The following is a 56,175-nucleotide window of genomic DNA, read 5'->3' as shown; positions in this document are numbered from 1 at the left end:
TAATTGTTGTGACAGGTTGTTCATTCTATTAATGAGTATATTCGCAATATACAATGATAACGAAGGCAATAATGCCTGAATCGGTATCGTGACAATCAAAATTAATACATTGAATGGTGATGTTTTCCACAGATAGAGTATACTTTTAACATACAATGCAAGGTAAGTTTTATATTCGCTAACTTTAACCATTTGTCCCCCCTCACTAATAAAACCACAAGCTCAAAGAAAATAGAGCTTAAGTGAACTTTGACAAAAATAGGTCATTTTTTGAAGTTCTTTATTATGCTATATCTTACTAATGATGATCTTTTTCAGGATTGCTCATAATATGTGTAAATATTTCTTTATATTTATATTTCAGATATTTTTCGTGTAGAATGAACAAAGCTACGTAAACAATCATAAAAACAATAGATAAATACAGCATATCAAATGTACTATGTCCAAAATAAGTTGCGGATTCATAAGATCCAATAGCTCCTAAGATCAACCAAGGAATGTATTTGTAATGCTTCGTTACCATAACACGGATCTCCTTTAATTAAACTAATGAGAATATCTAAAACTAAAAGTCATACCTGTACGTGTAGGATTATAAGGATCTAAGGTCATCAAAGTGCTAAATTCTCAAACCAACTTCTACCGCCAATAAACGTGGAAGTTAATTTGTCAAAACAATGCTATTAAAAAATATAAGGGAAAACTTTTTTGTTAAATAAGGTTATCGTTACTATTAACCAAATATAGTTTTTAGCCAATCAACTATAAGTGGTCTAAGTAATGGGATTAAGAATAGACCTACAATGATACCTAAAATAAATATTAGAGACATTTTTTTGAAGCTTCTTTTGTTCATCTATGGACACATCCCTTCAATGAATGGAATCCCCACCATCGCCAAATATCTAACAAGTTGAAGAGTGGGAGTGATGCTATAAAGAATAAATAGTGATTTTTTTCACGTTTTTCACTTCATTCTTTAATATATATGATATACTAAACATATATCGAAATGTAAAAATGTCACATATATACACATAATTAGAGGTGGAACTGTTATGCGTTGGGATTACGGTACGATCTATAAAAAAATACGGAAATCAAAACATATTAGTCAAGAGGAAGTTTGCGCTGTAGTTTTACTAAATCTCAACGACTATAGATTAAAAATGTATACACTTCTATACAAATAGTAGAAAAGGACTCAGTCCTGTGCAATACAGAACTAAATCCTTTGGATAAATTATTAATCTAACTATTTGGGTGCACTTAACTTTCGGGATGTTTTGTCAGGAAATGAATATGTAACGTAATGAAAATCTGTGCTATTACCCTATTCTTCATTGACTAATTTTTAGGCTTACCACTTGATCAGCTTGTTTCCAAATGGTTGGATTATGTGTTGCAATAATGATCAGACGTTCCTTATTTTTTAATGTTAGGAGTAAGTCCATAATCTCCTGTGAGGTCTCAGGATCAAGAGCGGCAGTTAATTCATCTGCCAAAATTAGAGGAGGATCTTTTAAAATGATCTTTGCCAAGGCTACACGTTGTGCTTCTCCTCCAGAAAGCTCATATACTTTTTGATCTAGTTGAATATAAGATAGTCCTACTCTATCTAATACTTCTTCTTTAGTCTCTCTCTTTTTTTGTTTGTCTAATTTATGACCAATTAATCCCAAATCTAAATTTTCTGAAACAGTTTTATTATCGATTAGTCCAAAATTCTGGAAGAGATAACCTAGTTCATTTCTGAAATAGTTTGTTGGTTTAATCTTTCGTAAATCTTTTCCTTTATATTGAATACTTCCCTGATCATAAGGTTCTAGCTTGGCTAGCATATTTAGTAAGGTTGTTTTGCCACAACCGCTATTTCCGATAAGAGCATAGACTTTACCTGCATCAAAATTTAAGTTCAAATCACTAAATACCGTCCGGTCCCCAAAGGTTTTTGTTAGTTGATGGATTTTAATCATTTCTATGCTCCTTTCAATATAATACTAGCCATCCTATCTTCCTTACGAGAACGATGCATTAGTATTAAAATAGAATTCAAACCAAAGACGCAAGAGGTTAGAAAGACTACCCAAAGTTTATTTGTTAGCAAAAGACCAATAGCCCCTCCCAAAATGAAGATAACTATTTGCCAGATAAAAAATTTCTGGTGTAACTCAAAAAAATTTAATCCTGATATTTTCTTAATAAGAATAGTTTTACGAAATTCTTCAAAGTAGAGGATTGTCATTGTATTAAAGAGTAGAATTGAGGTAGCAATACCGAGAAAACCACCAGCAATGATTGTCAATATTTCAACTTGAATTTTGTGACTCATACCACGATAAACATAATAGGCAAGATCATACTGACTGATATATCTCTTTATTCCACCTTGTTCAACTAGTTTTTTAGTGGCATCCAAACCTTTAAAATACAGATAATCAGATGGATAAGTGAAGAAAGCATTTTGATTTTTTCCAAAAGAGCTTGGTTTAAGGACAATAAGTATAGGATCACTTAGAAATTGTTGATATGAAATTGGTGTAGAATTATATACGAAACGCTTCTTATTGTTTGAAATATAGAAAACACGAGCTTTCATAGCCTGTTGAATTTTATTTCCCTTATCGTTTCGAATCGCTAGGAAATCTTCATAAATTTGACGCAATTTATCTTCTTGATCTTTTAATTTTTCAGGCAATAGTAGTCCAAATTCTCCTTCTCCAAGGCTATTAATGCTCTTCTTATCTTCTTCATTTAATTCTACATTCTGAACATCTAGATAATTAGGAGTCACATATAAGCTATTAGCATACGGATTGTAGTCATTTATCGACATTTTTTCTCCCGTTAAGGGATGTGAAGACAGACCTTTTAGATCGAATGATGCAAATGGATGCTGAACAAGCATTCCTCCATTCTGAATGCCAGTTTCTATGAAGTTTTTCCATTGTTCTTCCAACATTTTTCTACTATCCTGATTTCTAGCCTCTGCCCCAAACTCCCTATTTGTTGAAAGCAATACCCAATCTTTTTGATTTGACCATGCTGTATCTCCAGACTGATGCAATTGCCAAATAGTTGAATAGATACTTGTTCTATGAATGGTAAGTACTATTAAAAGAAAAGCGACCAATTGCCCCAAGTAAAGAATACCCATAATCTGTTTCAAAGGTAACTTTCCTTTGAGCAAAGAAACCAAATGTACCGTTTTAATACTTAAAACATAAAGAAAGCTAAAGAGTATAGAAAGGAACAAAAGTAACAAATTATAAGTTATGTTAGCTGAAACAATAACTGGAACAGAAAATGGTGTGATATGGAATAGACTTACACCACAGATTACAAGAAAAACCCCTGTAATTATCCCTAAAAGTAAATCTCCACAATCACTAATCATTGAGTTTCCAAAAATCTGAGTTAGGTGCAATCCAGAAATATATCGAATCCCAACTGTTCGCATTTCCTTGGTTTTTTGAATAATCATTAAGGCTATAAAAGTTAGTAGAAAAATGACCAAAACGAGTAATTGAGTACCATTTCCCATATACGTAAATAAGCTAAGAAAAATATTTGGATATGAAACAAATGTTTGTGTGAAACCCAATGATTGAAGTTCATGATTTAATCTATCTAGAGTGAGATTTCCAGATAAAATATAATAATTGGACAATAAGCCACTATTGTAAAAATCTTCTTCACTAGCTTTAACAAGGCCATTTGGGATATGGCCAGATCCAAATATTGCATAGGAAAAATGAACCTTACCTTTATCGTCTATTGTTTCAATTTGTTCACCAATCACACTGTCTGTTTCATTTGCTAATTGATCTAAACTGTATTTTACCTGATCTTTTGATACCTCTTTGTTCTGGGAAAGAATACCAATAGCTGGAAAACTATTGTGAATAACCACATATGAGGTTGAAAAACAAATCCAAAGTAGAAAACTTGTTATAAAGATATTTGAAAGGATGACAAAGAAGCGCTTCATACTTTACTCACTTTCTAAAATTTTCATGAATAGTAATATAATCTTTTCTATGAGCTATGAATTTTTTTAAATCCGTAATTAAAATATACTGTTTCACCAAAATTTCTATTTATAAAAGCTCTTGAGGTCTGATGAGAAGGAGCGTAAGCATATGATGATTTACTATCTCTTGCACGAGTTACGCTTGACCAGTGATATTTGTAATCATGGTAATAATTTGAAAATGCACCCCAGTTATTTGGATTGTGAAAGCATTAATACAAAAAATAAATAGTGATTTTCTTTTGCATATCTGCACCTCCTTCTTCTATATATATGATATACTAAACACATAACGAAGTGTAAAAATGTAACATTTATACACATAATTAGAGGTGAAGTTGTTATGCGTTGGGATTACGGTACGATCTATAAAAAAATACGGAAATCAAAACATATTAGTCAAGAGGAAGTTTGCCAGGATTACACTTCAAGAGCGCACTTGTCGCGTATTGAATCGAACCAAGTAGTGCCTAGTTTTGAGTTGATGGAGCATCTTCTAAAGCAAGTTGGCCTAGATTTCGAAGAATTTCGATATATATGTCATTCTTACCACCATTCCGATAGAGAAGAAATTATCTTATTGGCAGAAGATAACAATGCCTACCAATCAAATGATAAATTATTGGAACTGAAGAATAAGAGTGTAGCTTATTTAAAAAAATATCCTAATGATATTCCTGTATCAAATATACTAAAGAGAGTAGAGGTCATTCTTTGTTTACGAGAATCTGGTCCAAATGAAAAGGTAAGAATAACGGCAACGGAAGCTTGGAACGAAATTAAAAATCAGGATGTCTGGTATCATAGTGACCTCAAATTAATTGTCGTTATTTTATTTACACTTCCACTAGAAACAGTGATTTCTATCTGTGATGAAGTGATAGATAGGCTCAATGATTACTCTGATTATACAGAGATTCTTCCCACCAAGTATAAATTACTCTCAAATTTAGCTAGTATTTTTCTGTGGAATGGTTTGATGGAGAAATGTACGAGTATCAGTTATCTATTGTTAGATACGGCAAAAAAAAGTAAGCGATATGATTTTCTAGGAAATGCTAAAGTGACACTTGGAATTTGTTTAAGTGATAAAAAGCTAGTTGATGAAGGCTTGCAGTTACTCGAATTAACTGATGAAATAACGTTGTTGGAAGCATGTAGGTCAGATGTGAAGCGCTATTTCAAAGACTAATATTCCTAACGAAATCAGTCATAAAACTTTTTAAAAATATGATCAACGTGTTATCGTAATCTTGCTTAATGTTAAAGAAAACTGATATAATAAAGTTTATAAAGATGCAGAACTTTTGAATAAGATTTTTGAAGAAGTTAAAACTTATTGGGAAAAATAGAAGGACGCTAGTCTTCAAAATTTCCTCCCAAAATTTGTCTAAAATATTGACAGAATTCCATATAAAGAGGTTTATGATTATTTTAATGCAGATTGATGGTTTATTTTTTAGATTTTAAATTTTAAATTCACCATAGGTGCTAGTACTATTTATCATAATGCTTGACATCGCTTTCAAGCGGGAGTACAATAATTATGAAGTTTGTTTATAGTTGAAAGGGGAAAATAGATGGCCTCTAAACTTGATACAGCTTGGGACTTGTTTCTGGAGGGAAAAACATCAGAAGCTAAAAAGTTGGTTGAACAAGATTTTTCCATTGATACCTGTACAGATTTTAGTCTTTTAAATCTGATGGGATATTTATTGTTAGCAGAAAAAGACTATGCCTCGTGTACCCATATCTTTGAGAAATACATTTTATTAGCTCAACAAAATGAAGATAAAGAACATGAACACATTGGCTTACATCAATTAGCGATGATCTACAGAGATCAGGGTGATTTTCATAAGGCTTTAAAGCTCATTGAAGATGAAGAGAAGATAATTGAAGAGCATTTTCCCAATGATAATCTAAAGAAAGCTATAAATAACTACGAACAAGGCTATGTGAGATTGAAATTAAACAATCTTGATGAAGCTCTTACATTCATGAATCTGTCACTGGAACAATCTTTAGAGACTGATGATGTGATTTCTCAGGCTTGTAGCTACAGAGGGTTAGGTGAGATCTATTTAGCCTTGGAAGATAAAGGATTAGCCAACACACATTTTAAACGAGCTATAGAACTTTTCGAAAGTGTTGGAGAGTTTGAAGGGGTAAAGGAAATTGAGGAATTGAACCCTTAAAAGTTTAAAAGAGATGAGTTCTGTTAATAAGCAGAGCTCTTTTTTTATTTAGAGTTAAGTTCTTTAAGTATTCATTGACCAGACTTATTTTTAGATGTATAATGAACACGTAAAATAAATCACAAAGAATAAAATACAATTATTACAACTTGTATTTCTCAATCATAAGGTGTCTTTTTTCTAGGAGAGATTTATGATTAATATCTTTAAATATCTTGATAAAAAAACAAAATACCTAACCATTATTGGGGCGCTGGCAAATGGGGGTCTCGCTTTGGGGCAACCCTTGGTTGTTGCCAAAGCATTATCGATAGATCAAAATAACCTTACCTATTCTTCTATTTGGAAATTTGCCCTCTTTGGTTTTTCTGTCTATTTCGCTTTGTATAGTCTAATGTTATTTTGTAATCATGCAAATAATGTCTTTCGACGTGAAATTCACATGAATATCCGAACGGCACTTTTTCAGAAGTTAATGGAAGACAGGGAATATAGTGAAGATGAAAAGATTACCATGCTGACACAGGATATGGAATTTTTAGGAGATAACTTTTTTGAACGCTATATGTCTATTTCATGTTGGGGATTTGGAGCGCTGATTACGGCGATCTATATCATTGCCCAAAATGTTTTATTGGGTTCTATCTTTGTTTTCTTCACGATCTTACGTCCCATTCCACAATTCTTAATGAATAATAAGCTAAAGAATTCAGGGGATGAAATGTCTCAGGGAAGAACAGCCGTTCATAACCAAATCTCTGATAGTATTCGAGGGGCTCAAACCTTGCGGATGAATCAAGCCTTGCCTGAAAATTCTCAGCGCGTCTGGAATATCAATCTTCGTTATCAACGAGCCATTCAAAAGTTTGCTTTTACCCATAATATTGTTTTCTTTTGTAATGGTTTCATGGTCTTTCTTAGCCAAGTACTCCCCTTGGTATTGGGGTTCTTCCTTGCCATGCATGGTCATCATGTTTCAGTGGCTAGCCTGGTTGCAATGTATATTGCCGCTGGTCAACTGGTAGGTCCTATACAAAATATCATGTATGATGTGGTTGAAGTACAAGGAGCCAAAACAACGGCAGAAAAGATTTTCGGAATTTTAAATCGAGCAGATGATAGTGAATCGGACAATCATTCGATCTCACAAGTAGAAGAACTAGAAATTTCTCATTTAAGTAAATCTTATAACGGTAGAGAGATTATACGCGATCTTAATCTAGCCATTCAACAAGGCAAAAAAGTCCTCATCAAAGGGCCAAGTGGCTGTGGGAAATCAACCCTCTTTCGAATGATCACAGGGGAAGAAAAGGCGGATGATGGGACGATTACTTGTCGGACAAGGGATGGAGCAAAAACAAGTTGTTTTATTCGTCAGGTAGGTATCATCAGTCAGCATCCTTTCCTCTTTAATGATACTGTTCGCTACAATCTTAGTTTGGGACAAGATTTTTCAGATCAAGAATTGGAGACTGTTTTGAGACAGGTCAAACTCGACCATGAACTAACTGATGGACTTGATTTTGTAATCACTAATAACGGAGAAAATATTTCAGGCGGACAACGAGTCCGGATTGAACTAGCCCGCTTCCTTCTTCGTAAAAAGGATATTTTATTAGCAGATGAGGTAACTGCAGCTCTTGACGTAGAAAATAGCCAGATGGTTCGAGACTTGATTTTCTCACTACCGATGATGGTGTTAGAAATCGCTCACCATATTGATTATGAAAGTCGATACGATCAAGTCATTGAACTAAGAAAAAATTGAATTATCTTCATGATAAGATAAAGTAGTGAGTACTCTCTCCAGTCGGAAACTTCCTCACTACTAATCTTAATATATTTGTTAACTGTAGTGGGGGACGAAAATTTTAACAACGAGGAAGGATATGTTTGTCCTTTCTTTTTTGATGTCGGGGACATGAAAGCGTGCTTCTTATGGTGTGAACTTTTTGGTGAAATCTAGCTCAATTCGTTTATTTTCAGGGTAAAATTCACACCATTCAATTGAAAGTTATTCAAATTAGATGAAATATTTCTTTCTTAAAAACATGTGGAAAGATTGATATTAAGCATATATTGAAATTCATTCAAATACGAGGTGTTCAAAACAGGTATTACAATTTATAAGCAAAAGAACAAATAACAAAAAGAGGAGCTTCACACTAAAGTTCCTCTTCTTTTAAATATCCGAATCATTATTTTTATTTCAAAAAGGTAGTGATTCGGTTGATTTATATTGCAATGTAGTGAAATTTAGAATTTCAAAAATCGCTTTAAATCAAGGTTTTTCACATCTATTGACGTGTAGTGAATCCCTATTTTACTTCTATAAATAACAAACAGGGCAGAGCATTGTATCATATAGAAATTTCAATGTTCTTAAGAGGTGGAACTAGTCAGTCCGCTAAGTATAATAAGAAAAGTAGAAAATCCTATAAGGATATTGACGATCTAGTAGATTTTGATAAACCTGTTCACATAGTTCCCCATATGTTCCGACATAGTTTTGTTTCAGTCATGGCTGATAAGATTGTAAGCCTAAACGTTATTAGAGAGTTTGTAGGACATTCAGAAGATAGTAGAGAGATAGAAAAATCTATCTTCATGTCATGCAAAAAAGAAAACATAAAATTGAACAAGCCATGATAGATTTAGCTAAAATCATAAAATGAGTAATAGTTGTGGTTATTGATTCAGTTTCATTAAAAAAATGATATGATAGTGATATAAAGTATCAATTAGGTGTAGGTATGATAAATAGACAAGCTAAGAAGTTTTTTGATTATTATTTAAAAATAGTTGCAACAGAAGAATATCAATCTTATTATCAAAGACATGAGCAGGAAGGATTAGAATTTCATAAAAAGTACATTGAAGAAAAACATCCCGAATGGAGGACACGGACAGACTATTTTGATGAATTCTCAATTGGCGAGTTTATTATTTTAGATACACTTTCAAATGAGGGTGTTAATAAATTAACGAAGCGTTTATATTCGTTGCCAAAGTCGAAATTTAAAGTGAAAAATTATTATAAAAAACCTACTATATTTAAAAAATACGACTATGTCCATTTAGAATATTTAAGGCATGGAGTCGGAATTTTTGCTGAAATTGAGATAATTGGAGATAATTTTTTCAGCAGTATTGAAATAAGTTGGGCGACGGTAAATAATTATTATGCTATTTTTCAATATAGATTTCATTTCAAACAAGTATTGACAGAGTCTAATCTTCAATTATTTATTTCTGATAATATCAAAAACTTGAGTAAAAAAGATTACATTAATTGGTATATTCTGGATGATGAGGACGATAAGCTTAATTATCTATCTATTGGTCAGATGACAAATGAACTTCCTTCTTTGATATGTCAACATTACATAACTACGTTTTTATATAGCGAAAATGGGAAAATGAACAAATTAATTAATCTAACAGTTGCTTTTCGAAAAGACAAAGTTGATATAGATAAAATATACTTCGGGGATATTAGTTATAGTCTATATAATAAAAAAGGCAATTACTATATTTCAAATAGTTTTAATGATAGTGATTATGTTCTATACTCAGGAAGTAATTTCATTCCTAGATTTAGTATTTTAGGGTCTATATCACAATATGGGAACGAGCTCTATTACTTATTATTTGGAGAGCGAGAGCTTCACATTTTTGAAAGAGATTTTTCGAAATATGTATCAGGAAGAAAGAACATAATGTTTAATAAGAATTTTTTAAACCTTTTGAAAAAGATACAAAGCCTATCGGAGTCAGAAAACAGAATAGATATTTCTAATTTTAAAAAAGACTTTGAAGATTCTTGGACTATATTTGTATCAAATGACGAAGTTCAGCTAGAAAATTTATTTCATAAAAATTTGTCATATTATCGAAATGTAATTAAAGAAAATTATTCCTATTTGAATATGCTTACTGAGATAAATTACACAAAGACAAATACCATAAGTTCTACCGTTGCTACGATAGTCTCCATCATTGCTACCATTATATCTGTTATTGCACTCCTAAAGTGATATAATCAGTTAAAATTCAGTTATTTTGCTAAAATTAAAAGAAAAAAGCCTTTGAAATGCTGATTTCATAGGCTTTTAATATATCTAATCACTTCACTTTTGTAATTATCAAGTATTACAATCTATATTTCTTTTAATATTTTACCAAATAATTCTTCTAGCTTCCCTAAGTCTCCATAGACAGTTCCGTCCATATAAAGGTTGTAAACTTCATCATCTTGTTCCACTCGTATTTGTGCAGAATATCCTTTTGATAGTGCTAAGGAACGAATAACTTCTCGTTGAGTTCGTCCATTTCCTTCTCGAAAGGGATGGAAATAATTAAGATTATCAAGAATTTTTGCTAAATGTTTAATGATTTCATCTTTTGAGTTGGCAGTTTGATGATAGGAATGAATGAGATGATTTATATAAGTTTCAGCAGCATTAAACGACTGTATCGACATAAAAGGATTACCACTTTTAGAGATATTCACCTTGCGATATTGTCCTGACCAGGCATAAACATCCTGAAACAAATAGTTATGAATGGCTAAAATATTACTCATGGAATAGACTTCAATGGCTTTCAAGCGCAAGTCTGCAAGTCTTTTAGTAACGAATAAGTGTTCATTTCGATAGGCTTCTTCAATATTTGTAACATTTTGTTTATTGATTAAGACTGCGGAATTTGGATAGGTATATTGGTGATTGGGGTCAATGTACTCATAGCCTTCGTATTGATTTTTAACCAATATTCAATTCCTTTCGTCTGTTGATAACATAAGTTTTTAAGTCAATCACATCTTGAACAGTAGGTTCATAATTTTCAATCATTGATGACCCAATAGCATACCAGACAGTATCAAAATCTGAAAAGTTATCAAAGGGAATCCCTAAAATTGTTAATTCTTCTTTATTTACATCAAGAGTCATGGCACACCTCCTTGTATAGAGTTATCCTTATTATACCATAAAATCGGTATTTTCACCTAAAGGATAGAGACCAAAAGATATATGTAAGCGTATAGATTAATACTTACAGAACTAAAAATATTCCCCTGTTTTTAGTCCAACTGAAACCCATACTTTCCAAACCAGGTCTTAAGAAAAAAGGTAGAGAAAAAGGTAGAGTTTGAATTGAAATATAGTGCAATATATCGCATTTAGCAAAAAGAAAAAACGCTTGAAATCAGCGTTTTTCTTATGTATTGATTCGTATTGAACCTCTACTTAACTTCAGTAAACACGACGTGTTTGCGAAGTTTTGGTGAGTATTTCTTCAATTGAAGACGGTCTGGAGTGTTACGTTTGTTTTTAGAAGTAAGGTACAAGCGTTCACCAGATTCTTTGTGTTCAAGTGTAATATTTACGCGCATGGTATCTCCCTTCTATTATTCAGCTGATGCAGCTTTAGCGATCTTACGTCCTTTGTAGTATCCTTTAAGTGATACACGGTGTGAACGTGAGTAATCTCCAGTTGCTTCGTCAAAGTTTACAGATGGAGCTGTTACTTTGTAGTGCGTACGACGTTTGTTTTTCTTCGCTTTTGATGTGCGACGTGCAGGTACTGCCATTTCGTTATTCTCCTTTTAAGATATAAATTCAATTAGGTTTGATTTTCATCAACTTTAACAGTATAACAAAACTTTTTTGTAAAGTAAAGTTACTTGACAAAAAATTGTTAAAAAAATCTCCCGCCCCATCAAATGGAACAGGAGTTCTCCTTAAAGGTCTATTTCAAATGGCTCATCAATCGTTTCCGAAACGTATTTGCCATCCTTTTTTCGTTGTTTGACACATTCTGTCAGCAGGTACTCGATCTGCCCATTGACCGATCGAAAGTCATCTTCTGCCCATGATGCGATAGCAGCATATAACTTGGCTGACAATCTAAGTGGAATCTGTTTTTTCTTTTGGTCAGCCATTCTTAATAGAGACTTCCCGTATTAACAATTGGTTGTGCATCATGATTGCCACAGAGAACGACGAGAAGGTTCGAAACCATGGCAGCCTTCCGTTCTTCGTCTAGCTCTACAATCTCTCCTTCGCTCAGGCGTTCAAGGGCCATTTCAACCATCCCAACTGCTCCGTCGACAATCATCTTCCGCGCATCGATAATGGCAGAAGCTTGTTGGCGTTGAAGCATGACAGCTGCGATTTCTGGAGCATAGGCCAAGTAGGTAATACGAGCTTCTAGAATTTCGAGTCCAGCATCTTTTACACGTGCTTGAATCTCTTCTCGAATACGACTGGCCACAATTTCACTGGAGCCTCTTAGGCTACCCTCATCTGCCTGGCCGTCTCCTGTCGTATCGACATTAGGAGCTACATCATAAGGATAGATGCGGACAATATTACGAAGAGCACTATCACACTGCAATGAGAGATATTCTTTGTAGTTATCCACATTGAAGACTGCTTTAGCCGTATCTACTACACGCCAAGTGACTGCAATACCGATTTCTACAGGATTTCCCAAACAGTCATTAATCTTCTGACGAGAGTTATTCAAGGTCATCACTTTTAAGGAAATATTCTTTTTACCTGTCTCGATAGAAATATTGTTACCTTCTGCTGTTTTTTTGACAGACATGGGTGACTTGGTGGTGACATCACCACTTTGGCCCAAGCGGGTGTTATTGGCAGGATTGACAGAGACACAGAAGGGATTGACAAAGTAAATACCCGCTTCTCGAATGGTTCCAATATAGTTCCCAAACAAGGTCAAAACCAAGGCCTCTTGCGGTTTAATAATTTTGATCCCCGCATAGCACACCAGACTAGCAATAAAGAGAAAAATACAGGTAATAACTGCAATCGCAAGTGGAAAACCTTCTGGTAGACTAGCAATCGCACTAATAAAGGCTAAAACTAAGACAAGATCCCCAACTAGCAAGCCTATAAGGGCGGCTAAGCCGTTTTTCTTTTGGGTTAAAATTTTTTCTTCCATGGGACGAACCCTTCTTTCTTTATGATATCTAAATGATATCACTTTGCTTACAAAAGTCAAGATATAACTGTAAATTATTTTAGCAAGAAAACGAGTAAGCTGAATTGTCTGAAAATTCAAGAATTTTCTTCTGTCGTTGGGCCGTAAATTGTGCTATAATAATAAAAAATACGATGAGAGGGAATCAGATGACAGAATTAGATACACGCCATCGCAGTAGTGTCTACGACAGCATGGTCAAGTCCCCTAACCGGGCCATGCTTCGGGCAACTGGGATGACAGATGAAAACTTTGAAAAACCAATCGTAGGGGTGATCTCTACTTGGGCTGAAAACACACCTTGTAACATGCACCTGCATGATTTTGGAAAATTGGCCAAAGAAGGTGTGAAAGATGCGGGAGCTTGGCCGGTTCAATTCGGAACCATTACGGTTGCCGATGGGATTGCTATGGGAACGCCTGGGATGCGCTTCTCCTTGACTTCTCGTGATATCATTGCAGACTCTATCGAAGCTGCTATGGGCGGTCACAACGTGGATGCCTTTGTAGCCATCGGGGGCTGTGATAAGAACATGCCTGGTTCGATGATCGCCATTGCCAATATGGATATCCCAGCGATCTTTGCCTATGGTGGTACCATTGCACCGGGTAATCTGAACGGCAAGGATATCGACTTGGTTTCTGTTTTCGAAGGGATCGGGAAATGGAACCATGGTGATATGACTGCTGAAGAAGTGAAGCAACTGGAATGTAATGCCTGTCCTGGCCCTGGTGGCTGTGGTGGTATGTATACGGCCAACACCATGGCGACAGCGATCGAGGTCCTTGGTATGAGCTTGCCAGGTTCCTCTTCTCACCCTGCTGAATCAGCTGATAAAAAAGCCGATATCGAAGAAGCAGGTCGTGCAGTTGTGAAAATGCTTGAAATGGGACTGAAGCCATCTGACATCTTGACCCGTGAAGCCTTTGAAGATGCCATTACAGTGACCATGGCGCTGGGTGGTTCCACCAATGCCACTCTGCACTTGCTTGCCATTGCTCATGCAGCCAATGTGGACTTGACCCTTGAAGATTTCAACGATTTCCAAGAACGTGTGCCTCACTTGGCAGACTTGAAACCTTCAGGTCAATACGTCTTCCAAGACCTTTACAATGTCGGTGGTGTGCCAGCCGTCATGAAATACCTTCTTAAGAATGGTTTCCTTCATGGGGATCGCATCACCTGTACTGGTAAAACAGTAGCTGAAAACTTAGAAGCCTTTGCTGATTTGACACCAGGTCAAAAAGTTATCATGCCACTTGAAAATCCAAAACGTGCGGATGGTCCATTAATCATCTTGAAAGGGAACTTGGCTCCAGAAGGGGCGGTTGCCAAAGTATCAGGTGTGAAAGTTCGTAACATCACGGGTCCTGCTAAGGTCTTTGACTCAGAAGAAGCTGCCATTGAAGCGGTTCTTTCGGATGAAATCGTGGATGGCGACGTTGTTGTTGTTCGTTTCGTAGGTCCTAAGGGTGGTCCTGGTATGCCGGAAATGCTGTCTCTGTCATCTATGATCGTTGGGAAAGGCCAAGGAGACAAGGTAGCCCTCTTGACAGACGGGCGCTTCTCAGGTGGGACTTATGGTCTCGTTGTTGGTCACATTGCGCCTGAAGCTCAGGTCGGTGGTCCGATTGCCTACCTCCACACAGGAGATCTGGTAACGGTTGATCAAGATACCAAAGAAATCACCATGCACGTCTCAGACGAAGAGTTGGCGAAACGGAAAGCTGAAACAACCTTGCCACCACTGTATAGCCGTGGGGTTCTGGGTAAATACGCCCACATCGTTTCTTCAGCATCACGTGGTGCTGTAACCGACTTCTGGAATATGGAACAGTCTGGTAAACAGTAATTACAAGGACGACTTTGTCCAAAGAGAGAGTGGGACAGAAATCGGTAATTCGTTAGAATTCGATTTCGTCGTCCCACCTCCGAACAGTTGAGTAGGGCTGTAAAAGCTGATGAAATCAGTGTAGTAGAGCCCACTCAACCACTGCGTCTTGCTCGACAATCAAAAAATAATTGAGAGGCTAGGACTTTTGTCCCAGCCTCTTTTTTGGCTCAAAGTAGCTATTTTCAACCCTATCGCTAAAACGTATGAATATTACTTTTTGGGGGATTTGAGTGTATTATCTGTCATTTTTCTTGTAAATCCGTCTATAATTTGCTATAATTGTGACTAATCGAATCAATCCTTTAATACTGTCCAGAGAGGCAGGCAAGGAGCTATGGAAATGAAAGGCCTGGGAAGACCAGCCTATATTTTGTGTATCTCCTTGTTGTGGGGGATTTTTTTGTATAGTTGAAAAGTGGTTTGATAAAAAAGAAATCGTCGATGATGGAGCATGAGCACTCCCTTATGATTCGGTCATCGAAGGTAGACGTTTTTGTTCAGCCATAGCTTGTCGCATCTTAATTTTAGGAGGTTTTTACGATCGTGAATGATGTTAAATATGATGTGAATGATATGCCAAAACCTGGTTTATTGATTGGTTTATCTTTCCAGCATTTGTTTGCCATGTTTGGGGCGACAGTGTTGGTGCCGATTTTGGTTGGGATTGATCCTGCCATTGCTTTGTTCTCATCTGGTTTGGGGACCTTGGCTCACTTGACAGTGACCAAGTATAAGATCCCTGCTTACATGGGGTCTAGTTTTGCTTATATTGCAGCGATGCAAATGCTGATGAAGTCAGATGGGATCGCGGCAGTTGCCCAGGGTGCTATGGCGGGTGGTTTGGTCTACTTGTTTGTAGCTCTGATTGTTAAGCATGCGGGTAAAGATTGGATTAATAAGGTCCTTCCACCAATCGTGGTTGGTCCCATTATCATGGTCATTGGTTTGAGTCTTGCGAAGAATGCCGTCACTGATGCGACAACCTTAAATAATAGCTACAGCGGCTATGCTCTATTGATTTCGATGGTGACCCTCTTTGCAGTTATCCTATTTAACATGTATGGCAAGAAGATTGTCGGTGTCGTCCCAATTTTACTTGGATTAATTGTGGGCTATATTTTCTCATTGGCTCTTGGTTTGCTGACAGGACATAGTTTTGTCAATTTCTCAGAGGTAAGTGCGGCACATTGGATTCAAGTTCCAAACTTTGACATTCCATTTGTGGATTATAGCTTTAAACTCTATCCAAGTGCGATTTTGACTATGGCTCCGATTGCCTTTGTGACCATGACGGAACATTTTGGCCACCTCATGGTTTTAAATAGTTTGACTGAGCGTGATTACTTCAAGGATCCAGGACTTGACCATACGCTTACTGGTGATGGCTTGGCACAGATTATTGCTGGATTCTTTGGAGCTCCTCCGGTAACTTCTTATGGGGAAAACATTGGGGTTATGGCCCTTAGTAAGGTCTACTCAGTTTACGTTATTTCAGGCGCAGCAGTGATTGCGGTTGTCATGAGCTTTATTGGGAAGCTATCAGCACTCTTGCACTCTATTCCAACTCCTGTATTGGGAGGTTTGTCTATTGCCCTCTTTGGGGTTATCGCTGCTAGCGGTTTGAAAATTTTAGTTGAACATAAGATTGATTTTGATAATAAAAAGAATCTCTTGATTGCAAGTGTGATCCTAGTATCAGGGATCGGTGGTTTGATGATTGACCTCGGTGGTCTTCAAATCACGGGTGTGGCAACGTCGACCATTCTAGGAATCGTGTTGTACCAAATCCTTCCTGAACCAAAAGCTGACCAGGCTTAGACCATTCTGGTAGTGAAAAAGTTTGAATGGATTCAAACATTATAAAAACGAGGAACAAACTCTGATAGCAGAGTTTGTTCCTCGTTTTTTTATGATGGATTGGATTTCCAAAGAGGCTTTCCTTCATTAGTTGACTGCGTTTCTTAAATGGTAATGATTGTTATCGTGGTGGAAGACCAAGGGCGATGCGCCCGTATCGGCTGATTCGAGTAATTTTCCAAGCGGGTGACCAAGTTACTTCAACCTTGACATCTTCGATCCCCTCGATTTCTTTTAGGCGAGCGACGATTTCGATCGGAAGGCTCTCAGCACAGCTACAAGCCGTATCGGTAAAGGTCATAACCACCTTGCAAGTGCCGGCTTCATCTAGATGGATCTCGTAGATCAGTCCCAGATTATAAACATCTAACTCAACATCGGTATCAAATACAAGCTCCAATTTTTCGATTAATGACTTCTCTAGTGCCAGGGCGCGGTCATTGATTTTGATATCCTCTCTCATCGCAAGATCCTTTCAGTGTAGTATGGCTTCCATTTTCTCATAATTCGGCTGATAAGGCAAGAAGAGAAAGAGGTTTTGAACGTGTCGAACGAAGGAAATTCGGTCCAGTCTCCATTTCTCTTCGAATTTGTGGTAAAATAGAGGCAAAAGTAAGACAAAGGATGAAGGCTATGAAATTACAAAAACCAAAAGGGACCCAGGATATCCTTCCTGGCGATTCAGCGAAATGGCAATATGTAGAAGGCTTTGCACGCAAGGTCTTTGCGCGATACAATTATGATGAAATCCGCACACCGATCTTCGAACATTATGAAGTCATCAGCCGTTCAGTAGGGGATACGACGGATATCGTTACCAAAGAAATGTATGACTTCTATGACAAGGGAGACCGTCATATCACGCTTCGTCCAGAAGGAACAGCTCCTGTTGTCCGCTCCTATGTTGAAAATAAACTCTTTGCGCCTGAGGTACAAAAACCAAGTAAGTTCTATTACATAGGCCCAATGTTCCGCTATGAGCGTCCTCAAGCAGGTCGTTTGCGTCAATTCCACCAAATTGGGGTAGAATGCTTTGGATCGAGCAATCCTGCAACGGATGTTGAAACCATTGCCATGGCAGCGCAATTCCTGAAAGAACTAGGAATTGACAATGTGACCTTGCACTTGAACACCTTGGGAAGCCCTGCTAGTCGTCAGGCTTATCGCCAAGCCTTGATTGATTATCTCTTGCCAATGAAGGATCAATTGTCTAAGGACAGCCAACGTCGCTTAGAAGAAAATCCGCTTCGTGTCTTGGATTCAAAAGAAAAAGAAGACAAGGCCGCGGTTGAACAGGCTCCTTCCATCCTAGACTATCTTGATGAAGAAAGCCAAGCGCATTTTGATGCGGTTCGTCGGATGTTAGAAGACTTGGGGGTAGCCTATGTCATTGATACCAATATGGTGCGTGGCTTGGATTACTACAACCACACGATTTTTGAGTTCATCACAGAAATTGAAGGCAATGAATTGACGGTCTGTGCAGGTGGTCGCTATGATGGTTTGGTGGAATACTTCGGCGGCCCTGCGACAGCTGGTTTTGGATTTGGTATCGGTGTGGAACGGATCCTTCTCGTTCTTGAAAAGAAAGGCATTGAATTGCCGATCGAAACAGGCCTAGATGCCTATATCGCTGTCCTAGGAGATGAAGTCAATGAAGCAGCGCTTAGCTTGGTTCAAGCCCTTCGAATCCAAGGTTTCAAGGCAGAACGTGATTACCTTGGACGCAAGCTCAAGGCACAATTTAAGTCAGCAGATGTCTTTGCGGCCAAAGCCTTGATTACCTTAGGAAGTAGTGAAGTTGAGAGTGGTCAAGTTACTGCGAAAAATAACCAAACTCGTCAAGAAGTAACGGTAGCTCTTGAAAAATTGAAGAAAGACTTCCCATCTGTTTTAGCAGAGTTGGGATTGGCTTGATCAAGTCTTGCAGACACCTGAAAAACAGATTCGCATGGGAGTAGGAGCAAAGTCGTTGCACCTGCTCTCTTTTATCTAGTTTCTGTTTGCCGACCTTTGCCAAGATTTGGCGAAAAGCTGTTAAATTTTCTGACATTTATGATATAATGAGAAGACTACTAGTAAAGGAATGAAACAGTCATGACATTAGTTTATCAATCAACACGAGATGAAAATAATACTGTAACAGCTAGTCAAGCCATCCTTCAAGGATTGGCGACAGATGGCGGTTTGTTTACTCCAGTCTCTTATCCTCAAGTAGAGCTGGATTTTGATACCCTCAAAGACGCTTCTTACCAAGAGGTGGCCAAGCTTGTTTTGTCAGTCTTTTTGGACGACTTTACAGCAGAAGAGTTGGACTACTGTATTTCTCATGCTTATGACAGCAAGTTTGATACCCCGGCTATTGCTCCGCTTGTCAAACTCGATGGTCAATACAACTTGGAACTTTTCCACGGTTCAACCATTGCCTTTAAAGACATGGCTTTGTCGATCTTGCCTTACTTCATGACGACAGCAGCTAAAAAGCACGGTTTGGAAAATAAAATTGTCATCTTGACGGCGACTTCTGGAGATACTGGAAAAGCTGCGATGGCAGGTTTTGCTGATGTTCCAGGAACAGAGATCATTGTCTTTTATCCAAAAGATGGTGTCAGCAAGGTGCAAGAATTGCAAATGACGACTCAAACGGGGGACAATACCCATGTCATCGCCATCGATGGAAACTTTGACGATGCCCAAACTAATGTCAAACACATGTTCAATGATGTGGCCCTTCGTGAAAAATTAGCAGCCAACAAGATGCAATTCTCATCAGCCAACTCTATGAACATTGGTCGTTTGGTGCCTCAGGTTGTCTATTACGTATACGCCTATGCGCAATTGGTGAAGACAGGCCAAATCACAGCGGGAGAAAAAGTCAACTTTACCGTCCCAACAGGAAACTTTGGAAATATCTTGGCAGCTTTCTATGCCAAACAAATCGGTCTTCCAGTTGGAAAATTGATCTGTGCGTCAAATGAAAACAATGTTTTGACAGACTTCTTCAAAACATATGTCTATGATAAGAAACGTGACTTCAAGGTGACCACCAGTCCATCGATGGATATCTTGGTCTCTTCAAACTTGGAACGCTTGATTTTCCACTTGGTAGGCAATGATGCCACAAAGACCAAAGAGTTGATGGAAAGCCTCGTTGCAACAGGTCAGTACCAATTGTCCAACTTTGATGCAGACATCTTAGATTTGTTTGCGGCTGCATATGCAGATGAAGCAGAAACCGCTGCAGAGATCAAGCGGGTCTATGAAGCGTCTGATTACATCGAAGACCCTCATACAGCCGTAGCATCAGCCGTTTATCAAAAATACCGGACCCAAACAGGGGATACTGCTAAAACAGTCATTGCCTCTACAGCAAGTCCTTATAAATTCCCAGTTGTGGCAGTAGAAGCGGTGACGGGCGAGACAGGTCTAGGAGATTTCGAAGCCTTGGCTAAATTGCATACACTCTCAGGTGTTCCTGTGCCACCGGCTGTAGACGGCCTTGAAACTGCACCGGTTCGCCATCGTACAAGCGTGGCAGCCAAAGAAATGCAAGCAGCCGTAGAAGACTACTTGGGACTTTAATTCTTCCTATTAGAAAGATCAAAAGAGCCGTTTGGCTCTTTTCTATACTCATGAATTCATACAAAAAAATCTTAAACATCGCCCTTCCTGCCATGGGTGAAAATTTCTTACAAATGCTGATGGGCATGGTGGACTCTTATCTAGTGGCTCACCTGGGTTTGATTGCCATTTCAGGTGTTTCCGTCGCAGGGAATATCATCACGATCTATCAAGCCATCTTTTTGGCACTGGGTGCGGCAGTTGCTAGCGTCATGTCCAAAAGCTTGGGCGAAAAAGATCAAGATAATATTGCCTACCATGCGACAGAGTCGCTGAAGGTGACCTTATTGTTGAGTGCTCTCTTAGGAGGGACTTCGCTGTTATTTGGACGCCAGATGATTTCGCTGTTGGGGACTGAAGCTGCAGTAGCTGAAAGTGGGGGGATTTACCTTTCCTTGGTCGGCGGGACCATTGTTCTCTTAGGATTGATGACGACCTTGGGCTCCTTGGTTCGGGTGGCCAACAATCCACGTCTTCCTATGTATGTGAGCCTGTTGACCAATCTATTAAACGCACTGTTCTCCTCTGTGGCCATTTTCCTTTTTGGCTGGGGCATTGTCGGAGCAGCTTTGGGGACTGTGCTAGCTCGTCTGGTTGGGGTTATCCTCTTGTGGCAAAAGGTCCAGTTACCCTTTGCTCCCCTTGGTTGGGGATTGGATCGTAAGCTCTTGAACTTAGCACTTCCAGCAGCCGGAGAGCGGCTGATGATGCGGGCTGGAGATGTGGTAATCATTGCGATCGTGGTTACTTTTGGGACCGAGGCAGTCGCAGGAAATGCTATCGGAGAGACCTTGACCCAGTTTAACTACATGCCTGTGTTTGGTGTGGCCACAGCGACGGTCATGCTCGTAGCACGGAGCCTGGGTGAAGGGGATCTTGAGCAGATTGCCCGCCTTCGAAAGCAGTCTTACTGGTTGTCCTTCGTGTTAATGTTACCCATTGCCTTGGGAATCTTTTTTGGGGGCACCCTTCTGACCCATCTCTACACACAAGATACAAAAGCAGTCGAAGCTAGCCTGTCGGTTGTCCTCTTTTCTTTGTTGGGAACGCCGTTTACAGCAGGAACGGTCATCTATACAGCTGTTTGGCAAGGCTTGGGAAATGGGAAACTTCCATTTTATGCAACGACCATTGGCATGTGGGTCATTCGAATTGGAGCCGGTTATCTGCTTGGAGTAACCCTTGGCTTTGGCCTTCCAGGGGTCTGGACGGGGACACTGCTCGACAATGGTTTCCGTTGGCTATTTTTGAGTCAGCTCTATAGACGAAAAGTAGGAGAGAAGAAAAAATGACAAAACGAGCCTTTATTTGGGATTTGGACGGAACTTTGCTGGATTCCTATGATGCTATTTTAGCAGGTCTTGAGGAGACCTATGCAACTTATCAGCTTCCCTTTGATCGAGCCGGCATTAAAGACTACATCTTGAAGCATTCGGTTCAAGATCTTTTAGTAGCTGTGGCGGAGGAGTATCATCTGGATGTGACCGACTTGAATCATCGCCGAGCAGAAAGTCTAGCGGAGAAAAATGCCCAGGTCCTTCTGATGGATGGGGCGCGTGATGTCCTATCCTGGGGACAAGAAGCTGGAATTGAGCAGTTTGTCTATACCCATAAGGGAGAGAATGCCTTTGTCATCCTACGGGATTTGGGTTTGGAATCTTTTTTTACAGAGATTTTGACCAGTCAAAGTGGTTTTGCCCGCAAGCCTGACCCAGAAGCTGCTAGGTATCTGATGGAGAAGTACGGGTTGGAACCAGAAAATACCTACTATATTGGGGATCGGAGCCTGGATATTGACTTTGCAAGAAATAGCCAGATTCATAGTATCAATTTCTTGACGTCTGACTATCAAGGCAACCATCAGATGAACACCTTACTAGATATCCCAGGTATTTTAAACGCTGAAAAGAATCTGTAAAGAATTTGTTTTCATTTTGAAATAAAGTCGTAAGCTTTCTTTAAGAAATGTCCGCTATAATAAAAGCATAAACAAAGACCTCCTAACTTTGTTTAGAAAAATCCTAAAACTTTTCTTTTTCATAATAATCTCCCTAAGAGTCGCCAAATCAGGCGGCTTTTTTTGTGTGAAAGAATAGTGCAAGTTCTTTTTCTTGCAAGAGGATATGAAATATTTTATAATTGATTAGTCAATTATTGATTTATCAAAAATGAATAGAGGAAGGGACATGGCAGAAATAAATGATTTGCTCTACCAACTACGTTTGGCAGATCAATCAACTACGCAACTTTTTGAAAAGCGCCTAGGGATTAGCTTAACACGTTATCAAATTTTGCAGGATTTATTAGAACAAGCACCTTGCAATCAGATCGCGGTTCAGGAGCGCTTGCGGATTGATCCAGCGGCTTTAACGCGGCATTTCAAAATATTAGAAAAGGAAGGATTTGTCCATCGGAGTCGAAATCCAAAGAATCAGCGGGAAATCTTAATTCATTTGACGGATATGGCCTATAATCGTTTGGTCAAACATCCCCCTCGCCATCATGTGGCGGTGAAAGAACAGATGAGTCGGATTTTGACTGCTCAAGAACAAGAGCAATTTTCTTACCTGCTGGACAAATTAGTATCTGGCATTGAACAAATAACAGTTGAATAAAAAGGAGAATCTACGATGTCATTACTGACGATTATTTTAGCAAGTCTTGTTGCACTGGAGCATTTATATATTTTTTATTTGGAGAGCATCAAAACCACATCTGATACCACAAGTCGGGTTTTCAACATGGATAAAGAAGAACTCGCTCGCCCATCTGTGACCTCTTTATTTAAGAATCAAGGGATATACAATGCCTTGATTGGGGTGTTCCTCTTGTATGGATTGTTTGTCTCTAAAAATAGTGAAGTTGTTACGATTTTTGTACTCTTTATTATTGAAGCTGCAGCCTACGGTGCGATGACAGCCAATAAAAAGATTATCTTGACCCAAGGTGGCCCTGCAATTTTGGCTTTGTTGAGTAACCTATTTTTGGGATAAAAAGGACGGGCTGCTAGGGCTCTTTGAGCTGATTTTATTAAATTAGTGTAGAGAAAAGTATAAAAAAAGACTAAAATTTTTATTGACTTTCTAAGAAAAAGGGTTATAATGGTAGCAACAGAAAAGTAATGAGTCAGCTATTTTCAGGGAGCTTGTGGGAATTGTGAACAAGCAATAGCGACTGATGAAAATTGGACTGTTATGATCAATGAATTCTAACCCATGTGAATTCGGTTGGCACCCCTTACCGTGCAACTCCTTGATAGAGGAGATAGAGATGTAGGGAAAGACCAGCTATTTTTCCCTATAAAAGAGGTGGCACCGCGGACACTACGCCCTCACACAGTTTTTGTGTGAGGGCTTTTCTATGTGCCTTAGCGAGCGAAGCGAGCTTAGGCACATTGATCCCAAAGCGAGAATTGGGCGATGGGATACCCTTGATCGCCTTAGCAAGCCAAGGTGCGGTTGAATTCATTAGAATAAAAGAGTTCTAAAAGAGAGGTTTCTGATATGAAAAAAGTTTTATCTGCTGATGTGTTGAGTCCAATTTTGGCTTATATGCGTTTGGATGCGCCCCATAAAATGATCTTAGAGTCAATTCCTCGTGAAAAAGAGAATGCGCGTTTTTCAATTGTAGCCTATCGGCCAGTCAGTGAAGTCAAGTTTGAACATGGCGTCCTCTATTACAATGATCAAATTGTTGAAGAGGATCCTTTAGACTTTTTGAACCGCATCACGGTCAAAACGAAAACTTCTGAAGAGCTTCCTTTTAACGGTGGGGCGATTGGATTTGTCGGCTATGACTTGATTGGCCTCTATGAGAACATTGGTTCCATTCCTGAAGATACGATTGGCACACCAGATCTTCACTTTTTCTTATATGAGAGCTATGTGATTTTTGATCACAAAAAGGAAAAGGTCTATGTGGTGGAAGAGAACCTCTATAGTGGACGGAGTGAAGCAGAGCAAACATCGAGCTTGGAGCAAGTATTAGCACAATTGGCAAGACCCGCAAAAGAAGAGTTTCAGGACAAGGACCTGCATGCGCTTCATTTCCACAATCATTTGGAGCAAAAAGAGTTTGAGGAAATGGTGGCCCTAGCGCGGGACTATATTCAAAAAGGAGATATGTTCCAATGCGTGCTCAGTCAACGTTTTTCAGCTGATTTTTCAGGAAAACCGCTAGATTATTACCGCAATTTGCGCGTGACCAACCCTTCGAATTATCTCTACTTTTATGATTTGGGGGAGTACCAAATTATCGGTGCCAGTCCAGAAAGTCTAGTGTCGGTCAAGGATCGAGTGGTGACAACCAATCCCATTGCTGGCACGCGTCCAAGAGGGCTCGATGAAGAGGCTGATCGGCAATTGGCAGCTGAGTTGACAGGGGATCCAAAAGAAGTCGCAGAACACCGGATGTTGGTGGATCTAGGGCGAAACGATATTGGTCGTATCGCTCAAAATGGGTCGGTTGAAGTGACCAAATATATGGAAGTGGAATTCTTCCGTTATGTCATGCACCTGACGAGTGTGGTCAAGGGGCAATTGCTTCCTGGACTAGCCTCCATTGAGGCTCTGAAGGCAACTCTTCCAGCTGGGACCGTTTCGGGTGCTCCCAAGATTCGAGCCATGAAGCGAATCTATGAAGCAGAAAAAGAAAAACGAGGCGTCTATGCGGGGGCTATTGGCTATCTCTCTGTGACGGGGGATCTCGATTTTGCTATTGCGATTCGAACCATGATCCTCAAAAATAAGAAGGCTTATGTGCAGGCTGGAGCAGGAATTGTTTATGATTCGATCGCTGAAAATGAATACCAAGAAACCGTCAATAAGGCAAAATCGATGACAAGGATTGGAGAAGAAGGATGATTTTATTAGTAGATAATTACGATTCATTTACCTACAATTTGGCGCAGTATATCGGAAAATTTGATGAGGTCCAGGTGCTTCGAAATGATGATCCGGATTTGTACCAAGTTGCCCAAGAAGCAGATGCTTTGGTCTTTTCTCCAGGTCCAGGTTGGCCAAAGGATGCGGGCAAGATGGAGGAGATGATCCGAGATTTCGCGGGGGTCAAACCAATCTTGGGGATTTGCTTGGGGCATCAAGCGATTGCAGAAGTTTTTGGAGGGCGCTTGGGATTGGCCCCACAGGTCATGCATGGCAAACAAAGCCAGATCCAGCTAGAAGCTCCCTCTCCGCTGTACGCGGGTGTCGCAAAAGAAGTCCCAGTCATGCGCTACCATTCGCTGACGATTAAAGCCATGCCAGAGGATTTTGTCATTACCTCTCGGACGACAGATGATCAAGCGATTATGGGAATTCAACACCGCAGCTTACCGATTTATGGTTTTCAATACCATCCAGAAAGTATCGGGACGCCAGATGGGCTCAAGACCATCGAAAATTTTGTCAAACTAGTCAAGGAGCGGAAGATGAAACAAGTGCTTGCAAAAGTAGCGGAAGGAATGGATCTAACCAGTGCAGAGTTAGAAGCTGCTATGGAGGAAGTCGTTGCTGGTCGTGCTTCAGAAGCACAGGTGACGGCCCTTCTTCTAGGTCTCAAAATGAAGGGAGAAACGGTTGAAGAGCGGACGGCTATTGCAAAAGTGATGCAGGCCTATGCAGTTGCCATTCCTACAGAAGTTCAAGGAGCAATGGACAATTGTGGAACTGGGGGTGATCGTTCGTATAGTTTCAATATTTCAACAACAGCTGCCTTCGTCCTTGCTGGTGGTGGCATCAAGATGGCGAAACACGGCAATCGCTCGATCTCTTCTAAATCTGGTTCTGCGGATGTGCTAGAAGCGCTAGGGATTAACCTTGATTTGGGTCCAGAAGACTTGGGACGAGTGTTTGAAAAGGTGGGGATTGTCTTCCTATTTGCCAAAAATTTGCACCCTGGCATGCGCTATATTATGCCCGCTCGCTTGGCGCTAGGGGTTCCAACGGTGATGAACTTAACCGGTCCTCTTATCAATCCGATTCCTCTAGAAACCCAGCTATTGGGAACCAGTCGTCCAGATATGCTGGAAAGTACGGCGGAGATTCTAAAGAATTTGGGTCGGAAACGCGCAGTGGTGGTGAGTGGTCCACAAGGTTTAGACGAGGCAGGTCTTGATGGGGAAACTCAGCTCGCTATTTTGGAAAATGGACAGGTGACCTTATCTAGCTTTCAACCAGAAGATATAGGAATGGAGCGCATCGAAATTGATCAAGTACGAGGTGGAGACGCCAAACGCAATGCAGAAATTTTGCTCAGTGTCTTGAAGAATGAAGCGAGTCCCTTCTTAGAGGTGACTGTCTTGAATGCTGGCCTTGGTTTTTATGCCAACGGCAAGGTAGATTCTATCAAGGAGGGAATTGCCTTGGCACGTGAAGTGATTGCCAGTGGGGCTGCCCTTGAGAAATTGAGATTATTACAGGAGTATCAAAAATGAGTCAAGAATTCTTACCAAAGATTCTAAAGGAAAAGGCGCGTGAAGTGGCTGCGATGAAAGAAGAGGAACTCCAACCTTTGCGCGAGACTTACCGCCTGTATGATTACCTAAAGAGTCATCCAGAAAAGCTTCAGGTCATTGCGGAAGTGAAAAAGGCTAGCCCGAGTCTGGGAGATATTCATGTCGATGTGGATATCGTCGCGCAGGCTAAGACTTACGAAGAAAATGGGGCCGTGATGATTTCTGTCTTGACTGATGAAGTGTTTTTCAAGGGCAGTATCGAGTATCTCCGGGAAATATCTAGTCAGGTTCGCATTCCCACCCTCAATAAAGATTTTATTGTGGATGAAAAGCAAATAATTCGGGCGCGAAACGCAGGGGCAACCGTGATCTTGTTGATAGTTGCAGCCTTATCAGAGGTTCGTCTGAAAGAGCTCTATGAGTTTGCGACCCATCTGGGCCTGGAGGTCTTGGTGGAGACCCATAATCTGACAGAACTAGAGGTGGCTCACCGGATTGGGGCTCAGATCATCGGGGTCAATAACCGCAACTTGGTGACCTTTGAGACTGATCTTCATACTAGCCTGGAATTGGCGACCAATTTTGAACAAGAACCGGTTTACATCTCGGAGTCTGCTATTTTCGCAGCAGCAGATGCGCGCATGCTGGCTCCTTATTTTAATGGCATTCTCGTTGGGACAGCTCTCATGAAAGCAGACAATGTGGCTGAAAAAGTAAAGGAGTTGCAGATTGACAAAGGTTAAAATTTGCGGATTGTCCACTCCAGAAGCCGTGAAGACGGCTGTTGAAGCTGGTGCAGATTATATTGGTTTTGTTTTTGCATCAAGCAAACGGCAAGTCACGCTGGAGCAAGCTCGGCAGTTGGCTACAGGGATTCCAAAGGGGGTTCAAAAAGTCGGTGTTTTTGTATCACCACAAAGAGAAGAAGTGGAGCAAGCTTGCCAAGTTGTGGGCTTGGACCTGATACAAGTGCATGGACCGATAGATGATACCATCTTGCAAGACCTTCCCCAACAAACGATTCGCGCTGTTCAAGTGGGAAAAGACGCAGCTCTTCCTGAGACCAGTGCCGATTATCTGCTCTTTGATGCTCCTGTAGCAGGAAGTGGAGAGACTTTTAACTGGCAAGAACTCGAAACCCAAAACTTCACAAAGCCTTTCTTTATTGCAGGAGGCTTGACGGAAGACAATGTAGCAGATGCCATTCGCTTCTTTTATCCTTATGCGGTGGATGTATCCAGTGGAGTCGAGACAAATGGAAAAAAAGACCAAGAAAAGATAAAACGATTTATAGAAAGGGTCAAGCATGGCATATAAACAACCAGATAAAAATGGATTTTACGGGCGGTTCGGGGGACGATTTGTCCCTGAAACCTTGATGACAGCAGTTTTAGAATTAGAAGAAGCCTACAGAGAAAGTCAAGCAGATCCTTCTTTTCAAACAGAATTGGATCAGCTTCTGAAACAATATGTCGGTCGGGAAACACCGCTCTATTACGCTAAGAATCTAACCAAGTATGTCGGTGGAGCCAAGATCTTTCTTAAAAGAGAAGACCTCAACCACACAGGGGCTCATAAAATTAATAATGCCCTAGGACAGGTTTTATTGGCACACCGGATGGGCAAAAAGAAGATCATCGCAGAAACAGGGGCTGGACAGCACGGTGTTGCAACGGCAACGGCTGCAGCTTTATTTGATATGGAATGTACCATCTACATGGGAGAAGAAGATGTCAAACGCCAAGCCCTCAATGTCTTTCGGATGGAATTGTTGGGCGCTAAGGTTCAATCAGTAACAGATGGGTCACGTGTTCTCAAGGATGCGGTCAATGCTGCCCTCAGAGCCTGGGTAGCAAATGTGGAGGATACCCACTATATCATGGGTTCTGCTCTAGGACCTCACCCATTCCCAGAAATTGTCCGTGATTTTCAAAGTGTCATCGGTAGGGAAGCCAAACGCCAATTTGCAGAGCAAAATGATGGTGCGCTACCAGATGCAGTCTTAGCCTGTGTAGGAGGTGGATCGAACGCCATTGGGCTCTTCTATCCTTTTGTTGAGGATACCTCTGTTGCCATGTATGGGGCAGAAGCTGCTGGCCTTGGGGTAGATACAGACCAGCATGCAGCAACCTTGACCAAGGGGCGTCCGGGAGTCCTTCACGGCGCCTTGATGGATGTTTTACAGGATGCCCATGGACAGATTTTAGAAGCTTTCTCGATTTCAGCAGGTCTCGATTACCCAGGGATTGGGCCAGAGCATTCTTATTTCCATGAAATCAAGCGGGCGACCTATGTGCCTGTGACAGACCAAGAAGCACTAGAAGCTTTTCAATTGCTTTCAAAAGTAGAAGGAATCATTCCAGCTCTGGAATCGAGCCATGCTATCGCCTATGCGGTGAAATTGGCCAAGGAGATGGGGCCTGAAAAATCCATGATTGTTTGCTTATCAGGTCGTGGGGATAAAGATGTGGTACAAGTCAAAGACCGCCTAGAACAAGAGAGAGGAGAGTAAGATGGGAAAGACCTTAACAGAGCATTTACAAAAGCTGAAAGACCAGCAGCAAGGGATCTTTGTTCCTTATATCATGGCAGGAGATCATGAAAAAGGCCTGGCAGGTTTGCAGGAAACCATCCAATTTTTGGAGGAGCTTGGTGTCTCAGCTATTGAAGTAGGCATTCCTTTTTCAGATCCGGTGGCAGATGGCCCTGTGATTGAAGAGGCAGGATTACGCAGTTTAGCCCATGGGACAACGACAGAGGGTCTGGTGCAAACGATCCAGCACTTGGAGACAAGTGTTCCTTTGGTCATCATGACCTATTTCAACCCCTTGTTCCAATATGGGCTCGAAAACTTTTTTAGAGATGTAGAAGGAACAGCAGTCAAAGGAGTGATTATTCCGGACCTCCCCCATGAGCATGCGAATTTGGTAGAGCCTCTATTAGTGGATAAAGACATCGCTTTGGTGCCGCTAGTGAGCCTAACCACAGGAATCGAGCGCCAGAAGAAATTGATCCATGATGCAGAAGGATTTATCTATGCCGTTGCTGTCAATGGGGTGACGGGGAAAGCTGGTAGCTATCGAGATGATTTGGATCACCACTTGGCCCAATTACACGAAATAGCGTCCATTCCTGTTTTAACAGGTTTTGGAGTTTCCAGCATGGAGGACGTTCACCGTTTCAACAAGGTCTCAGATGGGGTTATTGTGGGGTCCAAAATTGTTAAAGCTCTCCACCAAGGGGAGACAGACGCCATCGCTCGTTTTATTTCTCAAGCAGTGAAGGGCTAGAAGCTTCATTTCATTCATCATCAGCTTGATTCTCCTAGATCAAGCTCTTTGTCTACTAATTTAAACATTCCCCTCGTTTGTCTTTACAAACGAGGCTTTCTCGTTACAATAGAGGTAGTAACAAGAAAAGAGGAGAAGAGAATGATAAGCCTTGAAGAGATTGATCAAGTTGTCCAGTCAGGTCCTTTTGAACCAACCTGGGACTCTCTTAGCCATCAAGTCTGTCCAGATTGGTATCGAGATGCCAAATTTGGAATATTTATCCACTGGGGGGTCTACAGTGTACCTGCCTTTGGTTCGGAATGGTATTCGCGAAATATGTATATCCAAGGGAATCCTTGCTATGACTATCATCGAGAGCATTTTGGAGACCAGGCTAGCTTTGGTTACAAGGATCTCATTCCTCTATTTACAGCCGATCGTTTTGATCCGGCATCTTGGCTAGATCTCTTTCAAAAAGCGGGAGCCCAGTATCTTTTCCCAGTTGCGGAGCACCACGATGGCTTTCAGATGTATGCCTCTACTCTCTCGTCTTATAATAGCTTAGAAATGGGGCCGAGACGAGATGTCTTAGGGGAGTTGAGGGAGGAAACAGAAAAACGTGGCCTGCACTTCTGTACGTCCTCTCACCGGGCAGAACATCAGTTTTTCTTTTCACATGGCAAGGAATTCACTAGTGACATTCCGCAAGAAGTCCCAAGAGACAGCCTTTATTGGCCAGCCAAGCCAGAGCCCAAGGATCATTTTGATCTGACTTCCAAGCCTTATCCAAGTAAAGAATTCTTGGAAGATTGGCTGTTGCGAACCTGTGAACTGGTGCGGGACTACCAGCCAGAGCTCCTTTATTTTGACTGGTGGATCCAGCATGAGAGTTTCCGTCCCTACTTGATGCGCTTTTTGGCTTATTATTACAATCTAGCAGCACAAGAGGATCGCAAGGTGGCTGTTTGTTACAAACAGGATGCCCTCCCTTTCGGTTCAGGAATCGTCGAGATGGAGCGGGGAGGATACGGAGAGACGCAAGCCTTTCCGTGGCAAATGGATACCGCGATCGCCCGTAATTCTTGGTGCTATACCCAGGATCTAGCCTACAAGACCAGTAAGGAATTGCTACAAAATTTAGTCGATGTTGTGGCCAAAAATGGCAATCTTCTGCTCAATATTGGGCCCAAGGCAGATGGCACGATCCCTGAGCAAGACCAAGACATCCTCACAGAGATCGGGGACTGGCTGGCGGTAAATGGAGAAGCCATTTATCAGAGTCGGCCTTGGCGGGTGTCATCGGACGGACCGACCGAGGCCCAGGAAGGTTCCTTCTCAGACGGGCAAGCGCCACTCTATACCAGCCAAGATTTCCGCTATACCATGCGTGAAGGCCTGCTTTATGCTATCCAGCTGGAACCAAGTGGAAGGACAGAAGAGCTGACCTTGCCGTCTCTCGCCTATGATCTCAAGCAACCGAGAATTCTTCATGCGCGCATTCAAAAGGTAGAGCTCCTTGGAGAAAGTCAGCTTCTTTCTTGGAGCCAAGATGAGACAGGGCTCCATCTTCAGTTACCAGCTTGCAGCAAAAAACAACCGCGTGTTTTGCGCCTCAGCTTTTAGTTTTCTTGAAGCTTTCTATAAGGAATCGTTTAGGTTTCTCTTGTATACTGTACTCATCCAATAAGAAATGAGGTACAGAAAATGAAAATCTCAGTTAATTATCCAAAACACTTTAAGAAATTGCCACAACAAGGTTCTTGTTACGGCGAATAAACACTTCTCTTCATTTTTCATAAGAAACTCCTAAAGAAGGCTCTACCCGAAAGGGTAGAGTTTTTATGTACCAGAGACCTTATGATTCGTGGTATAATAGGCCTATGGAAAAAAAGAATAAATTACTACTCATCGACGGGTCTTCCGTCGCTTTTCGTGCCTTTTTCGCACTCTATCATCAAATTGATCGCTTCAAAAATGCCAATGGTTTGCATACCAATGCGGTCTATGGTTTTAACCTCATGTTGAGTCATCTCTTGGAGCGCATCCAACCGACCCATGTCCTCGTTGCTTTTGATGCAGGAAAGACGACTTTTCGGACGGAGATGTATGCCGACTACAAAGGGGGCCGTGCAAAAACTCCAGATGAGTTCCGTGAGCAGTTTCCTTTCATTCGTGAACAACTGGATCATTTGGGGATCCGCCATTATGAGCTAGCTCAGTATGAAGCGGATGATATTATTGGAACGCTGGATAAGATGGCAGAAACTACCTCGGTGCCATTTGAAGTGACCATTGTCTCTGGGGACAAGGATTTGATCCAGCTGACGGATGACAATACGGTGGTTGAAATCTCCAAAAAAGGGGTAGCGGAGTTTGAGGAATTCACTCCAGCCTATCTCAAAGAAAAGATGGGGCTGACACCCGAGCAATTTATCGACCTCAAGGCCTTGATGGGAGATAAATCGGATAATATCCCAGGTGTTACTAAGATCGGAGAAAAGACCGGGATCAAACTACTCCTAGAGTACGGTTCTCTCGATGGCATTTACGAGCATATCGACGAGATGAAGGCTTCTAAGATGAAGGAAAACCTCGTCAACGACAAGGAGCAGGCCTATCTGTCTAAGACTCTCGCAACCATCGATACTAATGCGCCCATTGAAATTGGCCTGGACGATATCACCTATACAGGCCCTCATCTAGAAAATCTCGCCAAGTTTTATGAGGAGATGGGCTTTAAGCAACTCCGTCAGGCCTTGGATCTCAGTGGAGAAGAAGCAGCTCCTGTAGCTATTGACTATACAGAAGTCGAGCAAGTCACTTCAGATATGCTCACGGAAGATAGTTTCTTCCATTTTGAGATTTTTGGGGACAATTACCATACAGAACCCATTATCGGTTTCGCATGGGGGACCAAAGGTCAGCTCTACGCGAGTACAGATACTGGTCTTTTACAAACACCGATTTTCAAAGAATTTCTCGAAAAAACGCCCCTCAAGGTCTATGACTTCAAACGGGCCAAGGTCTTGCTCAGCCACTTGGGCATTACCCTTCAAAATCCCGCGTTTGATAGTCGATTGGCCAAGTATCTCTTGTCGACCGTAGAGGACAATGAGATTTCAACCATTGCGAGTCTCTATAGTCAGATTGCGCTGCCGCTGGACGAAGTCGTTTATGGCAAGGGAGCAAAAAAAGCTATCCCAGAAAAGGCAGTCCTATTAGAGCATTTGGCACGGAAAGTTGCTGTTCTACTGGATACCGAAGAGCCTATGATGGAGCAGTTGCAAGCCCATGACCAGCTAGATTTGCTCTATGATATGGAGCAACCACTAGCAGCTGTTTTGGCCAAGATGGAAATCGCGGGGATCAAGGTAGAGCGCCAGACCCTAGAAGACATGCAGGTGGAAAACGAAGTGGTCTTGGAGCGCTTGACCCAAGAAATCTACGAGCTTGCAGGCGAAGAGTTCAACATCAATTCTCCAAAACAATTGGGCATCATCCTCTTTGAAAAATTGGAACTCCCTCTTGAATATACTAAGAAGACCAAAACCGGCTATTCAACAGCCGTTGATGTCTTGGAACGCTTGGCTCCAATTGCACCGATTGTGTCTAAGATTCTTGAATACCGCCAAATTGCTAAGATCCAGTCGACCTATGTGGTGGGCTTGCAAGAGGCTATCCTAGAGGATGGGAAAATCCATACCCGCTATGTACAGGATTTGACGCAGACAGGCCGCTTGTCCAGCGTGGATCCCAACCTGCAAAACATTCCTGTCCGTTTGGAACAAGGCCGTCTCATCCGTAAGGCCTTTGTCCCAGAAGAGGACAACAGTCTCTTGTTGAGTTCGGACTATTCACAGATCGAATTGCGCGTCTTGGCCCATATTTCGGGAGATGAGCATTTGATTGATGCCTTTAAACATGGGGCAGATATCCATACATCGACCGCTATGCGCGTCTTCAACATTGAAAAACCAGAAGATGTGACGCCGAATGACCGGCGGAATGCAAAAGCGGTAAACTTTGGTGTGGTTTATGGAATTTCCGACTTTGGACTGTCTAATAACCTGGGGATCAGTCGAAAAGAAGCCAAGGCCTACATTGAGACCTATTTCGAACGCTACCCTGGCATCAAGGACTATATGGAGAGAGTGGTACGGGAAGCGCGTGACAAAGGCTATGTGCAGACTCTCTTCAAGCGCCGTCGGGAGATTCCAGATATCAATTCTCGCAACTTCAATGTTCGAGGCTTTGCGGAGCGGACAGCTATCAACTCACCGATCCAAGGATCGGCAGCAGACATCTTGAAAATTGCTATGATTCACTTGGACCAAGCGCTAGAAAGAGGAGCATACAAGACCAAGATGCTTCTTCAGGTGCACGATGAAATCGTTCTGCAAGTACCAAGTGATGAACTGGCAGCGATTAAAGAACTCGTCAAAGAGACTATGGAATCCGCTATCGAACTTGCAGTTCCACTAGAAGCTGATGAGAATGAAGGCAAAACATGGTATGAAGCCAAATAAAATTGAGTTTGTTCAAAACAGAAAGCGGTAGGAGACTTTTCAGTTTCCTACCGCTTTTAACGACAAACACTTGCAATGCCTTCCGTATTGTTATACTATTTAAAGAAAGGAAACGCATACAAAAGGAGATTCTTATGGCTTATTCATTTCGCAATCCTAGTGATGGCATTATCAAACATTACCTAGAAACCAGCAAGATCATCGCTGTGGTTGGATTATCTGACCGTGAAGAGACGACCAGTCATCGTGTCAGTAAAGAGATGCAAGAGCGGGGCTATCGGATTATTCCTGTCAACCCCCGTGCAGCTGGTGGCCAGATCCTTGGGGAGACGGTGTACGCTAGCTTGCAGGAGATCCCTTTCCCAGTAGATATCGTCGATGTATATCGTCGCAGTGAGTTTTTACCAGATGTGGCACGTGATTTTATTGAGACGGATGCGAAAATTTTCTGGGCACAATTGGAGTTGGAAAATCAAGAAGCAGAAGAAATTCTTCGTGGAGCTGGACGAGAAGATATCGTCATGAACCGCTGTATCAAACGGGAACACACCCGACTGATCTTAGGTGATTCCCTATGCGGATTATAAATGATAAACAATTGACATAGAAGAAAACCCCAGCTTGCTGGGGTTTTCTTCTTACTCTTGTTCAGTTTCATGGTTTGGATGGCCTGTAAAATGGCGCGGCCCTTGTTTAATCTGCTTGATTTGATCATAAAAGGCAATTTGGCAGTTGATAAAGTAAGGCATGGTATAAAAGCCGATGACATCGCGCGTGAAGTAATTCAAGAAGTACCAACCAATCAAGGTTAGATCGAGCACCAAGCGATTGCTGCGGAACCCTTTCATGGTTCCACGACTTTGGCGAAGGACTCCAAAGGCTCCTTTGTAGTCGCCGTCTCGTAATTGCTCATAGAGGATCAATTCGACCAAGCTGAGACTGTAGTATTGTGGCAGATAAAAGAGGAGGCCAATCAGGCCAAGTACAACACCAGCAGTCATCAGGGGCATTTGTTGCATGAGAGATTGGAATTCAGGACTGGAAGCACTCAAAGTGCTAGGGTTACTCACCTTATCGTAGATCGCCAAAAATCGAATGCTAGCGTAGGTGCTGATGAGACTCCCCACATAGAGGATGAGTCCCCATAAAAAGAGGACGACTTGCTTTAAGATCAAGGTGGCAAATACAGAGGTAAAGCGATCTTGTTTAAAGATATCTAAGACGCGTGTTCGGTGTTCGATCTTGGGATTAATCGTATCTAAATAGCTAAAAGTCGCACCAACCACTAAAATGGAGATGACAAAGGAGACGACAGAAGGAAAGAGCTGCCGCTGGATCATGTAGATACTTGCTTGCAGCAAGGTCATATCCGGTAGTAGATCGATCAGATCTTGCCCACTTAAGAGAAAGTTAGTAAGAATGGTCAATAGGACCGGCAAGGCAAAAAGGATAGCTAAGCCCGGTTGCTGGACTTGCATGGTACGTGCCCGGAGGCGAATCAGTTTAAGGTTCATAGATGACACTCTCTTCATAGTAGTACTTTTTATTATAACATAAGTCCGTGACAGAGCCGGTAAAATTTGGTACAATCGTACAGGTGCTCACAGGAAAACTGTGACAGGAATAAGAAGGCTGGGACTGTTTTTCCCAGTACGGAGGTAACCATGACAGATTCACCGATTCAATATCGATTAATCAAAAAAGAAAAGCATACAGGTGCTCGTCTGGGAGAAATTATCACCCCTCACGGGACCTTCCCGACCCCAATGTTTATGCCTGTAGGGACTCAGGCAACCGTTAAGACTCAATCGCCAGAAGAACTCAAGGAAATGGGCTCCGGAATTATCTTGGCCAACACCTACCATCTCTGGCTTCGTCCCGGGGATGATCTAGTTGCAAAAGCAGGTGGACTGCACCAGTTCATGAACTGGGACCAGCCCATTTTGACAGATAGTGGAGGTTTCCAGGTCTATTCATTGGCGGATACCCGCAATATCACTGAAGAAGGGGTAACCTTTAAAAACCACCTCAACGGCTCGAAGATGTTCCTCTCTCCAGAAAAGGCCATCTCCATCCAAAACAATCTAGGAAGTGACATCATGATGTCCTTTGATGAATGTCCTCAGTTCTATCAGCCCTATGATTATGTGAAGAAATCAATCGAACGGACCAGTCGTTGGGCAGAACGTGGCCTGAAGGCTCACCATCGCCCTCATGATCAAGGTCTTTTCGGGATTGTCCAAGGGGCTGGATTTGAAGATTTGCGCCGTCAGTCCGCCCAAGATCTGGTCAGTATGGACTTCCCAGGCTATTCTATCGGTGGCTTAGCTGTTGGAGAAAGCCATGAAGAGATGAATGCGGTTCTGGATTTCACAACTCCGCTATTACCAGAGAACAAGCCACGCTATCTCATGGGAGTAGGAGCTCCAGACAGTCTGATCGATGGCGTTATTCGTGGAGTGGACATGTTTGACTGTGTCTTGCCGACGCGGATTGCGCGAAATGGTACCTGTATGACTAGTCAAGGACGCCTGGTAGTGAAAAATGCGCAATTTGCAGAAGACTTTACACCGCTGGATCCCGAATGTGATTGCTACACTTGTAAGAATTACACCCGGGCTTATCTTCGCCACCTCCTCAAGGCAGATGAGACCTTCGGCATTCGCTTGACCAGCTACCACAACCTATACTTCTTGATCAACCTCATGAAACAGGTCCGTCAAGCCATCATGGATGACAATCTCTTAGAATTCCGTGAGCATTTCGTCGAAAAATATGGCTATAACAAATCAGGACGGAATTTCTAGAAATAGATAATAGGAAGAAAAAAGACTACAGCCATCTGAGAATAATAGGAATAACTGCTAGACGCAGTGGTTGATTGGTATCTTTGTTCGCTTGTTAAGCTCTAAAGATAACCTAATCAACTGTGCGGGGGCGAGACGACGAACAAATTGGATATAAATTTGTTCTGTCTCGCTCCCTTTTTCCTATATAATAGCAACTTTTTTAGTACTCAATTTCTTTCGAAAACACTTTCATCAAAAAAACGAAAAAAATCTTCTCAAATCCCTTGCATTGGGCCTCTGTTTGTGTTAAACTACTATGGTGCTGTGAAAAACAGCTATTAGCTTTGATGCAAGAGGTTGCGACACGCTCGGTTGCATTGCCACGCAACGCGCGTCGGTTTTCTTGTGGAGCTAGCCTATTATCTTAAATAGACGAAAAGGAGAAAAAGATGGCAAACAAAAAAATCCGCATCCGTTTGAAAGCGTACGAACACCGTACACTCGACACAGCGGCTGCAAAAATCGTAGAATCAGCTACTCGTACAGGTGCACAAGTTGCGGGTCCAATCCCACTTCCAACTGAGCGTAGCCTCTACACAATCATTCGTGCGACTCACAAATACAAAGATTCTCGCGAACAATTCGAAATGCGTACACACAAACGTTTGATCGACATCATCAACCCAACTCAAAAAACAGTTGACGCTTTGATGAAATTGGATCTTCCAAGTGGTGTAAACGTAGAAATCAAACTTTAATCTAAAGCTTGATCCAGAGCATAAAAAACGCTCGTTAAAAACTTTTTGAATAAAAAACTATAGAAAAGGAACTATTTTCTCATGACAAAAGGAATCTTAGGGAAAAAAGTGGGAATGACTCAAATCTTCACTGAAGCTGGCGAATTGATCCCTGTAACAGTTATCGAAGCAACTCCAAACGTTGTTCTTCAAGTTAAAACTGTTGAAACAGATGGTTACAACGCTATCCAAGTTGGTTTCGATGACAAACGCGAAGTATTGAGCAACAAACCTGCTAAAGGACATGTAGCAAAAGCTAACACGGCTCCTAAGCGCTTCATTCGTGAATTCAAAAACGTTGAAGGCTTGGAAGTTGGTGCTGAAATCACAGTTGACACTTTCGAAGCTGGAGACATTGTTGATGTAACTGGTACTTCTAAAGGTAAAGGTTTCCAAGGTGTTATCAAACGCCACGGACAATCACGTGGACCAATGGCTCACGGTTCTCGTTACCACCGTCGTCCAGGTTCTATGGGACCTGTTGCACCTAACCGCGTATTCAAAGGTAAAAACCTTGCAGGACGCATGGGTGGCGATCGTGTAACAATTCAAAACCTTGAAGTTGTACAAGTTGTTCCAGAAAAGAACGTTATCCTTATCAAAGGTAACGTACCAGGTGCTAAGAAATCTCTTATCACTATCAAGTCAGCAGTTAAGGCTGGTAAATAATAAGGAAAGGGGAATACAGTCAAAATGGCAAATGTAACATTATTCGACCAAACTGGTAAACAAGCGGGCGAAGTTGTTCTTAACGATGCGATCTTTGGTATCGAACCAAACCAAGCAGTTGTATTTGATGTGATCATCAGCCAACGTGCTAGCCTTCGTCAAGGAACTCACGCAGTTAAAAACCGTTCAGCCGTTTCAGGTGGCGGACGCAAACCATGGCGTCAAAAAGGAACTGGACGTGCGCGTCAAGGTTCTATCCGCTCTCCACAATGGCGTGGTGGTGGAATCGTCTTCGGACCAACTCCACGTAACTATGCGTACAAACTTCCTCAAAAAGTTCGTCGCCTTGCACTTAAATCTGTTTACTCAGAAAAAGTTGCTGAAAACAAATTTGTAGCCGTTGATTCTCTTGAATTTACAGCTCCAAAAACTGCTGAATTTGCAAAAGTTCTTGCAGCTTTGAGCATCGATTCTAAAGTCCTTGTTATTCTTGAAGAAGGAAATGAATTCGCAGCTCTTTCAGCTCGTAACCTTCCAAACGTGAAAGTTGCGACTGCTACAACTGCAAGTGTTCTTGACATCGCAAATAGTGACAAACTTCTTGTTACTCAAGCAGCTATCTCTAAAATCGAGGAGGTTCTTGCATAATGAATTTGTATGATGTTATCAAAAAACCTGTTATCACTGAAAAGTCAATGGCTCAACTTGAAGCAGGCAAATATGTATTCGAAGTTGACACTCGCGCTCACAAACTTTTGATCAAACAAGCTGTTGAAGCTGCGTTTGAAGGTGTAAAAGTTGCGAATGTGAACACTGTAAATGTAAAACCTAAAGCAAAACGCGTTGGACGTTACACTGGTTTTACTTCAAAAACTAAAAAAGCTATCATCACGCTTGCAGCTGATTCTAAAGCAATCGAGTTGTTTGCTACTGAAGCTGAATAATCTAAGGAGGAAATATCGTGGGAATTCGTGTTTATAAACCAACAACAAACGGTCGCCGTAATATGACTTCTTTGGATTTCGCTGAAATCACAACAAACACACCTGAGAAAACTTTGCTTGTTTCTCTTAAAAACAAAGCAGGTCGTAACAACAACGGTCGTATCACTGTTCGTCACCAAGGTGGTGGACACAAACGTCATTACCGTTTGATCGATTTCAAACGTAATAAAGATGGAGTTGAAGCAGTCGTTAAAACGATCGAATACGATCCAAACCGCTCAGCTAACATCGCGCTTGTACACTACACTGACGGTGTGAAAGCTTACATCATCGCCCCTAAAGGTCTTGAAGTAGGTCAACGCATCGTATCAGGACCAGAAGCAGATATCAAAGTCGGAAATGCTCTTCCACTTGCTAACATCCCAGTTGGTACTTTGATCCACAACATCGAATTGAAACCTGGTAAAGGTGGAGAATTGGTACGTGCTGCTGGAGCTTCTGCTCAAGTATTGGGTTCTGAAGGTAAATATGTACTTGTTCGTCTTCAATCAGGCGAAGTTCGTATGATTCTTGGAACTTGCCGTGCTACAGTTGGTGTTGTCGGAAACGAACAACATGGACTTGTAAACCTTGGTAAAGCGGGACGTAACCGCTGGAAAGGTGTTCGCCCTACAGTTCGTGGTTCTGTAATGAACCCGAATGATCACCCACACGGTGGTGGTGAAGGTAAAGCACCAGTTGGACGTAAAGCGCCATCTACTCCTTGGGGTAAACCTGCGCTTGGTCTTAAAACTCGTAACAAGAAAGCGAAATCAGACAAACTTATCGTTCGTCGTCGCAACCAAAAATAATCATAAGCAACTAGCTTACACTTTCCGCCAGCTCGGTAGCGCTGCCTAGCAGCGCAAGCCGCTGTGGTACTAAATTTTAAAGGAGAAAATTACAAAATGGGACGTAGTCTTAAAAAAGGACCTTTCGTCGATGAGCATTTGATGAAAAAAGTTGAAGCTCAAGCAAACGACGAAAAGAAAAAAGTAATTAAAACTTGGTCACGTCGTTCAACGATCTTCCCAAGTTTCATCGGATACACTATCGCAGTTTATGATGGACGTAAACATGTACCTGTTTACATCCAAGAAGACATGGTAGGTCACAAGCTTGGTGAATTTGCACCAACTCGTACTTACAAAGGTCACGCGGCAGACGACAAGAAGACACGTAGAAAATAAGGAGAACATAAATGGCAGAAATTACTTCAGCTAAAGCAATGGCTCGTACAGTGCGTGTTTCACCTCGTAAATCACGTCTTGTTCTTGACAACATCCGTGGTAAAAGCGTAGCCGATGCCATCGCTATTTTGACATTCACACCAAACAAAGCTGCAGGGATCATCCTTAAAGTGTTGAACTCAGCAGTAGCAAACGCTGAAAACAACTTTGGTTTGGAAAAAGCTAACTTGGTAGTATCTGAAGCATTCGCAAACGAAGGACCAACAATGAAACGTTTCCGTCCACGTGCGAAAGGTTCAGCTTCACCAATCAACAAACGTACAGCTCACATCACAGTAGCTGTTGCAGAAAAATAAGGAGGTAAACTCGTGGGTCAAAAAGTACATCCAATTGGTATGCGTGTTGGTATCATCCGTGATTGGGATGCCAAATGGTATGCTGAAAAAGAATACGCGGATTACCTTCATGAAGATCTTGCAATCCGTAAATTCATTCAAAAAGAATTGGCTGACGCAGCCGTTTCAACTATTGAAATCGAACGCGCAGTAAACAAAGTTAACGTTTCTCTTCACACTGCTAAACCAGGTATGGTTATCGGTAAAGGTGGAGCAAACGTTGATGCACTTCGTGCAGCTCTTAACAAATTGACTGGTAAACAAGTACACATCAACATCATTGAGATCAAACGTCCTGACTTGGATGCTCACCTTGTTGGTGAAGGAATCGCTCGTCAATTGGAACAACGTGTTGCTTTCCGTCGTGCACAAAAACAAGCGATCCAACGTGCTATGCGTGCTGGAGCTAAAGGAATCAAAACTCAAGTATCAGGTCGTTTGAACGGTGCAGATATTGCCCGTGCAGAAGGATACTCTGAAGGAACTGTTCCACTTCACACACTTCGCGCTGATATCGATTACGCTTGGGAAGAAGCAGACACTACTTACGGTAAACTTGGTGTTAAAGTATGGATCTACCGTGGTGAAGTTCTTCCAGCTCGTAAAGACGCTAAAGGAGGTAAATAACCAATGTTAGTACCTAAACGTGTAAAACACCGTCGCGAATTCCGTGGTAAAATGCGCGGTGAAGCAAAAGGTGGAAAAGAAGTAGCATTCGGTGAATACGGTCTTCAAGCTACAACTAGCCACTGGATCACAAACCGTCAAATCGAAGCTGCTCGTATCGCCATGACTCGTTACATGAAACGTGGTGGTAAAGTTTGGATTAAGATTTTCCCACACAAATCATACACCGCTAAAGCTATCGGGGTACGTATGGGATCTGGTAAAGGGGCTCCTGAAGGTTGGGTAGCACCAGTTAAACGTGGTAAAGTAATGTTCGAAATCGCTGGTGTATCTGAAGAGATCGCACGCGAAGCACTTCGTCTTGCTAGCCACAAATTGCCAGTTAAAACTAAATTTGTGAAACGTGAAGCAGAATAAGGAGAGGTCATGAAACTTACAGAAGTAAAAGAATTTGTTAAAGAACTTCGTGGTCTTTCTCAAGAAGAACTCGCGAAGCGTGAAAATGAATTGAAAAAAGAATTGTTTGAACTTCGTTTCCAAGCAGCTGCTGGTCAGTTGGAACAAACTGGACGTTTGAAAGAAGTGAAAAAACAAATCGCTCGTATCAAAACTGTTCAATCAGAAGCTAAATAATAGACTAGGGAAGGAGAATTTCAATGGAACGCAATAATCGTAAAGTTCTTGTTGGACGCGTTGTGTCTGACAAAATGGACAAAACAATCACAGTTGTAGTTGAAACTAAACGTAACCACCCAGTCTATGGTAAACGTATCAACTATTCTAAAAAATACAAAGCTCATGATGAAAACAATGTTGCTAAAGAAGGCGATATCGTTCGTATCATGGAAACTCGTCCGCTTTCAGCTACAAAACGCTTCCGTCTGGTAGAAGTCGTTGAAGAAGCGGTCATCATCTAATCATACCTGAAAGGAGAAAACGTAAATGATTCAAACAGAAACTCGTTTGAAAGTCGCTGACAACAGTGGCGCACGCGAAATCTTGACAATCAAAGTTCTTGGTGGTTCAAAACGTAAATTCGCGAGCATCGGTGATGTAATCGTTGCATCTGTAAAACAAGCTACTCCTGGTGGTGCGGTTAAGAAAGGTGACGTTGTAAAAGCTGTTATCGTTCGTACTAAATCAGGTGCTCGTCGTAAAGATGGTTCATACATCAAGTTCGACGAAAATGCAGCAGTGATCATCCGTGACGACAAAACTCCTCGCGGTACTCGTATCTTTGGCCCAGTTGCACGTGAATTGCGTGACGGTGGTTTCATGAAGATCGTATCACTTGCTCCAGAAGTACTTTAATCAATCGAAAACAAACACAGTCCCCTGGCTCAGCCAGGGTGCCCATCGGGCGTAAGAATAAAAGGAGAATAAAATGTTTGTAAAAAAAGGCGACAAAGTTCGCGTTATCGCTGGTAAAGACAAAGGCGTAGAAGCTGTTGTTCTTACTGCTCTTCCAAAAGTAAATAAAGTTGTTGTAGAAGGTGTAAACATCATCAAGAAACACCAACGTCCAAATAACGAAAACCCTCAAGGTGCAATCGTTGAAAAAGAAGCTCCAATCCATGCTTCTAACGTTCAAGTTTTGGACAAAAACGGTGTTGCTGGACGTGTTGGCTACAAATTTGTAGACGGCAAAAAAGTTCGCTACAACAAAAAATCAGGCGAAGTGCTTGACTAATCACGAAGGAAAGGAGAAGTATAATGGCTAATCGTTTAAAAGAAAAATACCTTAATGAAGTAGTACCATCATTGACTGAACAGTTCAACTATTCATCAGTTATGGCTGTGCCAAAAGTTGATAAAATCGTTTTGAACATGGGTGTTGGTGATGCAGTATCAAATGCTAAAAACCTTGAAAAAGCTGCTGAAGAGCTTGCTTTGATCTCAGGTCAAAAACCATTGATCACTAAGGCTAAAAAATCAATCGCCGGCTTCCGTCTTCGTGAAGGTGTTGCGATCGGTGCAAAAGTTACCCTTCGTGGTGAACGTATGTACGAATTCTTGGATAAATTGGTAACAGTTTCACTTCCACGTGTACGTGACTTCCATGGTGTTCCAACAAAATCATTTGATGGACGCGGAAACTACACACTTGGTGTGAAAGAACAATTGATCTTCCCAGAAATCAACTTTGATGATGTTGATAAAACTCGTGGTTTGGATATCGTAATCGTAACTACAGCGAACACAGACGAAGAATCACGTGCATTGCTTACTGGCCTCGGTATGCCGTTTGCAAAATAATATAGGAGGTAAAACTAATGGCTAAAAAATCTATGATTGCTAAGAACAAACGCCCAGCGAAGTTCTCTACTCAAGCATACACTCGCTGTGAACGTTGTGGACGTCCACACTCAGTTTACCGCAAGTTTAAACTTTGCCGTGTTTGCTTCCGTGAATTGGCATACAAAGGTCAAATCCCAGGTGTCACAAAAGCATCTTGGTAATAGCATGATACAAAGAGCGTAACAACCCCAGCAAAAATAGGAGATTTGGTGCAGGAGCTCTGCTCCAAGACAAATCTATCTTTTTTGCCCAGGTTGTAGCTCGTGTTCAAATGAGAAATGCTCATTTGTATGTATCAAAACTTTCTGAGCCTAGCTCAATCATTAACTAGCAAGTGCGACTTGCAAACTACTAGTAAGAGGAGAAATTATAATGGTTATGACTGACCCAATCGCAGACTTCCTTACACGTATTCGTAACGCTAACCAAGCAAAACACGAAGTACTTGAAGTACCTGCATCAAACATCAAAAAAGGGATTGCTGAAATCCTTAAACGCGAAGGTTTTGTAAAAAACGTTGAATTCATCGAAGATGACAAACAAGGCATCATCCGTGTATTCTTGAAATACGGACAAAACGGTGAAAAAGTTATCACAAACTTGAAACGTGTATCAAAACCAGGTTTGCGTGTTTACAAAAAACGTGAAGATCTTCCAAAAGTTCTTAACGGACTTGGAATTGCTATCCTTTCAACTTCTGAAGGTTTGCTTACTGATAAAGAAGCTCGCCAAAAGAACGTTGGTGGAGAAGTTATCGCTTACGTTTGGTAATATTTAGCTCCCAATTTCGTTGTGACTCTTCGTTATTGTCTCTTGCCTAACCCAAAGTTATGTCTGCGAGACAATGCCTCGATTCACTTAGAAATTGAGACCTAAACATTAACTTTTAAATCAAAAAGATTTAAACCCCGTGAAAACTGGCCTGCAAAGGTCTGACAATTTAACAGGAGAATAAAAAACATGTCACGTATTGGTAATAAAGTTATCGTGTTGCCTGCTGGTGTTGAAATCACTAACAATGACAACGTTGTAACTGTAAAAGGACCTAAAGGAGAACTTACTCGTGAGTTCTCAAAAGATATTGAAATCCGTGTGGAAGGTACTGAAGTAACACTTCACCGTCCAAACGACTCAAAAGAAATGAAAACAATCCACGGAACAACTCGTGCCCTTTTGAACAACATGGTTACTGGTGTATCAGAAGGATTCAAGAAAGAACTTGAAATGCGCGGGGTTGGATACCGTGCACAACTTCAAGGATCAAAACTTGTTTTGGCTGTTGGTAAATCACACCCAGACGAAGTTGAAGCTCCAGAAGGAATTACTTTTGAACTTCCAAACCCAACAACAATCGTTGTTAGCGGAATTTCAAAAGAAGTAGTTGGTCAAACAGCTGCTTATGTACGTAGCCTTCGTTCACCTGAACCATACAAAGGTAAAGGGATCCGTTATGTTGGTGAATACGTTCGCCGCAAAGAAGGTAAAACAGGTAAATAATGTAGTTTGGTTGTTTTTCAACCAACCTTCATCTTACCAACTCAGTGCTTAGCACATGATTTTAAAATTAAGAGGTGAAAATTGTGATTTCGAAACCAGATAAAAACAAAATCCGTCAAAAACGCCACCGTCGCGTTCGCGGAAAACTCTCTGGAACTGCTGATCGCCCACGTTTGAACGTATTCCGTTCTAATACAGGCATCTACGCTCAAGTAATTGATGACGTAGCGGGTGTAACGCTCGCAAGCGCTTCAACTCTTGACAAAGAAGTTTCAAAAGGAACTAAAACTGAACAAGCCGTTGTTGTCGGCAAACTCGTTGCTGAACGTGCAGTTGCTAAAGGTATTTCTGAAGTGGTGTTCGACCGCGGTGGATATCTATATCACGGACGTGTTAAAGCTTTGGCTGATGCAGCTCGTGAAAACGGATTGAAATTCTAATAGGAGGACACTAGAAAATGGCATTTAAAGATAATGCAGTTGAACTTGAAGAACGCGTAGTTGCCATCAACCGTGTAACAAAAGTTGTTAAAGGTGGACGTCGTCTTCGTTTTGCAGCTCTTGTAGTTGTTGGTGACCGTAATGGCCGTGTTGGATTTGGTACTGGTAAAGCTCAAGAAGTTCCAGAAGCAATCCGTAAGGCTGTTGAAGATGCTAAGAAAAACTTGATCGAAGTTCCTATGGTTGGAACAACAATTCCACATGAAGTAACATCAGTATTTGGTGGAGCTCGTGTATTGTTGAAACCAGCTATCGAAGGGGCTGGGGTTGCTGCAGGTGGAGCAGTTCGTGCCGTTGTCGAATTGGCAGGTATTGCAGATGTTACATCTAAATCACTTGGATCAAACACTCCAATCAACATCGTTCGTGCAACTGTTAACGGTTTGGCACAATTGAAACGCGCTGATGAAGTTGCTGCCCTTCGTGGTATTTCAGTTTCTGACTTGGCTTAAGAAAGGAGATTCAAATGGCTCAAATTAAAATTACTTTGACTAAGTCTCCAATCGGACGCATCCCGTCACAACGTAAAACTGTTGTAGCACTTGGACTTGGCAAATTGAACAGCTCTGTTATTAAAGAAGATAACCCAGCGGTACGTGGTATGATCACTGCTGTATCTCACTTGGTAACAGTTGAAGAAGTAAAATAATCTATTTAAATATTTAAAATAGAAACAAAGTTTTCAGGGGTATGAGAGGTTCTCATCCCCTAAAACTAAATATAAGTATAGGCGAGTTTGTAGTTAGGACACCTTTTCCTGATTACATGCGTTAGCAATTTACAAAAGAGGAGAAAATAAATAATGAAACTTCATGAATTACAACCTGCTACAGGTTCACGTAAAGTCCGCAACCGTGTTGGTCGTGGTACTTCATCTGGTAATGGTAAAACTTCTGGCCGTGGTCAAAAAGGTCAAAAAGCTCGTAGCGGTGGCGGTGTACGTCTTGGTTTTGAAGGTGGACAAACTCCATTGTTCCGTCGTCTTCCAAAACGTGGATTTACAAACATCAACGCTAAAGAATATGCTATTGTGAACCTTGATCAATTGAACGCCTTTGAAGATGGTGCTGAAGTAACTCCAGTAGTACTTGTTGAATCAGGAATTGTAAAAGCTGAAAAATCAGGTATCAAAATTCTTGGTAACGGAGAATTGACTAAGAAGTTGACTGTTAAAGCAGCTAAATTCTCTAAATCAGCTGAAGAAGCTATCACTGCTAAGGGTGGTTCAGTTGAAGTCATCTAAGTGAGGTGACCTATGTTTTTTAAATTATTAAAAGATGCTTTTAAGGTAAAACAGGTACGATCAAAGATTTTGTTTACAATCTTTATCATTCTTGTTTTCCGCATTGGAACTACGATTACAGTGCCTGGCGTAAATGCGAAAATTCTGAACAACCTTCAAGATGTGTCCTTCTTGAACATGCTCAGTTTGGTTTCTGGGAATGCCATGAGGAACTTCTCAGTTTTCGCATTAGGAGTTAGCCCATACATCACAGCTTCGATCGTCGTGCAACTTTTGCAAATGGATCTGTTACCTAAGTTTGTTGAATGGGGCAAACAAGGGGAAGTTGGTCGAAGAAAGCTCAACCAAGCAACACGCTATATTTCTTTGGTTCTAGCCTTTGTTCAATCCATCGGGATTACAGCCACCTTCCACACCTTGTCTCAGGCGAAATTAGTCGCAACTCCAAATACTAAGACTTATCTATTAATCGGTGCGATTCTGACGACCGGTTCCATGATTGTGACTTGGCTTGGAGAACAAATCACAGATAAAGGATACGGAAATGGTGTTTCAATGATTATCTTTGCGGGGATTGTGTCATCAATTCCTGAGATGATTAAAGAAATCTATGAAAATGCATTTGTGAACGTTCGTTCTGGTCAAATGACCAATTCCCTCATTTTTGTCGGGGTATTAATCCTTGCGGTCTTGGTTATTGTTTACTTTACAACCTTTGTAGAGCAAGCACAATACAAGATTCCAATCCAATATACAAAGATTGCACAAGGAGCTCCATCAAGTTCTTACCTTCCTTTGAAAGTAAACCCAGCAGGAGTTATTCCTGTCATCTTCGCTAGTTCGATTACAGCAGCGCCTGCTGCAATTTTCCAAGTGATTAGCGCTATGGGTTACAATGCAGGATGGGTGAGAACAGCTCAAGCCATGTTGGCTACAAACACACCAACTGGTGTTGCAATGTATGCCTTATTGATCATTCTCTTCACCTTCTTCTACACGTTTGTTCAGATCAATCCTGAAAAAACGGCAGAAAACCTTCAAAAGAGTGGTGCCTATATCCCAGGCGTTCGTCCTGGTAAGGGGACAGAAGAGTTTATGTCTCGTTTGCTACGTCGTTTAGCAAGTGTCGGATCAGTATTCCTTGGCTTTATTACCATCATTCCAATACTAGCTCGAGATTTATTTGGTTTGACAGATGCAGTTGCTCTTGGAGGAACTAGTTTGTTAATCATTATTTCAACAGGTATTGAGGGAATGAAACAATTAGAAGGCTACTTATTAAAACGTAAGTATGTCGGATTTATGGACACAACAACAGAATAGAATAAGGTTGACTTTGTCAGCCTTCTATTTTGTTTTCAAATGGAAATAGGAATTCGCTCCTGCTTCCATTTAAAAACAAAATAAGGAGTATTCATCATGAATCTTTTAATTATGGGGTTGCCTGGAGCAGGTAAAGGAACTCAAGCAGCTAAAATCGTTGAAGAGTTTCACGTAGCGCACATCTCAACTGGAGATATGTTCCGCGCAGCGATGGCTAACCAAACTGAAATGGGTGTGCTTGCAAAATCATACATTGACAAGGGTGAATTGGTCCCAGATGAGGTAACCAATGGAATCGTAAAAGAACGCCTTGCTCAAGATGATATTAAAGAAACAGGTTTCCTTTTGGATGGTTATCCACGGACAATTGAACAAGCTCATGCCTTGGATCAAACTTTGTCAGATCTTGGTATCACGTTAGAAGGTGTCATCAACATTGAAGTGAACCCAGAAAGCTTATTAGAACGTTTGAGTGGTCGATTCATCTGCCGTACTTGTGGTGCAACTTACCACAAAGTATTTAATCCTACAAAAGTTGAAGGAACTTGTGATAACTGTCAAGGTCATGATTTCTACCAACGTGAAGATGACAAACCAGAAACGGTTAAACGTCGTTTGGACGTCAATATTGCACAAGGAGAACCAATCATTGCATTTTATCGTTCAAAAGGACTCGTACATGACATCCAAGGGAACCAAGATATCAATGATGTATTTTCAGACATTGAAAAAGTCTTGTCAAATTTGAAATAAAAGCGTTTTTCATGCTTGCAATATTGGACAACTAGTGTTACAATTAGTTAGTCTGACTTATAATTGTTACCTCTGTGCTCAGAGGAATGAATCGAAATTTATGGAGGTACTTTTGCGTGGCAAAAGACGATGTGATTGAAGTAGAAGGCAAAGTAGTCGATACGATGCCGAATGCTATGTTTACGGTTGAACTTGAAAATGGACATCAGATTTTAGCAACAGTTTCTGGTAAAATTCGTAAAAACTATATTCGTATTTTAGCGGGAGATCGTGTTACAGTGGAGATGAGTCCGTATGATTTGACACGTGGACGTATCACATACCGCTTTAAATAGTCGAAAAACTTGGAGGGATAAAAATGAAAGTAAGACCATCGGTCAAACCAATTTGCGAATACTGTAAAGTAATTCGTCGTAATGGTCGTGTTATGGTAATTTGCCCAGCAAATCCAAAACACAAACAACGTCAAGGATAAAATAGAAAGGAGAAAACATGGCTCGTATTGCTGGAGTTGACATTCCAAATGACAAACGTGTAGTAATTTCATTGACTTATGTGTACGGTATCGGACTTCCAACATCTAAGAAAATCCTTGCTGCTGCAGGCGTTTCTGAAGACATTCGTGTTCGTGATCTTACACCAGATCAAGAAGATGCTATCCGTCGTGAAGTTGACGCAATCAAAGTTGAAGGCGACCTTCGTCGTGAAGTAAACTTGAACATTAAACGCTTGATGGAAATCGGTTCATACCGTGGTATCCGTCACCGTCGTGGACTTCCAGTTCGTGGACAAAACACTAAAAATAATGCTCGCACTCGTAAAGGTAAAGCTGTTGCGATTGCAGGTAAGAAAAAATAAAATAAAATAAGGAGGTAAAAATCTTGGCTAAACCAACACGTAAACGTCGTGTGAAAAAGAATATCGAATCTGGTATTGCCCATATTCACGCTACATTTAACAACACAATTGTTATGATTACTGATGTGCATGGTAACGCAATCGCTTGGTCATCTGCAGGTGCACTTGGATTTAAAGGTTCTCGTAAATCTACACCATTTGCTGCTCAAATGGCATCAGAAGCTGCTGCAAAGGCTGCTCAAGAACATGGACTTAAATCTGTTGAAGTATCTGTTAAAGGTCCTGGTTCAGGTCGTGAGTCTGCTATTCGTGCACTTGCTGCTGCTGGTCTTGAAGTAACTGCAATCCGCGATGTAACTCCTGTACCACACAATGGTGCTCGTCCTCCAAAACGTCGCCGTGTATAATCATCAACAATTACACAGCTTTTCGTTTAAGAGGGAGTATAGCAAATGATTGAGTTTGAAAAACCAAATATAACAAAAATTGATGAAAACAAAGATTATGGCGTGTTTGTCGTAGAACCACTTGAACGTGGCTATGGTACAACACTTGGAAACTCACTTCGTCGTGTACTTCTGGCTTCACTTCCAGGTGCAGCTGTCACTTCAATTAACATTGAAGGGGTACTCCACGAATTTGATACCGTTCCAGGAGTCCGTGAAGACGTTATGCAAATTATTCTTAACGTTAAAGGAATCGCCGTTAAATCTTACGTCCAAGACGAAAAGATTATTGAACTTGATGTAGAAGGACCTGCAGAAGTAACTGCTGGAGACATTCTTACGGATAGTGACATCGAAATTGTAAACCCTGATCATTATCTATTTACAATCGGAGAAGGAGCGTCTTTGAAAGCAACGCTTACTGTAAACAGTGGACGTGGCTATGTTCCAGCTGATCAAAACAAAAAAGATGATGCACCAGTGGGAACACTTGCTGTAGATTCAATCTATACGCCAGTGACAAAAGTCAATTATCAAGTTGAACCAGCACGCGTTGGTAGCAACGATGGCTTTGACAAGCTAACCCTTGAAATTTTGACAAATGGGACAATTATTCCAGAAGATGCCTTAGGTTTGTCTGCCCGTATTTTGACAGAACACCTAAATCTATTCACAAACTTAACTGAAATTGCTATTGCAACAGATGTTATGAAGGAAGTAGATACAACTTCTGATGATCGCATTTTAGAACGTACGATCGAAGAATTAGATCTTTCAGTTCGTTCATATAACTGTTTGAAACGCGCTGGCATTAATACTGTTTACGATTTGACTGAAAAATCAGAAGCAGAAATGATGAAAGTTCGTAACTTGGGACGTAATAGTCTTGAAGAAGTTAAAATCAAACTTGCCGACTTAGGCCTTGGGTTAAAAAACGATAAATAGAGGAGGAATACATGGCTTACCGTAAACTAGGACGCACTAGCTCACAACGTAAAGCGATGCTTCGCGATTTGACTACAGATCTTATCATCAATGAAGCAATTGTAACAACTGAAGCACGTGCGAAAGAAATCCGTAAATCAGTTGAAAAAATGATTACTTTGGGTAAACGTGGTGATTTGCATGCACGTCGTCGAGCTGCTGCATTCGTACGTAACGAAGTTGCATCACAAAACTTTGATGAAGAAACAGGTAAATACTCAGAAACAACTGCACTTCAAAAATTGTTCTCTGAATTAGCACCTCGTTATGCTGAGCGCAATGGTGGATATACTCGTATCCTTAAAACTGAACCACGTCGTGGTGATGCTGCGCCAATGGCTATCATCGAATTGGTATAATATCATCATTTTTGTTGAGTGTTATGATGATGGAATACACTGTTATTCTTAGTCTAGCTCTGGTCTACCGCTGGGGATTTTCCCCAGCGGGAACACTCATCATATTGAATGAATGGTAGACGCTTGTTTACGAAATTGCTTTAATTTAAAACAATTTCGTAAGCAGGCGTTTTGTCTTGCTTTTCATGAGTAGTCGAGAATAGCAAAAAATGATATAATGGAACCCATATCTCCAATAGAAGAAAAAGGGTTCAATGACAAAACAACAAGCAATTAAATTACTAAAAGAGAAGTACCTTAGTAATATGAAAGAGGATTCGAAACTCTTTGTCGGAGTTGAATTAGAGTTTCCGATTGTAGAAACAAATGGAAACAAAACAAATATAGAGGTGACGAAAAATCTTTTTCGAACCTTAGCAAACTTATCAGATTTTGAAGTTGAAAAAATAGATGACAATCAAAATCCCATTCAATTGATTCACTGCTCTTCTAAAGATCGTATTCTATTCGAGTTGAGTTACAATACAATTGAATTTGCATTTGAGAGAGCTTGTTCTATAAATGAGGTGGCCAAACGTTTTGAGGACTATTTGAAGATCATTCAACCGATTTTACAAGAAAATAATCACGAAATTCAAGGGCACGGAATCCATCCTTTGTGGAAAGAAAATGATAATAGCCCAGTGAAAATCGAACGATACAAGATGTTAATGGCTTTCCTTGCAATGAATGGTACAGGGATGAAGACACACTCCTATCCTTCGTACGGAGCATTTATATGCGGAAACCAGGTTCAATTGGATGTGAGGCGCAATAACTATATTCGCATCATTAATGCATTTAATAAAATTGAAACAGCAAAAGCATATTTGTTTTCTAACTCAGAATTTTCAGCAGAGTCTTGGGATACAAAAATTGCCAGAGATATTTTCTGGGAAGAATCCTTACATGGTTATTATAAGGAGAATGTAGGGATTTATCCAAAGGACTACCAAAGTGAAGAAGAGTATTTTAATAATCTTGCTTGCACAGCTATTTTTACTGCAACTAGAGAAGATAAATCCTATTATTTTAAACCTATTCGTGTAAAAGACTATCTAGATCAAAAAGAAATCACAGCTTATACAGCTGATGGGAATGAAAAAAACATCATACCTGTAAAAGAAGACCTAAAACAGCATCGAAGTTACCAATTTCAGGATCTAACTGCCCGTGGGACAGTAGAATTTAGAAGTGTTTGTACACAACCATTAGAAACCACTTTTTCCCCGATAGCTTTTGAACTAGGCTTATTTGTACAATTAGAAAAAATGGAAAACTATTTAGAACATTGCCCATTTTTTAAAAATGAAGAACTGGACTATAGAAAACTTAGAAAGAAATATTCAAAGAAAATTCTAAGTGATAAGGAAAAAGAAGCCATTCAATCCTTTTCAAAAGATCTTATAGACATAGCTAAATCAGGTTTAATAAAAAGAGGCTTCGGAGAAGAAAAATTTCTAATCATCAACAAAGAACTAGACTAATCGAAAAGCCCATATTACAGGCTTTTTTTTATACCTTCAAAAAACTTTCAAGAAAGTAAAAAAAAAAATTAAAAAAAGTGTTGACAGTAGGGGAAGGTCATGATATACTAATATAGTTGTCGCGCGAGAGCGACAAAGACCTTTGAAAACTGAACAAGACGAACCAATGTGCAGGGCACTATAACGGAGGTTATAGTAACTGAACAATAAAAAAACAATAAATCTGTCAGTGACAGAATGAGTTTAAGACAAACAATTATTTTAATGAGAGTTTGATCCTGGCTCAGGATGAACGCTGGCGGCGTGCCTAATACATGCAAGTAGAACGCTGAAGGAGGAGCTTGCTCTTCTGGAAGAGTTGCGAACGGGTGAGTAACGCGTAGGTAACCTGCCTCTTAGCGGGGGATAACTATTGGAAACGATAGCTAATACCGCATAAAAGTCGACATTGCATGATGTTGACTTGAAAGGTGCAATTGCATCACTAAGAGATGGACCTGCGTTGTATTAGCTAGTTGGTGAGGTAACGGCTCACCAAGGCGACGATACATAGCCGACCTGAGAGGGTGATCGGCCACACTGGGACTGAGACACGGCCCAGACTCCTACGGGAGGCAGCAGTAGGGAATCTTCGGCAATGGGGGCAACCCTGACCGAGCAACGCCGCGTGAGTGAAGAAGGTTTTCGGATCGTAAAGCTCTGTTGTAAGAGAAGAACGAGTGTGAGAGTGGAAAGTTCACGCTGTGACGGTATCTTACCAGAAAGGGACGGCTAACTACGTGCCAGCAGCCGCGGTAATACGTAGGTCCCGAGCGTTATCCGGATTTATTGGGCGTAAAGCGAGCGCAGGCGGTTAGATAAGTCTGAAGTTAAAGGCTGTGGCTTAACCATAGTACGCTTTGGAAACTGTTTAACTTGAGTGCAGAAGGGGAGAGTGGAATTCCATGTGTAGCGGTGAAATGCGTAGATATATGGAGGAACACCGGTGGCGAAAGCGGCTCTCTGGTCTGTAACTGACGCTGAGGCTCGAAAGCGTGGGGAGCAAACAGGATTAGATACCCTGGTAGTCCACGCCGTAAACGATGAGTGCTAGGTGTTGGGTCCTTTCCGGGACTCAGTGCCGCAGCTAACGCATTAAGCACTCCGCCTGGGGAGTACGACCGCAAGGTTGAAACTCAAAGGAATTGACGGGGGCCCGCACAAGCGGTGGAGCATGTGGTTTAATTCGAAGCAACGCGAAGAACCTTACCAGGTCTTGACATCCCTCTGACCGCTCTAGAGATAGAGTTTTCCCTCGGGACAGAGGTGACAGGTGGTGCATGGTTGTCGTCAGCTCGTGTCGTGAGATGTTGGGTTAAGTCCCGCAACGAGCGCAACCCCTATTGTTAGTTGCCATCATTGAGTTGGGCACTCTAGCGAGACTGCCGGTAATAAACCGGAGGAAGGTGGGGATGACGTCAAATCATCATGCCCCTTATGACCTGGGCTACACACGTGCTACAATGGCTGGTACAACGAGTCGCGAGTCGGTGACGGCAAGCTAATCTCTTAAAGCCAGTCTCAGTTCGGATTGTAGGCTGCAACTCGCCTACATGAAGTCGGAATCGCTAGTAATCGCGGATCAGCACGCCGCGGTGAATACGTTCCCGGGCCTTGTACACACCGCCCGTCACACCACGAGAGTTTGTAACACCCGAAGTCGGTGAGGTAACCATTTGGAGCCAGCCGCCTAAGGTGGGATAGATGATTGGGGTGAAGTCGTAACAAGGTAGCCGTATCGGAAGGTGCGGCTGGATCACCTCCTTTCTAAGGAAAAGGAAACCTGTACGTTGGTCTTGTTTAGTTTTGAGAGGTCTTGTGGGGCCTTAGCTCAGCTGGGAGAGCGCCTGCTTTGCACGCAGGAGGTCAGCGGTTCGATCCCGCTAGGCTCCATTAACACTATAAGGGTGTTAAGATTGAACATTGAAAATTGAATATCTATATCAAATAGTAACAAGAAAATAAACCGAAACGCTGTAAATATTTAAAGAGTTTAGGTCGCAAGACCAAAAATAAGGTTAAGTTAATAAGG

65 protein-coding genes, 1 tRNA gene, 2 rRNA genes and 2 pseudogenes (2 of these 70 running past the window's edge) are annotated in these 56,175 nt (G+C 41.2%); 57 read left to right on the top strand and 13 right to left on the bottom strand.

What is annotated here, in order from left to right:
- The 5 genes and pseudogenes from SM121_RS01685 to SM121_RS01665 all read right to left on the bottom strand — a co-directional run.
- Positions 1-192, bottom strand: the 5' end (the start) of a protein-coding gene (locus tag SM121_RS01685; RefSeq protein WP_151379322.1) for an ABC transporter ATP-binding protein. Its footprint begins 1,587 nt before the window's first position; only the first 192 of its 1,779 coding nucleotides appear in the window; its start codon is at positions 190-192; its stop codon lies beyond the left edge, outside the window.
- 106 nt (positions 193-298) lie between these two features.
- Positions 299-526: a hypothetical protein gene (locus SM121_RS01680; protein ID WP_320911025.1), complete on the bottom strand. Its 228-nt coding sequence runs from the start codon at positions 524-526 to the stop codon at positions 299-301.
- 817 nt (positions 527-1,343) lie between these two features.
- Positions 1,344-1,979, bottom strand: coding sequence for an ABC transporter ATP-binding protein (locus SM121_RS01675; RefSeq protein WP_320911024.1), 636 nt, complete (start codon positions 1,977-1,979; stop codon positions 1,344-1,346).
- Positions 1,980-1,981: 2 nt separating this feature from the next.
- Entirely contained in the window at positions 1,982-3,994 is a 2,013-nt protein-coding gene (locus tag SM121_RS01670) for a DUF1430 domain-containing protein (RefSeq protein ID WP_320911023.1), read from the bottom strand.
- A gap of 47 nt (positions 3,995-4,041) precedes the next feature.
- Positions 4,042-4,209, bottom strand: a pseudogene (locus SM121_RS01665) (lactococcin 972 family bacteriocin); the annotation flags it as partial.
- 170 nt (positions 4,210-4,379) lie between these two features.
- Between SM121_RS01665 and SM121_RS01660 the strand changes: the two are divergent.
- From SM121_RS01660 to SM121_RS01640, 5 genes are all read left to right on the top strand, one after another.
- Positions 4,380-5,228 carry a helix-turn-helix domain-containing protein gene (locus SM121_RS01660; RefSeq protein ID WP_320911022.1) on the top strand — a complete coding sequence of 283 codons (849 nt, stop codon included), beginning with the start codon at positions 4,380-4,382 and terminating at the stop codon, positions 5,226-5,228.
- 388 nt (positions 5,229-5,616) lie between these two features.
- Entirely contained in the window at positions 5,617-6,234 is a 618-nt protein-coding gene (locus SM121_RS01655; RefSeq protein ID WP_320911021.1) for a tetratricopeptide repeat protein, read from the top strand.
- Between the two features lie 193 nt (positions 6,235-6,427).
- The gene (locus SM121_RS01650; RefSeq protein WP_320911020.1) at positions 6,428-8,002 is read left to right on the top strand and encodes an ABC transporter ATP-binding protein; all 1,575 of its coding nucleotides are present in this window, start codon (positions 6,428-6,430) and stop codon (positions 8,000-8,002) included.
- Between the two features lie 608 nt (positions 8,003-8,610).
- Positions 8,611-8,883 carry a tyrosine-type recombinase/integrase gene (locus SM121_RS01645; RefSeq protein WP_320911303.1) on the top strand — a complete coding sequence of 91 codons (273 nt, stop codon included), beginning with the start codon at positions 8,611-8,613 and terminating at the stop codon, positions 8,881-8,883.
- Between the two features lie 104 nt (positions 8,884-8,987).
- Complete coding sequence (locus SM121_RS01640) at positions 8,988-10,271, top strand: hypothetical protein (protein ID WP_320911019.1); 1,284 nt, start codon at positions 8,988-8,990, stop codon at positions 10,269-10,271.
- 122 nt (positions 10,272-10,393) lie between these two features.
- On the opposite strand, the gene SM121_RS01635 is transcribed toward SM121_RS01640, so the two are convergent.
- The 6 genes from SM121_RS01635 to SM121_RS01610 all read right to left on the bottom strand — a co-directional run bounded on the left by SM121_RS01635 (position 10,394) and on the right by SM121_RS01610 (position 13,203).
- Positions 10,394-11,005 (bottom strand): Fic/DOC family protein, encoded by a 612-nt coding sequence (locus SM121_RS01635; protein WP_320911018.1) that lies wholly within the window; start codon positions 11,003-11,005, stop codon positions 10,394-10,396.
- On the bottom strand, positions 10,998-11,186 hold the full coding sequence (locus SM121_RS01630) for a hypothetical protein (RefSeq protein ID WP_014713950.1): 189 nt from the start codon (positions 11,184-11,186) through the stop codon (positions 10,998-11,000). The genes SM121_RS01635 and SM121_RS01630 overlap by 8 nt, the downstream gene beginning before the upstream one ends.
- Positions 11,187-11,479: 293 nt before the next feature.
- Positions 11,480-11,629, bottom strand: coding sequence for a 50S ribosomal protein L33 (gene rpmG, locus SM121_RS01625; RefSeq protein WP_001265622.1), 150 nt, complete (start codon positions 11,627-11,629; stop codon positions 11,480-11,482).
- Positions 11,630-11,644: 15 nt separating this feature from the next.
- Positions 11,645-11,827, bottom strand: coding sequence for a 50S ribosomal protein L32 (rpmF, locus tag SM121_RS01620; RefSeq protein WP_003009516.1), 183 nt, complete (start codon positions 11,825-11,827; stop codon positions 11,645-11,647).
- 150 nt (positions 11,828-11,977) lie between these two features.
- Positions 11,978-12,178 carry a PTS ascorbate transporter subunit IIC gene (locus SM121_RS01615; protein WP_003011522.1) on the bottom strand — a complete coding sequence of 67 codons (201 nt, stop codon included), beginning with the start codon at positions 12,176-12,178 and terminating at the stop codon, positions 11,978-11,980.
- A gap of 2 nt (positions 12,179-12,180) precedes the next feature.
- Positions 12,181-13,203, bottom strand: coding sequence for an SPFH domain-containing protein (locus SM121_RS01610; protein ID WP_320911017.1), 1,023 nt, complete (start codon positions 13,201-13,203; stop codon positions 12,181-12,183).
- Between the two features lie 188 nt (positions 13,204-13,391).
- On the opposite strand from SM121_RS01610, the gene ilvD reads away from it, so the two are divergent.
- Positions 13,392-15,095, top strand: coding sequence for a dihydroxy-acid dehydratase (gene ilvD / locus SM121_RS01605; protein WP_214259767.1), 1,704 nt, complete (start codon positions 13,392-13,394; stop codon positions 15,093-15,095).
- A 585-nt stretch (positions 15,096-15,680) separates the two neighbouring features.
- Complete coding sequence (locus SM121_RS01600) at positions 15,681-16,955, top strand: uracil-xanthine permease family protein (RefSeq protein ID WP_270300023.1); 1,275 nt, start codon at positions 15,681-15,683, stop codon at positions 16,953-16,955.
- 160 nt (positions 16,956-17,115) lie between these two features.
- Here the strand turns inward: SM121_RS01600 and SM121_RS01595 are convergent, their stop codons facing one another.
- Complete coding sequence (locus SM121_RS01595) at positions 17,116-17,457, bottom strand: metal-sulfur cluster assembly factor (RefSeq protein ID WP_013904437.1); 342 nt, start codon at positions 17,455-17,457, stop codon at positions 17,116-17,118.
- 170 nt (positions 17,458-17,627) lie between these two features.
- Between SM121_RS01595 and hisS the strand changes: the two genes are divergently transcribed.
- The 16 genes and pseudogenes from hisS (at position 17,628) to SM121_RS01515 (ending at position 35,454) form a co-directional block, all read left to right on the top strand.
- The gene (gene hisS, locus SM121_RS01590) at positions 17,628-18,911 is read left to right on the top strand and encodes a histidine--tRNA ligase (RefSeq protein ID WP_320911016.1); all 1,284 of its coding nucleotides are present in this window, start codon (positions 17,628-17,630) and stop codon (positions 18,909-18,911) included.
- Between the two features lie 180 nt (positions 18,912-19,091).
- Entirely contained in the window at positions 19,092-20,576 is a 1,485-nt protein-coding gene (gene thrC / locus SM121_RS01585) for a threonine synthase (RefSeq protein WP_320911015.1), read from the top strand.
- Between the two features lie 50 nt (positions 20,577-20,626).
- Complete coding sequence (locus SM121_RS01580; protein WP_320911014.1) at positions 20,627-21,907, top strand: MATE family efflux transporter; 1,281 nt, start codon at positions 20,627-20,629, stop codon at positions 21,905-21,907.
- Positions 21,904-22,533 (top strand): HAD-IA family hydrolase, encoded by a 630-nt coding sequence (locus SM121_RS01575; protein WP_320911013.1) that lies wholly within the window; start codon positions 21,904-21,906, stop codon positions 22,531-22,533. Before SM121_RS01580 ends, SM121_RS01575 begins: the two co-directional genes overlap by 4 nt.
- A gap of 268 nt (positions 22,534-22,801) precedes the next feature.
- The gene (locus tag SM121_RS01570; RefSeq protein ID WP_003010887.1) at positions 22,802-23,230 is read left to right on the top strand and encodes a MarR family winged helix-turn-helix transcriptional regulator; all 429 of its coding nucleotides are present in this window, start codon (positions 22,802-22,804) and stop codon (positions 23,228-23,230) included.
- A gap of 15 nt (positions 23,231-23,245) precedes the next feature.
- Entirely contained in the window at positions 23,246-23,608 is a 363-nt protein-coding gene (locus SM121_RS01565; RefSeq protein ID WP_320911012.1) for a DUF1304 domain-containing protein, read from the top strand.
- A gap of 510 nt (positions 23,609-24,118) precedes the next feature.
- Positions 24,119-25,477: an anthranilate synthase component I gene (gene trpE / locus SM121_RS01560; RefSeq protein WP_320911011.1), complete on the top strand. Its 1,359-nt coding sequence runs from the start codon at positions 24,119-24,121 to the stop codon at positions 25,475-25,477.
- Positions 25,474-26,034, top strand: a pseudogene (locus SM121_RS01555) (aminodeoxychorismate/anthranilate synthase component II); the annotation flags it as partial. The gene trpE and the pseudogene SM121_RS01555, both read left to right, overlap by 4 nt.
- A gap of 9 nt (positions 26,035-26,043) precedes the next feature.
- Positions 26,044-27,048, top strand: coding sequence for an anthranilate phosphoribosyltransferase (trpD, locus tag SM121_RS01550; RefSeq protein WP_320911302.1), 1,005 nt, complete (start codon positions 26,044-26,046; stop codon positions 27,046-27,048).
- A complete protein-coding gene (gene trpC / locus SM121_RS01545; protein ID WP_320911010.1) occupies positions 27,045-27,812 on the top strand; it encodes an indole-3-glycerol phosphate synthase TrpC in 768 nt (255 codons plus the stop codon). Before trpD ends, trpC begins: the two co-directional genes overlap by 4 nt.
- Positions 27,799-28,386, top strand: a complete 588-nt coding sequence (locus tag SM121_RS01540) for a phosphoribosylanthranilate isomerase (protein WP_320911009.1) — start codon at positions 27,799-27,801, stop codon at positions 28,384-28,386. The genes trpC and SM121_RS01540 overlap by 14 nt, the downstream gene beginning before the upstream one ends.
- Complete coding sequence (trpB, locus tag SM121_RS01535; RefSeq protein ID WP_003010834.1) at positions 28,376-29,581, top strand: tryptophan synthase subunit beta; 1,206 nt, start codon at positions 28,376-28,378, stop codon at positions 29,579-29,581. Before SM121_RS01540 ends, trpB begins: the two co-directional genes overlap by 11 nt.
- A 1-nt stretch (position 29,582) precedes the next feature.
- Positions 29,583-30,359: a tryptophan synthase subunit alpha gene (gene trpA / locus SM121_RS01530; protein WP_320911008.1), complete on the top strand. Its 777-nt coding sequence runs from the start codon at positions 29,583-29,585 to the stop codon at positions 30,357-30,359.
- A gap of 141 nt (positions 30,360-30,500) precedes the next feature.
- Positions 30,501-31,964: an alpha-L-fucosidase gene (locus tag SM121_RS01525; RefSeq protein ID WP_320911007.1), complete on the top strand. Its 1,464-nt coding sequence runs from the start codon at positions 30,501-30,503 to the stop codon at positions 31,962-31,964.
- Between the two features lie 257 nt (positions 31,965-32,221).
- On the top strand, positions 32,222-34,867 hold the full coding sequence (gene polA, locus SM121_RS01520) for a DNA polymerase I (protein ID WP_320911006.1): 2,646 nt from the start codon (positions 32,222-32,224) through the stop codon (positions 34,865-34,867).
- 134 nt (positions 34,868-35,001) lie between these two features.
- A complete protein-coding gene (locus SM121_RS01515) occupies positions 35,002-35,454 on the top strand; it encodes a CoA-binding protein (protein WP_320911005.1) in 453 nt (150 codons plus the stop codon).
- Positions 35,455-35,505: 51 nt separating this feature from the next.
- Here the strand turns inward: SM121_RS01515 and SM121_RS01510 are convergent, their stop codons facing one another.
- Positions 35,506-36,381: a DUF975 family protein gene (locus tag SM121_RS01510; RefSeq protein WP_320911004.1), complete on the bottom strand. Its 876-nt coding sequence runs from the start codon at positions 36,379-36,381 to the stop codon at positions 35,506-35,508.
- Positions 36,382-36,531: 150 nt separating this feature from the next.
- On the opposite strand from SM121_RS01510, the gene tgt reads away from it, so the two are divergent.
- From tgt to SM121_RS01340, 34 genes are all read left to right on the top strand, one after another.
- The gene (tgt, locus tag SM121_RS01505; protein ID WP_320911003.1) at positions 36,532-37,674 is read left to right on the top strand and encodes a tRNA guanosine(34) transglycosylase Tgt; all 1,143 of its coding nucleotides are present in this window, start codon (positions 36,532-36,534) and stop codon (positions 37,672-37,674) included.
- 431 nt (positions 37,675-38,105) lie between these two features.
- A complete protein-coding gene (gene rpsJ, locus SM121_RS01500; RefSeq protein WP_003009585.1) occupies positions 38,106-38,414 on the top strand; it encodes a 30S ribosomal protein S10 in 309 nt (102 codons plus the stop codon).
- A gap of 81 nt (positions 38,415-38,495) precedes the next feature.
- On the top strand, positions 38,496-39,122 hold the full coding sequence (rplC, locus tag SM121_RS01495) for a 50S ribosomal protein L3 (RefSeq protein WP_003010846.1): 627 nt from the start codon (positions 38,496-38,498) through the stop codon (positions 39,120-39,122).
- A gap of 24 nt (positions 39,123-39,146) precedes the next feature.
- Positions 39,147-39,770, top strand: a complete 624-nt coding sequence (rplD, locus tag SM121_RS01490; protein ID WP_003010827.1) for a 50S ribosomal protein L4 — start codon at positions 39,147-39,149, stop codon at positions 39,768-39,770.
- Positions 39,770-40,066, top strand: coding sequence for a 50S ribosomal protein L23 (locus tag SM121_RS01485; protein WP_003009593.1), 297 nt, complete (start codon positions 39,770-39,772; stop codon positions 40,064-40,066). The genes rplD and SM121_RS01485 overlap by 1 nt, the downstream gene beginning before the upstream one ends.
- Before the next feature lie 17 nt (positions 40,067-40,083).
- Complete coding sequence (gene rplB / locus SM121_RS01480; RefSeq protein WP_000512900.1) at positions 40,084-40,917, top strand: 50S ribosomal protein L2; 834 nt, start codon at positions 40,084-40,086, stop codon at positions 40,915-40,917.
- A gap of 96 nt (positions 40,918-41,013) precedes the next feature.
- Complete coding sequence (gene rpsS / locus SM121_RS01475) at positions 41,014-41,295, top strand: 30S ribosomal protein S19 (protein ID WP_000533766.1); 282 nt, start codon at positions 41,014-41,016, stop codon at positions 41,293-41,295.
- Between the two features lie 11 nt (positions 41,296-41,306).
- A complete protein-coding gene (rplV, locus tag SM121_RS01470) occupies positions 41,307-41,651 on the top strand; it encodes a 50S ribosomal protein L22 (RefSeq protein WP_000818139.1) in 345 nt (114 codons plus the stop codon).
- Positions 41,652-41,663: 12 nt separating this feature from the next.
- Positions 41,664-42,317 carry a 30S ribosomal protein S3 gene (gene rpsC / locus SM121_RS01465; protein WP_003002336.1) on the top strand — a complete coding sequence of 218 codons (654 nt, stop codon included), beginning with the start codon at positions 41,664-41,666 and terminating at the stop codon, positions 42,315-42,317.
- A 3-nt stretch (positions 42,318-42,320) separates the two neighbouring features.
- A complete protein-coding gene (rplP, locus tag SM121_RS01460; protein ID WP_000960947.1) occupies positions 42,321-42,734 on the top strand; it encodes a 50S ribosomal protein L16 in 414 nt (137 codons plus the stop codon).
- Positions 42,735-42,743: 9 nt separating this feature from the next.
- The gene (gene rpmC / locus SM121_RS01455) at positions 42,744-42,950 is read left to right on the top strand and encodes a 50S ribosomal protein L29 (protein ID WP_003002350.1); all 207 of its coding nucleotides are present in this window, start codon (positions 42,744-42,746) and stop codon (positions 42,948-42,950) included.
- 23 nt (positions 42,951-42,973) lie between these two features.
- Positions 42,974-43,234: a 30S ribosomal protein S17 gene (gene rpsQ, locus SM121_RS01450; protein ID WP_000440801.1), complete on the top strand. Its 261-nt coding sequence runs from the start codon at positions 42,974-42,976 to the stop codon at positions 43,232-43,234.
- Positions 43,235-43,259: 25 nt separating this feature from the next.
- Positions 43,260-43,628: a 50S ribosomal protein L14 gene (rplN, locus tag SM121_RS01445; RefSeq protein ID WP_003002384.1), complete on the top strand. Its 369-nt coding sequence runs from the start codon at positions 43,260-43,262 to the stop codon at positions 43,626-43,628.
- 73 nt (positions 43,629-43,701) lie between these two features.
- Positions 43,702-44,007: a 50S ribosomal protein L24 gene (rplX, locus tag SM121_RS01440; protein ID WP_003002315.1), complete on the top strand. Its 306-nt coding sequence runs from the start codon at positions 43,702-43,704 to the stop codon at positions 44,005-44,007.
- Positions 44,008-44,030: 23 nt separating this feature from the next.
- The gene (gene rplE / locus SM121_RS01435) at positions 44,031-44,573 is read left to right on the top strand and encodes a 50S ribosomal protein L5 (RefSeq protein WP_003009606.1); all 543 of its coding nucleotides are present in this window, start codon (positions 44,031-44,033) and stop codon (positions 44,571-44,573) included.
- 17 nt (positions 44,574-44,590) lie between these two features.
- The gene (locus SM121_RS01430) at positions 44,591-44,776 is read left to right on the top strand and encodes a type Z 30S ribosomal protein S14 (RefSeq protein ID WP_001085699.1); all 186 of its coding nucleotides are present in this window, start codon (positions 44,591-44,593) and stop codon (positions 44,774-44,776) included.
- Between the two features lie 211 nt (positions 44,777-44,987).
- Positions 44,988-45,386, top strand: a complete 399-nt coding sequence (gene rpsH, locus SM121_RS01425) for a 30S ribosomal protein S8 (RefSeq protein WP_003010897.1) — start codon at positions 44,988-44,990, stop codon at positions 45,384-45,386.
- Between the two features lie 189 nt (positions 45,387-45,575).
- Positions 45,576-46,112 carry a 50S ribosomal protein L6 gene (gene rplF / locus SM121_RS01420; protein ID WP_003009612.1) on the top strand — a complete coding sequence of 179 codons (537 nt, stop codon included), beginning with the start codon at positions 45,576-45,578 and terminating at the stop codon, positions 46,110-46,112.
- Between the two features lie 83 nt (positions 46,113-46,195).
- The gene (gene rplR, locus SM121_RS01415; RefSeq protein ID WP_003010871.1) at positions 46,196-46,552 is read left to right on the top strand and encodes a 50S ribosomal protein L18; all 357 of its coding nucleotides are present in this window, start codon (positions 46,196-46,198) and stop codon (positions 46,550-46,552) included.
- Positions 46,553-46,569: 17 nt separating this feature from the next.
- Positions 46,570-47,064, top strand: a complete 495-nt coding sequence (gene rpsE, locus SM121_RS01410; RefSeq protein ID WP_003009617.1) for a 30S ribosomal protein S5 — start codon at positions 46,570-46,572, stop codon at positions 47,062-47,064.
- A 14-nt stretch (positions 47,065-47,078) separates the two neighbouring features.
- On the top strand, positions 47,079-47,261 hold the full coding sequence (gene rpmD / locus SM121_RS01405; protein ID WP_002894509.1) for a 50S ribosomal protein L30: 183 nt from the start codon (positions 47,079-47,081) through the stop codon (positions 47,259-47,261).
- A gap of 153 nt (positions 47,262-47,414) precedes the next feature.
- Positions 47,415-47,855: a 50S ribosomal protein L15 gene (rplO, locus tag SM121_RS01400; RefSeq protein ID WP_003002405.1), complete on the top strand. Its 441-nt coding sequence runs from the start codon at positions 47,415-47,417 to the stop codon at positions 47,853-47,855.
- A 12-nt stretch (positions 47,856-47,867) separates the two neighbouring features.
- A complete protein-coding gene (gene secY, locus SM121_RS01395) occupies positions 47,868-49,178 on the top strand; it encodes a preprotein translocase subunit SecY (RefSeq protein ID WP_003010849.1) in 1,311 nt (436 codons plus the stop codon).
- Between the two features lie 96 nt (positions 49,179-49,274).
- Positions 49,275-49,931: an adenylate kinase gene (locus tag SM121_RS01390; RefSeq protein WP_003010875.1), complete on the top strand. Its 657-nt coding sequence runs from the start codon at positions 49,275-49,277 to the stop codon at positions 49,929-49,931.
- A gap of 116 nt (positions 49,932-50,047) precedes the next feature.
- A complete protein-coding gene (gene infA / locus SM121_RS01385; protein ID WP_001029883.1) occupies positions 50,048-50,266 on the top strand; it encodes a translation initiation factor IF-1 in 219 nt (72 codons plus the stop codon).
- 23 nt (positions 50,267-50,289) lie between these two features.
- Positions 50,290-50,406, top strand: coding sequence for a 50S ribosomal protein L36 (rpmJ, locus tag SM121_RS01380; protein ID WP_001808836.1), 117 nt, complete (start codon positions 50,290-50,292; stop codon positions 50,404-50,406).
- Positions 50,407-50,423: 17 nt separating this feature from the next.
- Positions 50,424-50,789: a 30S ribosomal protein S13 gene (gene rpsM / locus SM121_RS01375; RefSeq protein WP_003009631.1), complete on the top strand. Its 366-nt coding sequence runs from the start codon at positions 50,424-50,426 to the stop codon at positions 50,787-50,789.
- Positions 50,790-50,812: 23 nt separating this feature from the next.
- The gene (gene rpsK / locus SM121_RS01370) at positions 50,813-51,196 is read left to right on the top strand and encodes a 30S ribosomal protein S11 (RefSeq protein ID WP_003010879.1); all 384 of its coding nucleotides are present in this window, start codon (positions 50,813-50,815) and stop codon (positions 51,194-51,196) included.
- 45 nt (positions 51,197-51,241) lie between these two features.
- A complete protein-coding gene (locus SM121_RS01365; RefSeq protein WP_320911002.1) occupies positions 51,242-52,180 on the top strand; it encodes a DNA-directed RNA polymerase subunit alpha in 939 nt (312 codons plus the stop codon).
- Positions 52,181-52,191: 11 nt separating this feature from the next.
- Complete coding sequence (gene rplQ / locus SM121_RS01360) at positions 52,192-52,578, top strand: 50S ribosomal protein L17 (protein ID WP_320911001.1); 387 nt, start codon at positions 52,192-52,194, stop codon at positions 52,576-52,578.
- A gap of 254 nt (positions 52,579-52,832) precedes the next feature.
- The gene (locus SM121_RS01355; protein ID WP_320911000.1) at positions 52,833-54,104 is read left to right on the top strand and encodes a gamma-glutamylcysteine synthetase; all 1,272 of its coding nucleotides are present in this window, start codon (positions 52,833-52,835) and stop codon (positions 54,102-54,104) included.
- 260 nt (positions 54,105-54,364) lie between these two features.
- Positions 54,365-55,910: ribosomal RNA gene (locus SM121_RS01350) — 16S ribosomal RNA — on the top strand.
- A 53-nt stretch (positions 55,911-55,963) separates the two neighbouring features.
- Positions 55,964-56,036, top strand: a tRNA-Ala gene (locus SM121_RS01345).
- A gap of 123 nt (positions 56,037-56,159) precedes the next feature.
- Positions 56,160-56,175, top strand: a 23S ribosomal RNA gene (locus SM121_RS01340) (it continues 2,884 nt past the right edge of the window).
- Together the 16S and 23S rRNA genes with 1 tRNA gene alongside form the textbook arrangement of a ribosomal RNA operon.

The sequence above is a fragment of the Streptococcus sp. S1 genome (assembly GCF_034137685.1).
Classification (GTDB): domain Bacteria; phylum Bacillota; class Bacilli; order Lactobacillales; family Streptococcaceae; genus Streptococcus; species Streptococcus dentalis.
This window is presented reverse-complemented; position numbering and strand designations above follow the sequence as displayed.

What these genes read in the sequence shown, in the direction of transcription:
- SM121_RS01680 (WP_320911025.1), bottom strand. Translation starts at nt 526, where the DNA reads ATGGTAACGAAGCATTACAAATACATTCCTTGGTTGATCTTAGGAGCT.
- SM121_RS01675 (WP_320911024.1), bottom strand. Translation starts at nt 1,979, where the DNA reads ATGATTAAAATCCATCAACTAACAAAAACCTTTGGGGACCGGACGGTA.
- SM121_RS01670 (WP_320911023.1), bottom strand. Translation starts at nt 3,994, where the DNA reads ATGAAGCGCTTCTTTGTCATCCTTTCAAATATCTTTATAACAAGTTTT.
- SM121_RS01660 (WP_320911022.1), top strand. Translation starts at nt 4,380, where the DNA reads ATGCGTTGGGATTACGGTACGATCTATAAAAAAATACGGAAATCAAAA.
- SM121_RS01655 (WP_320911021.1), top strand. Translation starts at nt 5,617, where the DNA reads ATGGCCTCTAAACTTGATACAGCTTGGGACTTGTTTCTGGAGGGAAAA.
- SM121_RS01650 (WP_320911020.1), top strand. Translation starts at nt 6,428, where the DNA reads ATGATTAATATCTTTAAATATCTTGATAAAAAAACAAAATACCTAACC.
- SM121_RS01645 (WP_320911303.1), top strand. Translation starts at nt 8,611, where the DNA reads ATGTTCTTAAGAGGTGGAACTAGTCAGTCCGCTAAGTATAATAAGAAA.
- SM121_RS01640 (WP_320911019.1), top strand. Translation starts at nt 8,988, where the DNA reads ATGATAAATAGACAAGCTAAGAAGTTTTTTGATTATTATTTAAAAATA.
- SM121_RS01630 (WP_014713950.1), bottom strand. Translation starts at nt 11,186, where the DNA reads ATGACTCTTGATGTAAATAAAGAAGAATTAACAATTTTAGGGATTCCC.
- rpmG (WP_001265622.1), bottom strand. Translation starts at nt 11,629, where the DNA reads ATGCGCGTAAATATTACACTTGAACACAAAGAATCTGGTGAACGCTTG.
- rpmF (WP_003009516.1), bottom strand. Translation starts at nt 11,827, where the DNA reads ATGGCAGTACCTGCACGTCGCACATCAAAAGCGAAGAAAAACAAACGT.
- SM121_RS01615 (WP_003011522.1), bottom strand. Translation starts at nt 12,178, where the DNA reads ATGGCTGACCAAAAGAAAAAACAGATTCCACTTAGATTGTCAGCCAAG.
- SM121_RS01610 (WP_320911017.1), bottom strand. Translation starts at nt 13,203, where the DNA reads ATGGAAGAAAAAATTTTAACCCAAAAGAAAAACGGCTTAGCCGCCCTT.
- ilvD (WP_214259767.1), top strand. Translation starts at nt 13,392, where the DNA reads ATGACAGAATTAGATACACGCCATCGCAGTAGTGTCTACGACAGCATG.
- SM121_RS01595 (WP_013904437.1), bottom strand. Translation starts at nt 17,457, where the DNA reads ATGAGAGAGGATATCAAAATCAATGACCGCGCCCTGGCACTAGAGAAG.
- hisS (WP_320911016.1), top strand. Translation starts at nt 17,628, where the DNA reads ATGAAATTACAAAAACCAAAAGGGACCCAGGATATCCTTCCTGGCGAT.
- thrC (WP_320911015.1), top strand. Translation starts at nt 19,092, where the DNA reads ATGACATTAGTTTATCAATCAACACGAGATGAAAATAATACTGTAACA.
- SM121_RS01580 (WP_320911014.1), top strand. Translation starts at nt 20,627, where the DNA reads ATGAATTCATACAAAAAAATCTTAAACATCGCCCTTCCTGCCATGGGT.
- SM121_RS01575 (WP_320911013.1), top strand. Translation starts at nt 21,904, where the DNA reads ATGACAAAACGAGCCTTTATTTGGGATTTGGACGGAACTTTGCTGGAT.
- SM121_RS01570 (WP_003010887.1), top strand. Translation starts at nt 22,802, where the DNA reads ATGGCAGAAATAAATGATTTGCTCTACCAACTACGTTTGGCAGATCAA.
- SM121_RS01565 (WP_320911012.1), top strand. Translation starts at nt 23,246, where the DNA reads ATGTCATTACTGACGATTATTTTAGCAAGTCTTGTTGCACTGGAGCAT.
- trpE (WP_320911011.1), top strand. Translation starts at nt 24,119, where the DNA reads ATGAAAAAAGTTTTATCTGCTGATGTGTTGAGTCCAATTTTGGCTTAT.
- trpD (WP_320911302.1), top strand. Translation starts at nt 26,044, where the DNA reads ATGAAACAAGTGCTTGCAAAAGTAGCGGAAGGAATGGATCTAACCAGT.
- trpC (WP_320911010.1), top strand. Translation starts at nt 27,045, where the DNA reads ATGAGTCAAGAATTCTTACCAAAGATTCTAAAGGAAAAGGCGCGTGAA.
- trpB (WP_003010834.1), top strand. Translation starts at nt 28,376, where the DNA reads ATGGCATATAAACAACCAGATAAAAATGGATTTTACGGGCGGTTCGGG.
- trpA (WP_320911008.1), top strand. Translation starts at nt 29,583, where the DNA reads ATGGGAAAGACCTTAACAGAGCATTTACAAAAGCTGAAAGACCAGCAG.
- SM121_RS01525 (WP_320911007.1), top strand. Translation starts at nt 30,501, where the DNA reads ATGATAAGCCTTGAAGAGATTGATCAAGTTGTCCAGTCAGGTCCTTTT.
- polA (WP_320911006.1), top strand. Translation starts at nt 32,222, where the DNA reads ATGGAAAAAAAGAATAAATTACTACTCATCGACGGGTCTTCCGTCGCT.
- SM121_RS01515 (WP_320911005.1), top strand. Translation starts at nt 35,002, where the DNA reads ATGGCTTATTCATTTCGCAATCCTAGTGATGGCATTATCAAACATTAC.
- SM121_RS01510 (WP_320911004.1), bottom strand. Translation starts at nt 36,381, where the DNA reads ATGAACCTTAAACTGATTCGCCTCCGGGCACGTACCATGCAAGTCCAG.
- tgt (WP_320911003.1), top strand. Translation starts at nt 36,532, where the DNA reads ATGACAGATTCACCGATTCAATATCGATTAATCAAAAAAGAAAAGCAT.
- rpsJ (WP_003009585.1), top strand. Translation starts at nt 38,106, where the DNA reads ATGGCAAACAAAAAAATCCGCATCCGTTTGAAAGCGTACGAACACCGT.
- rplC (WP_003010846.1), top strand. Translation starts at nt 38,496, where the DNA reads ATGACAAAAGGAATCTTAGGGAAAAAAGTGGGAATGACTCAAATCTTC.
- rplD (WP_003010827.1), top strand. Translation starts at nt 39,147, where the DNA reads ATGGCAAATGTAACATTATTCGACCAAACTGGTAAACAAGCGGGCGAA.
- SM121_RS01485 (WP_003009593.1), top strand. Translation starts at nt 39,770, where the DNA reads ATGAATTTGTATGATGTTATCAAAAAACCTGTTATCACTGAAAAGTCA.
- rpsS (WP_000533766.1), top strand. Translation starts at nt 41,014, where the DNA reads ATGGGACGTAGTCTTAAAAAAGGACCTTTCGTCGATGAGCATTTGATG.
- rplV (WP_000818139.1), top strand. Translation starts at nt 41,307, where the DNA reads ATGGCAGAAATTACTTCAGCTAAAGCAATGGCTCGTACAGTGCGTGTT.
- rplP (WP_000960947.1), top strand. Translation starts at nt 42,321, where the DNA reads ATGTTAGTACCTAAACGTGTAAAACACCGTCGCGAATTCCGTGGTAAA.
- rpmC (WP_003002350.1), top strand. Translation starts at nt 42,744, where the DNA reads ATGAAACTTACAGAAGTAAAAGAATTTGTTAAAGAACTTCGTGGTCTT.
- rpsQ (WP_000440801.1), top strand. Translation starts at nt 42,974, where the DNA reads ATGGAACGCAATAATCGTAAAGTTCTTGTTGGACGCGTTGTGTCTGAC.
- rplN (WP_003002384.1), top strand. Translation starts at nt 43,260, where the DNA reads ATGATTCAAACAGAAACTCGTTTGAAAGTCGCTGACAACAGTGGCGCA.
- rplX (WP_003002315.1), top strand. Translation starts at nt 43,702, where the DNA reads ATGTTTGTAAAAAAAGGCGACAAAGTTCGCGTTATCGCTGGTAAAGAC.
- rplE (WP_003009606.1), top strand. Translation starts at nt 44,031, where the DNA reads ATGGCTAATCGTTTAAAAGAAAAATACCTTAATGAAGTAGTACCATCA.
- SM121_RS01430 (WP_001085699.1), top strand. Translation starts at nt 44,591, where the DNA reads ATGGCTAAAAAATCTATGATTGCTAAGAACAAACGCCCAGCGAAGTTC.
- rpsH (WP_003010897.1), top strand. Translation starts at nt 44,988, where the DNA reads ATGGTTATGACTGACCCAATCGCAGACTTCCTTACACGTATTCGTAAC.
- rplF (WP_003009612.1), top strand. Translation starts at nt 45,576, where the DNA reads ATGTCACGTATTGGTAATAAAGTTATCGTGTTGCCTGCTGGTGTTGAA.
- rpsE (WP_003009617.1), top strand. Translation starts at nt 46,570, where the DNA reads ATGGCATTTAAAGATAATGCAGTTGAACTTGAAGAACGCGTAGTTGCC.
- rpmD (WP_002894509.1), top strand. Translation starts at nt 47,079, where the DNA reads ATGGCTCAAATTAAAATTACTTTGACTAAGTCTCCAATCGGACGCATC.
- rplO (WP_003002405.1), top strand. Translation starts at nt 47,415, where the DNA reads ATGAAACTTCATGAATTACAACCTGCTACAGGTTCACGTAAAGTCCGC.
- secY (WP_003010849.1), top strand. Translation starts at nt 47,868, where the DNA reads ATGTTTTTTAAATTATTAAAAGATGCTTTTAAGGTAAAACAGGTACGA.
- SM121_RS01390 (WP_003010875.1), top strand. Translation starts at nt 49,275, where the DNA reads ATGAATCTTTTAATTATGGGGTTGCCTGGAGCAGGTAAAGGAACTCAA.
- rpmJ (WP_001808836.1), top strand. Translation starts at nt 50,290, where the DNA reads ATGAAAGTAAGACCATCGGTCAAACCAATTTGCGAATACTGTAAAGTA.
- rpsM (WP_003009631.1), top strand. Translation starts at nt 50,424, where the DNA reads ATGGCTCGTATTGCTGGAGTTGACATTCCAAATGACAAACGTGTAGTA.
- SM121_RS01365 (WP_320911002.1), top strand. Translation starts at nt 51,242, where the DNA reads ATGATTGAGTTTGAAAAACCAAATATAACAAAAATTGATGAAAACAAA.
- rplQ (WP_320911001.1), top strand. Translation starts at nt 52,192, where the DNA reads ATGGCTTACCGTAAACTAGGACGCACTAGCTCACAACGTAAAGCGATG.
- SM121_RS01355 (WP_320911000.1), top strand. Translation starts at nt 52,833, where the DNA reads ATGACAAAACAACAAGCAATTAAATTACTAAAAGAGAAGTACCTTAGT.